Genomic DNA, 57,324 nt, shown 5'->3' with positions numbered 1-57,324 from the left:
TTCCGCGAGGAAGAGCTGTTCATCAGCGAAGCATTCGTGAACGAGGGCCCGACCATGAAGCGCATTCAGCCCCGCGCTCAGGGTCGCGCATACCGAATCAACAAGCGCACCAGCCACATCACCGTGGTAGTTGCTACCCCGGAGAAGGAGGAGGACCGCTAAATGGGTCAGAAAATTCACCCGAACGGTTTCCGACTGGGCATCACCACTGACCACGTCTCCAAGTGGTTCGCTGATTCCAACAAGCCCGGCGAGCGTTACGCTGACTTCGTCCGCGAGGACGTAAAGATCCGCGAGCTGCTGGCAAAGAACCTGGATCGCGCAGGCGTTGCAAAGGTCGAGATTGAGCGTACCCGTGACCGCGTGCGTGTGGACATCCACACCGCTCGTCCCGGTATCGTGATTGGCCGCCGTGGCGCAGAAGCAGACCGCATCCGCGGCGAGCTCGAGAAGCTCACCAACAAGCAGATTCAGCTGAACATCCTCGAGGTTGCTAACCCCGACCTCTCCGCTCAGCTGGTTGCACAGAGCATCGCAGAGCAGCTCGCATCGCGTGTTGCATTCCGACGTGCAATGAAGAAGGCAATCCAGTCCGCACAGCGTGCAGGCGCAAAGGGTATCCGTATCCAGTGCTCCGGCCGTCTGGGTGGCGCTGAAATGTCCCGTTCCGAGTTCTACCGCGAAGGCCGTGTGCCCCTGCACACCCTGCGTGCGAACATCGACTACGGCTTCTTCGAGGCTAAGACCACCTTCGGTCGCATCGGCGTGAAGGTCTGGATCTACAAGGGCGACCTGACCGACAAGGAGCTGGCAGCTCAGCAGGCAGCAAACAACCGCCGTGGCAACCGCCGCGATGGTGACCGCCGCCGCCAGGGCAACCGTGGTCCTCGTCGCGAGCGCCGCAACGAGAACGCTTCGGCAAAGGTCGAGGCCAAGACTGCAGAGAACGGTGAGGCATAAATGCTTATTCCCCGTCGAGTAAAGTACCGCAAGCAGCACCACCCCAAGCGTAGTGGTCTCGCAAAGGGCGGCACCGAGGTTAGCTTCGGTGAGTGGGGCATTCAGGCCCTGTCGCCCGCATACGTGACCAACCGCCAGATTGAGGCTGCACGTATCGCAATGACCCGTCACATCAAGCGTGGCGGTAAGGTCTGGATCAACATTTATCCCGACCGTCCGCTGACCAAGAAGCCTGCTGAAACCCGTATGGGTTCCGGTAAGGGTTCGCCCGAGTGGTGGGTCGCAAATGTCAAGCCGGGTCGAGTCATGTTTGAACTCTCCGGTGTGTCCGAAGAAGTGGCTCGCGAGGCAATGCGCCTGGCAATCCACAAGCTCCCGATGAAGGCACGTGTTGTGCGTCGCCGCGAAGGTGGTGAATAAGCGAGATGGCAGTAGGATCCAAGGACCTGAGCATCGATAAGCTCGCAGAGCTCTCCAACGAAGAGCTGGCTGCAAAGCTGAGCGAAGCGAAGAAGGAACTCTTCAACATCCGCTTCCAGGAAGTCACCGGTCAGGCTAACGCAGGTCGTCGCCGCACTATCAAGCGCGACATCGCACGTATCTACACCGTGCTGCGTGAGCGCGAGCTCGGTATTCGTCCCGCAACTGAAGGTGAGTCCAAGTGAGTGAAGTAAAGAACGAAGAGCGCGGCTACCGCAAGACCCGCCGCGGCTACGTTGTCTCCGACAAGATGGACAAGACCGTTGTCGTCGAGGTCGAGGACCACGTGAAGCACGCACTGTACGGCAAGGTCGTTCGCCGTAGCTCCAAGATCAAGGCACACGACGAGCAGAACACTGCTGGTATCGGTGACCTCGTTCTGATTGCAGAGACCCGTCCGCTGTCCGCTTCCAAGCGCTGGCGTATCGTGGAGATCATCGAGAAGGCTAAGTAAGCCCTCTTCATGACTCTCTGCTAGAGCAGTAAAAGAACCCCCTCTCCTACTTCGGTAGGAGAGGGGCTCTTTGCGTTTAACCTTTGTTCGGGAAAAACTAGGGCGGGCGCCTTATGGCATGGGCTAATAACAGACGCTAAGACAACATTTGTCATAAATGTCTTGATATGTCATACGAGAAAACAATATTCTTCTCTCGATTTGATGACGCAATCCATGAGTAGACGCTGCTAGAGAAGAAAGCCCATGTAGAGGCGGAATTGTGGAGGAAAAGTGAAAAGTAAGACGTGAGTAAGGCGCCTGGGGTCTGCGAAATCCGATGAGCAGCACTTGAAAACAACCTGATTAGGGACTTATTATCAACTTTATAGTTGCTTAGCGTAACCTTGCCTAATAATCAGTCGGGTGGCTTTGCACCTTCCGGAGGTTGCACGACCTTTGGAGAAGTACCACTACACATCATCGAGGATCAGCATGACTTCTTCACCCAAGCCCTCACGTAAGCTGCTCGCCATTGCTGGCGCACTTTCCGTTGTCGCAGGTTCTTTCGCTGCGGTTCCCGCTACCTTTGCGGCAAACGTCTCCGCATCCGTTCCCGGCGGGAACTCCCAGAACTCCGCTGAGGAATGCCGCCACATTGCAATGAGCGCTACCCAGTACCAGGGCCTGCCCGGCCAGTACCAGCTGGCATACTCGGCAGCAACCTCCTCCCTCTACACTTCCTTCTCCTCCGGCCGCCCGCCGATTCTGACCGGTGGCGTCGGCACCTGGAACGTTGCATCCACCCCGAGCCTTGCTACTGTCTACCAGTTCCCGACCACGGACTTCACCGCACGTGGTGCTACCGCACCGACCGGCAAGCAGATTGAATCTCCCTACGGTATTGCCTACGACGAAGCAACCGGATACGTATGGGTGACCCAGACCCGCGTCAACAAGGTATCTGTCTTCGATCCCGCGACCAACAAGATTATCTGGAGTAGTGCAGAAGGCGACGTCAACCACCCCCGCGAGGTACGCATCGACCCCTCTAGCGGCAAGGTCTTTGTATCTGGCTCCGGCGGCATTAGCGTCTTCGACACCACCCAGCACACCCTGGTCAAGAAGATTGAATTCACCGATGCCAAGGGCGAATCTGACATTGCAATGAACATGCACGTAGACTCCGCTGATGGCAAGCTCTACGCACCCTCCCTGAGTGCCGGCACCGTGAAGGTGATCGACACCAAGAGCTACGAAGTCGAGAAGACCATTCAGCTGCACAAGGAAAATGCTGAAGCTGCTCTGAACCCCTCGGACGTCACTATCGACAAGTCCCTGAAGGAAATCTACGTCAGCACCCAGGGTGACCGTAAGGGCACTAACTCCGGTATCACCGTCTACGACCTGGAAACTGGTGCCTACAAGAAGACCATTCCCTTCGGCAACCAGGCCCTCGCCCTCGCCTCCGACGAAGCCCGTGACCTGCTGTACGTGACCGATTACGGTACCGGCAACGTCGGTGTTGTTGATGCACGAACCGGCACCGTTGTTTCTCAGGTGTCTACCGGTGCGACCAGCGGCGCAAATGATGTTCTGGTCACCGCAGACGGCAGTGCATACGCTGTAGCACGCAGCATTGAAGGCGCTTCCGCTATCGAAACCGACTACACCATCGATAAGACCACCGGCGAATACCGCACCTCTAGCACCGAGCCCAAGGGTAAGGACAACGCGGACTCCCCGATTACTCCCGGCGTCATGGTGAAGATCAACACCACCGTTGAAACCAGCGCGAAGCCTGCTGCACAGACTTCTTCTGAAGAACTGGTGAAGACCTACGCCGACGGCGCAAAGCTCTACGCAGTGAAGGACTGGACCACCGGTGAAACCCTGAAGCTGCGTGGTGAAGGTTTCAAGACTCAGGACGGTTCGAAGGGCTCCGTGCTCGCCGTTAAGCTGAACAAGGGTCGTATCTCCGCGAAGGAAGAGCCGAAGTTCAACGGCGTTGAGGGCAACAGCGCAGGTGTTTGGGCGTACATCCAGGCAGATGAAAACGGTAACTTCACCGCTGAACTGCCGTACCCGACCACCGAGAACTCCAACCTGACGGAAAATCTGAAGAGCGGCGATAAGGTATCGGTCTTCCTGCTCTCCGGCTCCATTGTTGAAGGTGACACTCCTCGCGGTGGTGAAGCGCTCTCCGCAACTGTTGCAGAGAAGAAGGCAGACACCGCTGAGACCTGCGCACCGGCAGAAACCACCCAGGTCGCTGCTACTCCTTCTGGCGTGACTACCACTTACCCTGCCGGCACTAAGCTGAGCCTGCCGGATAGCGAACAGCCCACTCCGGCTCCGAGCGAGTCTGCTAAGCTTGAGCCGACCACTCCGGCTCCGAGTGAGTCTGCTAAGCCTGAGCCGACTACTCCGGCTCCGAGCGAGTCTGCTAAGCCTGAGCCGACTACTCCGGCTCCGAGCGAGTCTGCTAAGCCCGAGCCGAGCACCCCGGCACCCTCCGAAAGCGCAAATTCCAATGAGGTTGTGCACGAGTACAAGGACGGCGCTAAGGTCTACTTCCCCAAGACTTGGGACGGCCAGAAGCTGACCTTCCGCGGTGAAGGCTTCAAGACTCTGGACGGTAAGGGCTCCGTTATCGCCGTCAAGCTGAACAAGGGCGCTATTTCTGCGAAGGTAGAGCCTAAGCTCGAAGGCGTTGAAGGCAATAGCGCAGGCATCTGGGCATACATCAAGGCGGACGAAAACGGTAACTTCACCGCAACCATCGACCGCCCCACCGTGGCAAACTCTAACCTGACTGAAGAACTGAAGACCGGCGATAGCGTTGCTATCTACCTGCTCTCCGGTTCCCTGACCGAGAACGATAACGTGCGCGGTGGTGTGGCTGCAGAATACACCTTCAGCGTTGACAACCAGGCACCTGCACCGAAGGCATCCGAATCGGCTAATGCACCTGTAACTAACCCCTCTGAGGCGCCTTCCGCACCGGCAGACTCCAAGGAACAGGTAAAGGAAAACGCTAAGGATCAGTCCAAGGCTCCCGCGGATTCTTTGAAGTCTGATGCTCAGAAGAAGGACAGCACTGCACCGAAGACCTCCGGCTCTTCGTCGCAGAACGTCACCTCTTCCAACAACGGCTCCACCGCTTCGAGCTCCTCGAAGTCTTCGCTGGCTAACACCGGTGCTTCGGGCGTCGTCGTTGCTGCAGGAATCGGCGTTCTTGCCCTGGTCGTTGGCGCAACCGTGCTGGTAGCACGTCGCCGCAAGGCATAGCCCGTACCCCACGGCAGCCCACGATACTACCGCTTGGCGGTAGCGAAAGAGGTAGAGCGGGATCTGCTAGATATTCAAGAACCCGCTTGACTCTCTGAAACTGCCGATAGACGCTGAAAGGGGCGGTACCCATCGAACCGATGGGTACCGCCCCTATCGTTTTGCCTATACGTCTGTATTCGAGCGGAAGGCCTAGACCAGGATCAGAAGTAGTAGCGGGGGAGAGCGGAAGAGAAGCGGAGGAAGGGTGAAGCGCACCCTCTGCGCTCGCCCGCCCTTATTTGACGAGTTAACAGCCTGAAGAATGAAGTGCGGGATTCTAACGCCTCAAATACGAAGAAAACCCGCACCGAAGTGCGGGTTTAGTGTCAAAGCGAGGTTCGGTCCCTAGACAAACGGATTAGCGAGGAAAAAGGGACCCAAGAAATCTGTCCGATAAGGACCGAACCTCTTGTTTGACGCATGCGTCTCTTCTATTATGGTACATCTCGCTGATTTTCGCACCTTGAATCGCGATTTTTGCTAAAAAACTTGATTTTTGAAAAAACAACCCTTAATTTCTAAATTTTTAAGCAGATTTTTTCAGAACGCTGTTTTGAGGGGGTCAGAGGTGAAGAAATATTACAAAATCTATGGCTCTGGTCGACTCGATATAAGTCTTTTAGTTCTAGAAGATGCCGATAGTTCTAGATATATGTCTTTTATGCTAATTATGTTTAGATTGTAAAGCTTTCATGGGGTAAATTTGCCCCGCTCAGAGCCGGAGGGGAGAACAGCTCCGGATGCCAATATAGGACCTCTTGAGGATGAATTTCGTAGTGCATGGACTGCACTAGAAAAGCCTCAAAATGGTGGGCAAAGCGTAAGATATACAGCAGAAAGCTCCGGATGCTAAGCCCGCAAAATATAAGGTGAGCTAGCCTCCAAACTACACAACTCTGGAGATACTTATGGTTCCCCCTGTCGCAGGAGAAGAGCAGAAGAACGTGCCGGATGCTAAGCGTTTTTCCGTGGATCGTTCCGCGGGACTTGCTGGCCAGTATCAAGTGGCATACAACCCTGAAGAGAACGTTCTTTTTGTAAGTGGAAGCTATAACCACACAAAGACCCACGGCACTCTCTGCGCCACAATTGCTCGCATAAACGCGGATACCCCGCAGATTGAGCAGACGGCTACTCTGCCCGTTATCCCGGAAAATAACCCCGAACTAGCAAACCTCTTCCAGGTTCAAGCTGCCTATGGGTTAGCCGCAGACAATGAACGGGGGCTTCTCTGGACCGGAGGAACCCGCACAAACTCGGTTACCGCATACTCCCAAAAGGACCTATCGCGCGTATGGGATTCTCTCGTTCTAGAAGTAGAGATGCTGACTCCGCGTGAGCTATACGTCGCACCCAACGGTGCCGTACTCGTTACCGGAATGGGCGGCTACCAGGTGATTTCTGCACCCACCGCAGAGGGGGAACGTAGGGTTAGCCCCCTTCAAGGGGAAGGCCCTGCCATGCTACTAGGACCCGTAGCGGACGAAAGCCGTAGCCTCCTGTACATCCCGAATATTATGCGAGATGAAATCTGGGTTGTGGATATGAATACCTGGGAGCTTGCACGCAAGCTGCCCGTAATTGGCGGGGAAGACGCCAATACTCCAGTCGGTGTTCACGGTGTGGAGATTGATTCGACGCGCGGTGAACTATATGTCTCTGCGCAAGGGCGCGAGGGTAAGAATGGCGGTCTGTATGTTCTGAGCTTTGAGGGTGAGCACCTCGCTTATCTTCCGTTCGGAAAGATGCCCACCGATATCTTGCTCGATGCAGAACGTCACCTGCTCTATGTTGCTGATTTCGGTGGCAAGGGGGAGGCGGCAGTTGCTGGTGGCGGAACTGTTACCGTCATTAATACGCTCAATCGAGCCATTATTGACACCGTGCAGGTGGCTCCCACCCGCATTAACCACCAGGTCCTGTTGAAGGACGGGAGTGTTATTGCTGTCGATAAAGCAGGAGACTACCCCGCAGCTGAGGTTCCCTACGTGCTGGATGCAAACTCTGGCGAATACTACGAGGCTGCAGAAGAGACTCGACCGGGAGAACCTCCTCGCCCTATCGTTCGTGACGGTATCGCGAAAGTATATATGCCCTAGCTGATGAGTGAAGAGCGACTGAGAGCAGCTGATATATCAACGTAGTGCGTGCCGCGCTCTAGCCGCGCTCTAGCACTGTGCGTATGTCTGAGAGGTGGGGAGTAGGACCGGGGTGGTCTCTTGCCAGTACTGCGGCAAGTCTGTCGTGGAGGGACATTAAAGCGTAGTAAAATATTAATATCTATCTTCTTTGTTTGACACATTGTTTGATAGATTTCTCGAGGCCCCTTCAGTTTCTTATGCGTCAGGAACTACACGAAGGGGCCTCCTGCTTTAAGTGTCAAATAAGGGGCCTTCTCAATCGATGGTGATGTGGGGTATGGGGTTTTTGCTCTCTAAGCCCGGCTATCCCCAGAGATAGGGTGGAAGAGACTGAAATCATAGTCGGCAAACTCTTGCGCTACATACCTGCTTCCTGTACAGTGTTAAGACTGTGTGGCTGTATCCAAATAGCCGCACAACCACGGGCTTCTCGTGCCAGTGCATAATGCCGCTATTTACGGGTGGGATACGCCCGCTTCACGCGGGTCCAAATGCTTCTGGCATGGGTTTGCCCCAGGCGTTTCCGCTAACCCCTTCCATAGAGTTGGGGCCCGGGGCGTCAACCAATCCCGTAAAAATGTTCCGCAAGGCTGGCTCGCGCCTAAAGCGAGTCGGAACCGGCGAGACGACAGGAGAAATATGATTCAGCAGGAGTCGCGACTGAAGGTCGCCGACAACACTGGTGCGAAGGAAATCCTGACCATCCGTGTTCTCGGTGGTTCCTCGCGTCGCTACGCAGGCATTGGCGACATCATTGTCGCAACCGTCAAGGATGCAATCCCCGGCGGTACCGTAAAGAAGGGTGACGTTGTCAAGGCAGTCGTCGTCCGCACCAAGAAGGAAACCCGTCGTCCCGACGGCTCCTACATCAAGTTCGACGAGAACTCCGCAGTGATCCTGAAGAACACTGATGGTGATCCCCGTGGTACCCGTATCTTCGGCCCCGTGGGTCGTGAGCTTCGCGACAAGAAGTTCATGAAGATCGTTTCGCTGGCTCCGGAGGTGCTCTAATTCATGGCTAAGATCAAGTCCGGCGACCTGGTTCAGGTTATTTCCGGTGCAGATAAGGGCAAGCAGGGCAAGGTTCTGAAGGTTCTCCCCAAGGAAAACCGCGTGATTGTTGAGGGCGTCAAGGTCGTCACCAAGCACACCAAGGCTAACCCCCTGACCGGCGCAGCAGGCGGCATTCAGAAGGTTGAGGCACCGATCCACGTTTCTAACGTTGCGATTGTTGACCCCGAGACCAAGAAGCCGACCCGTGTTGGTTTCCGCCTCGAGACTGTAGAGCGTGACGGCAAGGAGCGCACCGTTCGCGTGCGCGTTGCTAAGCGTTCGGGTAAGGACATCTAATGACCGAAACCAAGATCACCCCCCGCTTCAAGACCAAGTACGCTGAGGTCGTCGTTCCCGCTCTGCAGGAAGAGTTCAAGTACGAGAACGTCATGCAGACCCCGAAGATCGTTAAGGTCGTCGTAAACATGGGTGTTGGCGAGGCAGCTCGCGACGCAAAGCTCATGGACGGCGCAATCCGCGATCTCACCGCAATCACCGGTCAGAAGCCGATTGTTACCCGCGCTAAGAAGTCCATCGCACAGTTCAAGCTGCGCGAAGGTATGCCCATTGGTGCACACGTCACCCTGCGTGGCGACCGCATGTGGGAATTCCTGGACCGCCTCGTCACCCTGGCACTGCCCCGAATCCGCGACTTCCGCGGTCTCTCGGACCGCCAGTTCGACGGTAACGGTAACTACACCTTCGGTCTGACCGAGCAGTCCATGTTCCACGAAATCGATCAGGACTCGATCGACCGCGTGCGTGGTATGGACATCACCGTGGTGACCTCCGCGAAGACCGATGACGAAGGCCGTGCAATCCTGAAGGCACTGGGCTTCCCGTTCAAGACCAACTAACGACTACGTTGTAGGTCCAGACCCCGTTACCGCGGGGTAGGGAAACCACAACGAGGAAGGGCAAAAGCCCACAATGACTATGACTGATCCGGTCGCAGATATGCTGACCCGTTTGCGTAACGCAAACTCCGCATACCACGACACCGTATCCATGCCCTACTCCAAGCTGAAGTCTCGCATTGCTGAGATCTTGAAGGCTGAGGGCTACATCGCCGACGTGAAGGTTGAGGATGCAAAGGTCGGCAAGACCCTGACCCTCGTCCTCAAGTACGGTCCGTCCCGCGAGCGTTCCATCGCTGGCGTGCGTCGTATTTCCAAGCCGGGCCTGCGTACCTACGCAAAGTCCACCAACCTGCCCCAGGTTCTGGGCGGCCTCGGCATCGCAATCCTGTCCACCTCTTCGGGTCTGCTCACTGACAAGCAGGCTGCGAAGAAGGGCGTGGGCGGCGAAGTCATCGCTTACATCTGGTAGTCGGTTAGAAGAGAAAGGAAGAGAATAATGTCACGTATTGGACGTCTCCCCATCTCGGTTCCCGCCGGCGTTGAGGTTAAGGTCGATGGCAACCTGGTCACCGTTAAGGGCCCCAAGGGCGAGCTCTCCCACAAGGTAGCTTCCCCCATCACCGTGGCTCTGAACGAAAACGAGATCGTTGTATCTCGTCCGAACGACGAGCGCCTGTCTCGCTCGCTGCACGGTCTGACTCGTACCCTGATTCAGAACCTGATTATCGGCGTTACCTCCGGCTACGAGAAGAAGCTGGAAATCGTTGGTACCGGTTACCGTGTGACCCCGAAGGGTAACGACCTGGAGTTCGCTCTGGGCTACTCCCACCCGATCAACATCACCGCTCCCGAGGGTATTACTTTCGCAGTGGAGGGTGCTAACAAGCTGACCGTGTCGGGTATCGACAAGCAGCTCGTTGGTCAGGTTGCAGCAAACATTCGTGGTCTGCGTAAGCCCGATCCCTACAAGGGTAAGGGTGTTCGCTACGCAGGTGAGCACATCCGCCGCAAGGTCGGAAAGGCTGGTAAGTAAACATGGCTATCAAGTCGAAGGCAGCGCAGCGTGCACGTCGTCACGCTCGCATCCGCAAGTACGTTTCGGGTACCGCTGCGCGTCCGCGCCTGTGCGTCACCCGTTCGACCCGTCACATGTTCGTTCAGGTTATCGACGATGTCAAGGGCGTAACCCTGGCATCCGCTTCCACCATGGAAGCAGAGCTGCGTGCAGCTGACCTGGACAAGACCGCTAAGGCAAAGCGCGTTGGTGAGCTCGTTGCAGAGCGTGCCAAGGCAGCTGGTGTTGAGGCAGTCGTGTTCGACCGCGGTGGTAACAAGTACCACGGCCGTGTTGCAGCCGTTGCTGACGGTGCACGCGAGGGAGGTCTTGCACTCTAATGAGCGAGCAGAACGTAAAGGAAACTCAGGTGAGCGAAGCAGTAGTAGCTGAAACCGCTGAGACCTCCAACCAGCGCGAGGAGCGCCGCAACAACCGCGGCGAGCGTCGTGGCCGTGGTGAGCGCCGTAACAACCGCGCTCGCGAGGAGGAGAAGGACAAGTACATCGAGCGCGTTGTGACCATCAACCGCGTTTCCAAGGTCGTCAAGGGTGGTCGTCGCTTCAGCTTCACCGCACTGGTCGTCGTTGGTGACGGTAACGGACTGGTCGGCGTTGGCTACGGTAAGGCTAAGGAAGTTCCCGCAGCAATCTCCAAGGGTGTCGAGGAAGCAAAGAAGAACTTCTTCCGCGTTCCCCGCATCGAAGGCCGCACCATCCCGCACCGCGTGCAGGGTGAGGCAGCTGCAGGCGTTGTGATGCTCCGTCCGGCAACCGCTGGTACCGGTGTTATCGCAGGTGGCCCCGTGCGTGCAGTACTCGAGTGCGCAGGCATTCACGACGTGCTGTCCAAGTCGCTCGGTTCCTCGAACCAGATCAACATCGTTCACGCAACTGTTGCAGCACTCAAGGAGCTCGAGGAGCCCCTGGCAGTGGCAGCCCGCCGTGGCCTGCCCACCGATGAGGTTATCCCCAGCTACCTGCGCAACACCAAGTCTGAAAAGGCAGGTGCGTAGTAATGGCCAAGCGTATTCAGCCCAGCGACGCAAAGCTGGAAATCACCCAGGTCAAGTCCTATGTTGGTCAGAAGCAGAACATGCGCGACACCCTGCGTTCCCTGGGCCTCAAGCGCCCCGGCAACAAGGTAGTCCGCACTGCTGACCCCGTCACCGTTGGCATGGTTAACACCGTTGCTCACCTGGTGAAGGTTGAGGAGGTCAAGTAAAGATGGCAGAAGCTATCAAGATTCACGATCTGCGCCCGGCACCGGGTGCCCACAAGGCAAAGACCCGCGTTGGCCGCGGTGAAGGCTCCAAGGGTAAGACCGCAGGTCGCGGTACCAAGGGTACCAAGGCACGTTACCAGGTTCGTGCAGGCTTCGAAGGCGGCCAGCTGCCGCTGCACATGCGCCTGCCGAAGCTGCGCGGCTTCAAGAACCCCTTCCGCACCGAGTACCAGGTTGTTAACCTGGACCGCATCCAGGAACTGTTCCCCAACGGTGGCGACGTTACCGTCGAGGCACTGGTTGCTAAGGGTGCCGTTCGTAAGAACGAGCTCGTGAAGGTTCTGGGCAACGGCGAAATCTCCGTCAAGGTGAACGTTGTTGTCGACAAGGCATCGGCTTCCGCTATCGAGAAGATCGAGGCCGCTGGCGGTTCTGTAACCGTTAAGTAGTCTTCAAGACGAGAAAGCCCCCGTTCGTACGCTGTACGGCGGGGGCTTTTTGCTGCCTGAAAAGATTCACAACAGGGTCATATTCCTGTATTCGTATATTTGAACGCTTGGTGTACGCCACATTTGGTGTTCAAAAATCACGCTAAGAGAATATAAAAGCTACATAATCTGCTAGGGAGTTATCGTTACTCGCTCCAAACACGATAGACTGGAAGATGTGTTTACTGCGCCCTAAAACTCTTTGAGAGGGTTGGGCGCCCCATAGACTTACAGGAGGACATGTGCTGAGCGCATTCGGGCGAGTCGTCAAGACCGCCGATTTGCGGCGTAAGCTGCTGTTTACCCTGGCAATGATTGTGCTGTACCGCGTGGGCACTTTCATCCCCGCGCCAGGCGTTTCCTACGGAAATGTACAGCAGTGTCTGAACGCCAATGTTACGAGCGGTGGCGTCTACGATATCGTCAACCTCTTCAGTGGTGGCGCACTGTTGCAGCTTTCGATCTTTGCCCTCGGCGTGATGCCGTACATTACCGCGTCCATTATCATCCAGCTGTTGCGCGTGGTTATCCCGCGCTTCCAGGAACTGCACGATGAAGGCGCGCAGGGTCAGGCAAAGCTCACCCAGTACACCCGTTACCTGACCATCGCCCTTGCCCTGCTGAACGCAACCACCATCGTCTCGATGGCACGCTCCGGCGTTCTGCTGGGTAACTGCCCCGGCATCATCCCCCAGGACGACGTACTGCACATCCTGCTGATTATCGTCACCCTGTGTGCGGGTACCACCGTCATCATGTGGATGGGCGAGCAGATTACCGAGCGTGGCGTCGGCAACGGCATGTCCCTGCTGATCTTCACCTCCATCGCTTCCTCCTTCCCGAGCGCTCTGGGCTCCATCCAGCGCACCCACGGTTGGGGTATCTTCGCGGCTGTCTGCGGTATTGGCCTGCTGGTCATGCTTGCCGTGGTTTACGTGGAACAGTCCGTTCGCCGTATTCCCGTGCAGTACGCAAAGCGCATGATTGGTCGACGCACCATTGGCGGCACCAGCACCTACATCCCGCTGAAGGTCAACATGGCCGGCGTGATCCCGCTGATCTTCGCCTCCTCTCTGCTGACCCTGCCCGGTCTGATTGCCCAGTTCAACACCCCCACCAACGGCTCCACCCCGCCGGACTGGGTTAACTGGATCAACGCATACCTGGTGCGTGGCGACCACCCGCTGTACATTGCTCTCTACTTCTTCATGATTATTGGCTTCGCCTACTTCTACGTGGCGGTCACCTTCGACCCGGTGGAAGTAGCGGACAATATGAAGAAGTACGGTGGCTTCATCCCCGGTATTCGTGCCGGCAAGCCCACCGAGCGTTACCTCAGCTACGTACTCAACCGAATTACGTTGCCTGGCGCACTTTACCTGGGTGTAATTTCCATGATTCCCCTGGTAGCGCTTATCCTATTCAACGCAAACCAGAATTTCCCGTTCGGCGGCGCCTCGCTGCTGATCGTGGTGGGTGTTGGTCTTGATACTCTCAAGCAGATCAACGCTCAGCTCCAACAACGAAACTACGAAGGACTGCTCCGATGAACCGTCTGCTCATCGTCGGCCCTCCCGGTGCAGGTAAGGGCACCCAGGCCGTCAAGATTGCTGAAGCGCTGAAGATTCCCGCGATTTCCACCGGTGATATCTTCCGCAAGAACATCAAGGAAGAGACCGAGCTGGGCAAGGAAGCGAAGTCGTACATCGACTCCGGCAACCTGGTTCCCGACTCCGTCACCAACAACATGGTGCGCGCACGCCTGGAGGAAAGCGACGTCGTCAACGGCTTCCTGCTCGACGGCTACCCCCGCAACACCTCCCAGGTGCACGAGCTGGACTCCATCCTCGAAGCCAAGGGCGAGAAGATCGACCGCGTTCTCCTGCTGGTTGCAGACAACGACGAACTCGTCGAGCGTCTGCTCAACCGCGCAGCAGAGCAGGGTCGCACCGATGACAACGAAGAGGTCATCCGTCACCGCCTGAAGGTCTACGAAGAAGAGACCGCACCGCTGATCGCAATCTACCGCGAACGCGGCATCGTCAAGGAAGTTAACGGCCTCGGCGAGATTGCTGAAGTCACCGAGCGCATCCTCGACGCTCTGAAGTAATCTTCTGCTGTACCCCCGCAATTTGGGATGCATGATGCATCACAAAGACTTGCGGGGGTACAGTGCTGTCTGTAGAGTTCTAAGCTTGGGCGTACCGCCCCACATACCTAAGGAGTCAGAATGGCACGAGTCGAAATCAAAACCAACGCACAGCTTCAGCAGATGGCTCGTGCAGGCGTCATTACCAGCCGTGCACTCGATGCGGCAGTGGCGGCAGCCCGCCCCGGCGTAACCACCGCAGAGGTGAACGCCGCCTTTGAACGCACCATGCTGGAGCTGGGTGGCACCTCCAACTTCTACGGCTACTACGACTACCCGGCGACCGTATGCACATCCGTCAACCACGAGGTTGTTCACGGCATCCCCGGCGACTACGTGCTCAAGGACGGCGATATTCTCTCCATCGACGGTGGCGCATACGTCATCGACCCCGCTACCAACCGCCAGTGGCACGGTGACTCGGCGCGCACCGTACTGGTTGGTGACAACATAAGCGAAGCCCGCGCGGAGCTCTCCGCCGTCACCCGCGAGGCGATGTGGCACGGCATTGCCGCTCTGGCAACCGCAAAGAAGGTCGGCGAAATTGGTCTTGCCATTGAAGCATACGTGACCGAAGAATACGGCGATAAGTACGGCATCATTGAAGACTACGTGGGTCACGGTATCGGCTCCCAGATGCACATGGCACCGGACGTACTGAACTATGCAGTGCGTGACATGGGCCCGAAGATCAAGCCCGGCATGGCTTTCGCCATCGAACCGATGCTCGTCACCGGTTCCATCGAGACCAAGGTACTCTCTGACGACTGGACCGTTGTGACCGTTGACGGCTCCGATGCATGCCAGTGGGAGCACTCCGTTGCTGTGCACAGCGAAGGCATCTGGGTCCTGACCGCAGAAGATGGCGGCGCAAGCGAACTTGCTCGCTTCGGCGTAACCCCGGTTCCGATCCCCGCCTAAGTCCCACCACTGGGGGAGGGGAACCCACCTTTAGCTGCCCCACCTCCACCCGAAGAAACCGGCGAATCCGGTCTGGTGCGTGATAGCGCATCCGAAAGCATCCACATCACAAGGAAGAAGCTCCATGAGCGAAACTCTCAACAGCAGCGAGGCATCCGCGCCCGCTGCGACCAAGGTGCCGGTTGAAATCTCGAACGTTCGCCCCGCACCCGGCCAGATTGCCCTGAAAGCACCGCGCCGTGCGAAGCCGCCCAAGCACATCGCTGACTTCGATATGGCTGGCCGCCGCGAATTTCTGAAGGAACTGGGCTACCAGTCGTTCCGTGCGTCCCAGCTGTCCAAGCACTATTTTGAGCGTCTGGTCACTGACCCCGCAGAGATGACTGACCTGCCGGCTAAGGACCGCGAGCAGATGGTTGCCCAGGCGATGCCGCAGCTTCTGACCCCGGTCCGTACCCTGGAAGCTGACGGTGGCGACACCCTGAAGGTTGTGCACCGCCTCTTTGACGGTGCGCTCATCGAGTCCGTCATCATGCGCTATGACAACCGTGTGACCATGTGCATCTCTTCGCAGGCTGGCTGCGGTATGAACTGCCCCTTCTGTGCAACCGGTCAGCAGGGTTTGACCCGTAACCTGTCCACTGCAGAAATTGTGGAGCAGGTCATTGCCGGTGCCCGCTACCTGAAGCAGATGAAGGGCCTGGAAGAAGCAGAAGGCGGTTCTGAGGATACTCGTCCGCTGCGTGTTTCCAACATTGTCTTCATGGGTATGGGTGAGGCGCTCGCTAACTACAAGGCAACCATGGGTGCTGTGCACCGCCTGATTGACCCTTCGCCCGAGGGCCTCGGTATTTCTGCTCGTGGTCTGACCATGTCGACCGTGGGTCTGGTGCCCGGCATTCGTAAGTTTGAGCTGGAGAAGCTGCCCATTACTTTGGCGCTGTCTCTGCACGCTCCGGATGATGAGCTGCGTGATGAGCTAATCCCGATTAACCAGCGTTGGAAGGTTGACGAGACTCTGGACGCTGCGTACGACTACTACCGTACGACCGGCCGCCGCGTCTCCATTGAGTACGCGCTGATTCGCGATATTAACGATCAGGGCTGGCGTGCGGATCTGCTCGGTAAGAAGCTGGCGCAGCGCGGCCGTGGTTGGGTGCACGTGAACCCGATTCCGCTGAACCCGACCCCGGGTTCGAAGTGGACGGCATCCCGTAAGGGCGTTGAGCAGAACTTTGTGGAGCGTCTGCGTGCCCACGGTATCCCGACGACTATTCGTGATACTCGCGGTTCCGATATTGATGGAGCATGCGGTCAGCTGGCTGCTAAGGAAGATTAAGCAGTTGAGCTGTGACCGGTAAACGGTGCCCCTTTCCTACGGGAGGGAAGTCCTTAAGACTTCCTGGAGCGTGGGGGAGGGGCTTCTTCCTTTTAAACCTTAAGTGCCTGATGTCATAAAAATCACGGTTGTTTTTCCACGGTCTTTGCCGTAGAGTTAACAGTTGGTTGTTTGTGCCAGTGTTAAGTGCGCCTTAAAACGCCCTAGCGCCTCACCGCGGTGAGCTCACAAGCAGAAGATACATTTGCCCGCCGCACCTGCGACGGGCACCGACGTTAGCGGAGGATATGGCTAAGAAAGACGGCGTCATCGAGATTGAAGGCTCTGTGGTTGAAGCTCTGCCCAACGCGATGTTCCGTGTTGAGCTGGATAACGGCCACAAGGTTCTCGCACACATCTCGGGCAAGATGCGTCAGCACTACATTCGCATCCTGCCTGAGGACCGAGTAGTAGTGGAACTGAGCCCCTACGACCTTTCCCGAGGTCGTATCGTCTACCGTTACAAGTAAACCCGAGATAAACGTCGCCTCTGGCGGCGTTTAAATCGTGTTCAAAGGGATAACGCAGTTCCCCAACGTAAGTGAGGGAACCTCTTATCTCGCCAGTAATCAAGTTGCAATCAAAAGGAATGCGATGAAGGTCAAGCCGAGCGTTAAGCCGATCTGCGATAAGTGCAAGGTGATCCGCCGTCACGGTGTGGTCATGGTGATCTGCGAAAACCCGCGCCACAAGCAGCGCCAGGGCTAATCCCTAGCAGCTGACTTCATAGCCGCCCTGTAAGAGGGCGGAATTGTCATAGGCACCGCTCCGAAGCAACGCCAACGAGGCGCCTTCGGATACCTCCGGACTCAGAGGCCGGGGACCGGGTCAGAACAACCCGGGCAGTGATGCTATAGACCTCTGGAAAACAACAAGGAGAAGCCAGTATGGCACGTCTCGCTGGAGTTGATATTCCCCGCGAAAAGCGCGTGGAAGTTGCTCTCACTTACATCTACGGCGTGGGCAAGACCCGTGCACACGAAACCCTCGCTGCTACCGGCGTCAACCCTGACACCCGCGTCAAGGACCTGACCGACCAGGAGCTCGTGGCACTTCGTGACTTCATCGAAGGCAACTACAAGGTTGAAGGTGATCTTCGCCGCGAGGTTGCAGCTGACATCCGCCGTAAGGTTGAAATCGGTTCCTACCAGGGCCTGCGCCACCGCCGCGGCCTGCCGGTTCACGGTCAGCGCACCAAGACTAACGCACGTACCCGCAAGGGCCCGAAGCGTACCGTCGCAGGTAAGAAGAAGTAAGCAACGTTGCTCTGTTGGATATCTCTATCCGACCAACGTATTAGAAAACCTTTGTAGGAGAATCAAAAATGCCTCCCAAGACTCGCGCTGCGGCAGCTCGTAAGACCAACCGCCGCAAGGTTAGCAAGAACATCGTTGCTGGTCAGGCTCACATCAAGTCGACCTTCAACAACACCATCGTCTCCATCACCGATCCCACCGGTGCAGTGATCTCCTGGTCCTCCGCTGGCGACATGGGCTTCAAGGGCTCCCGTAAGTCCACCCCCTACGCCGCACAGCTGGCTGCTGAGGCTGCTGCAAACCGCGCCAAGGAGCACGGCGTCCGCAAGGTTGACGTGTTCGTCAAGGGCCCCGGTTCCGGTCGCGAAACCGCAATCCGCTCCCTGCAGGCTGCAGGCCTCGAGGTCGGTTCGATCCAGGACGTTACCCCCGTTGCACACAACGGTTGCCGTCCCCCGAAGCGCCGCCGCGTCTAATTAGGTCCCTGACCTAATCCCTCGACGGGTACGCTCCACGGAGCTGTACCCGGAGAGTACAGACACCCGTCTGCTTCCTAAGATATGTTTTCCCCAACCTGTGGGCTCATATAGCGGAGCTCACCGAAAGGAAACAAAGTGCTTATTGCACAGCGCCCCACTCTGACTGAAGAGGTCGTAGCGCCCAACCGCTCGCGCTTCACCATCGAGCCTCTGGAGCCCGGTTTCGGCTACACCATGGGTAACTCCCTCCGCCGTACTCTGCTGTCCTCCATCCCCGGCGCCGCTGTTACCAGCGTCCGCATTGATGGCGTACTGCACGAGTTCAGCACCGTTCCCGGCGTGACCGAGGACGTCACTGAGATCATCTTGAACATCAAGAAGCTCTCCATCTCTTCTGAGAACGACGAGCCCGTCGTGGCCTACCTGCGCAAGCAGGGCGAAGGTGAACTGACCGCAGGCGACATCGAGGTTCCCGCTGGCGTGGAGATCCACAACCCGGAACTGCACCTGGCAACCCTGAACGCCTCGGCAAACTTCAACGCTGAGCTGGTTATCGAGCGCGGTCGCGGCTACGTGACTGCAGCTCAGAACAAGGTCGGCGATGGCGAGATTGGCCGTATCCCGGTTGACTCCATCTACTCCCCGGTTCTGAAGGTTACCTTCAGCGTGAACGCGACCCGTGTTGAGCAGCGCACCGACTTCGACAGCCTGACCCTGGACGTCGAAACCAAGGAAGCCATCGCACCGCGTGACGCCGTTGCTTCTGCAGGCAGCACCCTGGTCGAGCTCTTCGGCCTGGCACGTGAGCTGAACATTGCAGCTGAGGGTATCGAAGTTGGCCCGTCGCCCGCCGACGAGTCCATGGCCGCTGATTTGGCACTGCCGATCGAGGACCTGAACATGTCCGTCCGCTCCTACAACTGCCTCAAGCGCGAGGGCATCCACACCGTGGGTGAGCTCGTGACCCGCAGTGAAGCTGACCTGATGGACATCCGTAACTTCGGTGCTAAGTCCATTGACGAGGTCAAGGCAAAGCTCATCGAGCTCGGCCTGGCTTTGAAGGACTCCCCTCCCGGTTTCGAGCCTGCTGCACGCCCGCTTGATGACGAAGACGGTTCCGGCGAATAATTTCGACCGAATAGTTCACCCGGTTCCACCGGGATCAGTCAAACTTGATTCCCTAAGAGGCTCCGCTGCTGGGGCGTTAGGGAACGCAACTATGGAGATTTAACTATGCCTACTCCCACTAAGGGTCCCCGCCTCGGCGGTTCCCCGACCCACGAGCGCCACATGCTCAACAACCTGTCGGCGCAGCTGTTCCAGCACAAGCGCATCACCACCACCCTGACCAAGGCAAAGCGCCTGCGTCCGGTGGCAGAGCGCTTCATCACCTTCGGTAAGAAGGGCGACCTGGCTGCTCGCCGTCGCGTGCTGCGTTCCATCACCGACAAGTCCGTCGTGCACGAGCTCTTCACCGTTATTGCTCCGGCAATGGCAGAGCGCCCCGGTGGTTACACCCGCATCATCAAGATCGGTAACCGTAAGGGTGACAACGCTCCCATGGCAGTCATCGAGCTCGTCATGGAGCCCGTTGCAACCAAGGGTGCAGTTGCTGAGGCAACCAAGGTTGCTGAGAAGGCAGCTGAGGCTCCCAAGGCTGAAGCAGCTGAGGGCCTGCCGGCAGGTTCCCACGCACCCCTGGAGTCCGGCGAGGCTCCCGAGGGCTTCGAGGTTAAGGGTAACGCCGATTCCATGAAGTACCACGTGCCCGGTTCCCGCTGGTACTCCAGCACCAAGGCTGAAATCTGGTTCGACTCCGCTGAGTCGGCAGAGGCTGCAGGTTACGCCCCCGCAGGTGGCGCAGCAGCACAGAAGGTTTCCGAGTAATACGGATCCCAGCTGATTTAGGCTAAGCCTAAAATATGTCAATCCGCCGTCCACTGCTGTGGGCGGCGGATTGGTGTATCTGCATACTTAACAAGGAGACGGTTCTTTGCGTATTCGCTAATACAAGAGCCGGCCCGTATTCTTCAACCGTCCTTTACCGCTGAAAGGCACACCAATGCATAACGCTACTGCTTTAGAGAACCGTGAAGAACAGCCCTTCACTGCTACGCACCGCGTGCGAATTGATTGTGCCTACGACGGTTCTCTTTTTAGCGGGTGGGCTGCCCAACCGAACCTGGTTACCGTGCAGGGGGTCATTGAGAACGCCCTTGAACTGATTTTGCGGGCGCCTCACCGCGTGGTGGTCGCGGGCCGAACCGATGCCGGTGTGCATGCGGAAGCCCAGACCCTGCATTGCGATTTGAACGATGAGGATTGGACTCGCCTGCAAGGTCGAACGGGGGAGGACGACCCGACGGCTGCCCTGGGCCGCCGCCTCACCGGTGCTCTTCAGCGTTGTCTTTACGATGCGGAAGAGCAGTTGAACTTGCCGAAGAACGTTCGCGGTATTCTGCAGGGTGCTATTCAGATTCACCGCGTGAGCGAAGTTTCTTTTGAATTTGATGCGCGCTTCTCGGCTACCGGTCGCCGCTACGTATATCGCATTGCAGATGGCGCGGCGGACGGTCTTAATCCTCTGCACCGTACCTACACCTGGGCGGTACCTGAGCACCTGGATTGTGCTGATCTTAACCAGTCGGCGCAGCAGCTACTCGGCCTGCGTGATTTTCTCTCCTTCTGCAAGCCGCGTGAAGGCGCGACCACGATTCGTGAGCTGCGAGAGCTTAGCTTCACTCGTGCTGAAAGTGGCCTTATTGAGGTGCGTGTGGTGGCTGATGCCTTCTGTCATCACATGGTGCGTTCACTTGTGGGTGCGTTGGTGCTCTACGGCACGGGTAAACGTGACGCGGCCTGGTTGCGTGAGCGGATCGAGAACCCGGGACGCGAAGCTTCGCTGACTCTTGCGCCTCCGCATGCTCTGGCACTAGCTGAGATTTACTACCCTGCCCCGGAGTTGTATGGAGAGCAGGCGGAACGTGCTCGAGCAAAGCGCGAGGACCACGAAGCGCAGAGCGCTTAACGCCCTGTATATATTGAGCCCCGTCACGTTGCTCATGCGCCGTGAAGCGTCGCGGGGGAGCGCAACTACCCCGGGTGAATTACACGGATGGAATTTAAAATGTGTTTAAGACAAAAAAGCCCTATTTTTAAGGCTTTGGCGGTGGATTAAGCACTCGACGTCCTGTATAGTCTTGATATGTTGTGCGTGTTCTACCCGAGCGCGCTCTAAATCGCTGTCTAGTTGCAGGACGTTAAGGCGGTCTAGAGTACGGGCAGAACGGGCGGCAGCTCGGTCCTCACCCGGGTGTTCGTCATGCACGTAAGTAAAAGGCGCGATACCCAACTAAGCGCCGTATGTACATTTCGAGACAAAGGCCAATATTTTGCGCACTTATACTCCCAAGCCCGGCGAAGTCGAGCGCCAGTGGCACGTCATTGACGCCACCGACGTTGTTCTCGGCCGCCTCGCAAGCCAGACCGCTATCCTGCTGCGCGGTAAGCACAAGCCGACTTTTGCTCCCCACGTTGACACCGGTGACTTTGTTATCATCGTGAACGCTGAGAAGGTCGCCCTGACCGGTGCAAAGCTCGAGCAGAAGCGTGCATACCGCCACTCGGGTTACCCCGGCGGTCTGAAGTCCGTGAACTACGCAGAGCTGCTTGAGACCAACCCCGTTCGCGCGGTTGAGAAGGCTGTCAAGGGCATGCTGCCCAAGAACAAGCTTGCTGCACAGCAGCTCAAGAAGCTGAAGGTCTACGCTGGCCCCGAGCACCCGCACGCGGCACAGCAGCCCAAGACCTACGAATTCAACCAGGTCGCCCAGTAATTCGGGCCTACGAGAAACAATAGGAGAAATCGTGGCTCAGAACGAAGAGCTGATCGTAGTCGAGGAAGAGCTGACCAGCTACACCTCGGAGTCCGCTGCTCCCGCAGCGGCTAAGGCAGCACGCCCGGCCCTGACTGTTGCAGGCGCAGCAGTTGGTCGCCGCAAGGAAGCAGTGGCACGCGTTCGCGTTGTGCCCGGTTCCGGCAACTGGACCATCAACGGTCGTAGCCTGGAAGACTACTTCCCCAACAAGCTGCACCAGCAGGACGTCAACCAGCCTTTCAAGCTCCTGGAGCTTGAGGGCGCATACGACGTCATCGCACGCATCAACGGTGGTGGCCCCTCCGGTCAGGCAGGTGCTCTGCGCCTGGGTATCGCTCGTGCACTGAACGAGATCGACCGCGAGAACAACCGCCCCGCACTGAAGAAGGCTGGCTACCTGACCCGTGACGCACGCGTCATCGAGCGTAAGAAGGCTGGTCTTAAGAAGGCACGCAAGGCTTCGCAGTTCTCCAAGCGTTAATCGCTGGTTTTCACGAAGCGTTACGCCCCGCTTCTCCTTCGGGAGATTCGGGGCGTTTTGCGTATCTACTCACCGTGAGCGTTACAAGGTTATAGGGTGCATATAACTGTTACGTTTGTTCATCGAAGAGCACACCGGTAGAGTTAAAGAGTCAAAGCAGACAGGAAGAAAAGAGTACTCATGGCAGAGCAGAATCCCTCCACCCAGCCCGAAGAGAAGGCAGTGGAGGCTCCTCAGGCTGAAGCCCACCAGCACGCCGCTGAAGGCGCACACGCACACACCGGTTCTGAGAAGAAACAAGCCATCAAGGAAGCCCTGAAGCCCCAGGCACGCCGCACCTCCGTTGTCGAAGACTACTCGGCAGAGCTGGACGAAATGGCTTCCCTCACCCGCGCCCTCGGCAAGGACAAGAAGGACGACGAAACCTCGCAGGCATGGAAGAAGGGTTACCCCTACGACACCAAGCTCAGCCGTAAGGCATACGAGAAGGAAAAGCGTGCCCTGCAGATTGAGCTGCTGAAGTTGCAGCTCTGGGCTAAGTCCACCGGTCAGAAGATTCTCATCATCTTTGAGGGCCGTGACGCAGCAGGTAAGGGTGGCTCCATCAAGCGCTTCACCGAGCACCTGAACCCCCGTGGCGCTCGCGTTGTGGCACTGGAGAAGCCGACCGACATCGAACAGACCCAGTGGTACTTCCAGCGTTACATCAAGCACCTGCCCTCCGGCGGCGAAATCGTCCTGATGGACCGCTCCTGGTACAACCGTGCCGGCGTTGAGCGCGTTATGGGCTACTGCACCCAGGCACAGTACTTCGAGTTCATGCGCGAAGTTCCGGACCTGGAGCGCATGCTGGTGAACTCCGGTATCCACATCATCAAGTTCTGGTTCTCCGTCACCCGCGAAGAGCAGCTCGCACGCTTCACCTCCCGCCGTACCGACCCGGTTCGCCAGTGGAAGCTTTCTCCCACCGACCTGGCATCCCTGGATAAGTGGGACGACTACACCGCGGCAAAGGAAGCAATGTTCTTCTACACCCACACCGGTGACGCTCCCTGGACCGTTATCAAGTCCAACGACAAGAAGCGCGCACGTCTGGAAGCAATGCGTTACGTGCTCTCCCAGTTCGACTACCCCTCCAAGGATGAGGCAGTCGTGGGCGAGCTCGACTCGCTGATCGTTCGCTCCGCATCACACGTCTTCGAGGACGAGTCCGGTGACTCCCCCGACGGCTTCCCCGTCGTCAAGTAAGCGTTGAGAGATAAGGGAGAGTAATAACTCAACCTTGCGGCGGTATAACCGCTAAACAGCTTGCCCTGTGAAGGTGTCTGCCTCTCTTTTCCCTCTCTGGGAACTGAGAGCAGGCACCTTTGCGCGTCTACAGAAACATTAGCTATGAAGCAGATATGTAGCCGCTGAAAATCACTTTCTGATTCTGAAGAAAATACGGTGTATACGCCTGAGGAGAGTTATGCGCATCGTAAAATAAAAGGGTGACTGAACGACTTTTTGGAACCGACGGCGTACGCGGTCTGGCAAACGATGTAATTACTCCCGCCCTGGCTATGGAGCTCGCGCAGGCGGCCTCTATTGTGCTGGGCTTTGACACGGTAGAAGAGGGTGTACGCCCCCGTGCCGTGATCGCAAATGACTCCCGATCCTCTGCAGACTTTATTGTCTCTGCGATGAAGGCTGGCTTCGCTAGCGCAGGTGTTGACGTGCTGGACGCCGGCATTGTCCCCACCCCCGCAGCAGCTTACCTGGTGGCACACACCGGTGCTGACTTCGGCGTGATGATTTCTGCATCGCACAACCCCGCAGCGGACAACGGCATTAAGTTCCTGGCCCGAGGCGGCCAGAAGCTGGAAGACTCCGTTGAGGACGCCATTGAGCGCGTTTACCGCGAGAAGTCCTTCCGCTACCCGACCGGTGGTGCTGTGGGTACCGTCAAGCCCCTGGAGAACGGTACCGAGGCTTACGTGAAGCACCTGGTCTCCACCCTGCCCGAAGGCAAGCCCCTTGCTGGCATGAAGATTGTTCTGGACTGCGCAAACGGTGCGGCCTACGCGGCATCCCCGGCAACCTTCGAGGCACTGGGTGCAGAGGTCATCGCACTGGCTGTAGAGCCCAATGGCACCAACATCAACGACGGTGTGGGCTCCACCCACCCCGAGAAGCTGCAGGCAGCAGTCGTTGAGCACGGCGCGGACCTCGGCATCGCCCACGACGGCGACTCCGACCGTTGCCAGGCAGTTGACGAAAAGGGCAACTTGGTAGACGGCGACCAGATCATGGCTATCCTTGCTGTTGCCGCTAAGCGCGAAGGTAAGCTCGCAAAGGACACCCTCGTCGCAACCGTGATGAGCAGCCTGGGCCTGGAGCTGTACCTGCGCGAGCACGGCATTACCCTCGGCCGCACCGCTGTGGGCGACCGCTACGTCCTCGAGTCTATGCGCGAGCACGGCTACAACCTCGGCGGTGAGCAGTCCGGCCACGTTATCATGAGCGACTACGCAACCACCGGTGACGGCGTTCTGACCGGCATCCAGCTGGCTGCAGAGGTTGCACGAAGCGGCCAGACCCTCTCGAATCTGGCATCCCGTATGCAGCCCACCCCGCAGCGTCTGATCAATGTCAAGGGTGTTGACCGTGCGGCTGTGAAGACCAATGAGGCGCTCGCTACCGCTGTGAGCGAGGCTGAGGGCGTACTGGGTGAGAGCGGCCGCGTGCTACTGCGTGCATCCGGCACCGAGCCTCTGGTGCGTGTGATGGTTGAAGCTGCAACTCAGGAGCAGGCTGATGAGGTTGCTCAGCAGCTGGCTGACGTTGTGGCTAAGGAACTGGCACTCTAAACGTATTCTTCCTTAGCGGAGGATCGAGAAAGGGCTGGGAAGGTAACATCTTCCCAGCCCTTCTTCGTTATCTTGATTGGGCGCAGGGGAAAGAGGATGCGGAAAACCCCCGCATCCACAGGGGATACGGGGGTTTGAAACTTAGTGGTAGAGAGCAGAGAAATTACTTCTTTGCCAGAGCGTCGCGGATCTCCTTGAGGAGTGCAATCTCGGTCTCTTCCTTTTCAACAGCCTCGTCTTCAGCCTTCTTCTTAGCCAGTGCGATTTCAGTCAGCTTCTGAGTGGGGACAACAACTGCGAAGTACACAGCAACTGCAATCAGGATGAAGTTGACAACAGCGGTCAGGAACACGCCAACCTTGATCTGGCCGAAGACCAGGAACTCATCGAAGTTGGGGGACTTAACCAGCATCGAGATAGCGGGCATCAGGACGGACTGGACAAGTGCGTTCACCACAGCGGTGAAGGCGGTACCCATGATCAGACCAACTGCGAGGTCGATGACGTTACCGCGAATCAGAAAATCTTTAAAACCCTTAAGCATGAGATATAGAATAGCGCCTTTTAGGTGTTCAAAATGCCATATTCTGAGAAAATTTTCGCTGTAAAGCATGTGTTTTTATTCACAGTGGTTCTGTGGCACCCAATACTTAAGGTCTAGGTCACATAAAGGTGAGTAAAAATCTCTGAAACCTGCGAAAAACCGCGGATTTACAGGACTTGTACGCGAAAAAATATGCATCTACTGTGCCTATTTAATTCCGACATGGAAGCCAGAAATACGACACGCATCACCACTCGACGCACCGGACAAAGCCAAAAACTTAGCTCAGAGCCTAGTTCGCACTTGCATAATCGGGTGCCGCACCCGTACCGATAAACTCCTCAAAAGTCTTCGCGCCCGAAGACACATACTCCTGAGCAATCTGCACACCCACATAGCGGTAATGCCACGGCTCAAAACGATAACCGGTCACCGATTGACGACCATCAGGGAAGCGCAAAATATATCCGTAACGCGGAGCGTTCTTCGCCAACCACTGACCAGCCAGCGTATCGCGATAACACTCCTCCAAACGGCAACCCTCAGGAGAAGCAAAATCAATCGCCAAGCCCGTCTGATGCTCCGAATAGCCGGGACGAGCCGATAACTGGTCCGCCACCTGTTGACCGTTCACCGAAACCCAATACTGATAGGTCTGCTGCTGCACCGCATACGAACGATACGCGCTAGAAACAAGCAGAGTCACGCCATCAGTAGCAGCCGCATCAATCATCGTATCCGCTGCCTTAGCCGCCTCAGCGCGCAATTGATGACCGTAGAACTCCACCAGGTCATTCGGCTCCCAATCCTGCTGCGCAAAGGGACGCATCTTATTCACGAGGCAACGCAAAGAATCCGGCTGAGACTCAACACTCGGCTGAGCAAGCGCCAACGGGGAAGAAGACACGCTCGCAGAAGTCGAAGCGCTGGCAGAAGCACCGGTTGCAGAAGCAACAGGGGAGGGCGCGGCAGAAGAGGCTGCCGCAGTGGAAGAGACACTAGAAGAAGCCGCCGAAGCCGTCGCAGACTCAGAGGCAGAAGCGCTCGCTGCAGAAGATGACGAGGCGGCACCCTGACCCTGCGAGCCACCCTGCGAACCACAAGCCGCCAATAGTGCGGTACCGCCAACCCCCAAAGCGGCACCCAAGAGGGTGCGGCGGTTTACCGCAGAACCATTAAGAGACTCCTGAGCGGTAGACGTACGGTGCAGAGACAACACAATAACTCCTCATCATGGCGTAGATGCAAACAAAAAGCGCCGGAAGCCTAAACCCACCCAGCGAGGGAGTGGAGCCTCCGGCGCCTTCTACTAGAATGCACCACAATACCGGCTAAAAGCCGCACACGAACACTAAAAACCTAAAGAACCTCTAGTTCTTACGCAGAAGAACCTGCTCCACGGTATGCTCGGCACCCTTCTGCAGAATTAAATGCGCACGAGCACGAGTCGGCAAAACATTCTGCACCAGATTAGGCTCATTCACGCTCTTCCAAATGCCGGTCGCTACCTCAACCGCCTGCTCATCGCTCAGCTCCGCATAACGCTTGAAATACGACTCCGGATTCGCAAAAGCCGAAGAACGCAGCGTCAAGAAACGATTCACATACCAGCGCTCAATATCCTCAGTGCGGGCATCCACATAAATAGAGAAATCAAAGAAATCACTCAGCGTCAGATCGGAAGTCTCCGGACCCTCAGCCTGAGAAGGCGCCAAAACATTCAAGCCCTCAAGAATCAGAACATCCGGTGCCGTGACCTCAATATGCTCATCCGGCATGATGTCGTAATACAGGTGCGAATACTTAGGCGCAACCACACGCTCAGCGCCAGACTTCACCTGAGACACAAAATTCAATAGAGCGCGGCGATCATACGACTCAGGAAAACCCTTACGATGCATAATGCCGCGACGCTGCAACTCCGCATTCGGGTATAGGAAACCATCCGTAGTCACCAGCTGTACCTTCGGAGTAGAAGGCCAACGACTCAAAAGAGCCTGCAAAATACGAGCCGTCGTCGACTTACCCACCGCAACAGAACCCGCCACACCAATAATGAACGGCACGCGGCGCTGAGACACATGCAGAAAATCATTCGTCATATGGTTCAGCGAAGACGCAGCAGTCACATACAGATTCAGAAGACGAGAAACAGGTAGATAAATACGCTGCACCTCCTCAAGGTCGACAGTTTCACCCAGACCTCGAAGAGACTCAATCTCCTCAGCGCTGAGGGGGACAGAAATCTCATCGGCTAGGTGCGACCAACGGGAACGGTCAAGATGCATGAAACGGTCATCGCCAGAAAAATACGGTGCGGTGCTCATTTATCTAAGTGTACGAACTTTCAGCCCGCGGGGAAAATACCTATCCTCACGGTTTGTCCGAAGAAATAAATTTATGGAAAGAAAAGGGTAAAACCCGAAAAAGCTAGGAAAGCCACAATAAACGTGACGTATAACGGCATTTCACCGTGCGCATATTCGGATACTTGTGGGATAAACTTATAGCATGTGTGGAATCGTAGGATATGTAGGTCTGGACACTGCTCCGGACGGTAACAAGTTTGATCACAACGCATACGATGTGGTCCTCGAAGGTCTGCGCCGCCAGGAATACCGCGGCTATGACTCTGCTGGCGTGGCAGTTGTAAGCCCCGACGGCATCGTATTCCGTAAGAAGGCAGGCAAGCTCCTGAACCTTGAGAACGAGGTCAAGGAACACCCCCTGCCGGACTCCCAGATTGGTATCGGTCACACCCGTTGGGCAACCCACGGTGGACCCACTGACAACAATGCTCACCCCCACGTTGTCGACAACGGCCGCCTCGCCGTCGTTCACAACGGTATTATCGAAAACTTCGCAGAACTGCGCGCTGAACTGCTCGCCGAAGGCGTAGAGTTCGCATCTCAGACCGACACCGAGGTAGCTGCAGCGACCATCGCAAGCATCTACAACAAGCTCGGTACCGGTGACCTCACCGAGGCAGTACGCATCGCGTCCAACCGCCTGGAAGGTGCTTTCACCATCCTGGCAATCCACGCCGACCACCCGGACCGCGTTGTGGCAACCCGCCGCAACTCCCCGCTGGTCATCGGCCTGGGCGAGAACGAGAACTTCCTCGGCTCGGACGTCTCCGCGTTCATTGATCACACCAAGGAAGCCGTCGAAATGGGTCAGGACCAGATCGTGACCATCACCGGCACCGACTACTCCATCATCGACTTCGAAGGCAACCCCGCAGAGGGCAAGCCCTTCCACATCGAATGGGACGCAGCAGCAGCCGAAAAGGGCGGCTACAACTCCTTCATGGAAAAGGAAATCCACGAGCAGCCCGCAGCCGTTGAGCAGACCCTTATGGGCCGCCTCGACGAGAACGGCAACCTGACCCTCGACGAGCTGAACATCGACGACTCGGTGCTGCGCTCGATCGACAAGATCATCGTCGTTGCATGTGGTACCGCAGCATACGCAGGCCAGGTGGCACGCTACGCCATCGAGCACTGGTGCCGCATCCCCACCGAGGTCGAACTCGCACACGAGTTCCGCTACCGCGACCCCATCGTGAACGAGAAGACCCTCATCGTGGCACTCTCGCAGTCCGGTGAAACCATGGACACCCTGATGGCAGTGCGCCACGCACGCGAACAGGGCGCAAAGGTTATTTCCATCTGCAACACCCACGGCTCGACTCTGCCCCGCGAATCCGACGCTGCGCTGTACACCCACGCAGGCCCCGAAATCGCAGTGGCATCCACCAAGGCATTCCTGGCACAGATCACCGCAGCATACCTGCTCGGCCTGTACCTGGCACAGCTGCGCGGCAACAAGTACAAGGACGAAATCGCTTCGATCCTCGCCGAGCTGCAGAACATGCCCGCAAAGATCCAGAAGGTCATCGACAACGACACCCAGGTCAAGGAACTGGGCGTCGAAATGAAGGATGCCTCCTCCGTGATCTTCCTCGGCCGCCACGTGGGCTTCCCCGTCGCAATGGAAGGCGCGCTCAAGCTCAAGGAAATCACCTACATCCACGCTGAAGGCTTCGCAGCAGGCGAGCTCAAGCACGGCCCCATCGCACTGATCGATGAAGGCCAGCCGGTCATCGTAGTGGTTCCCTCCGCAAACGGTCGCGACTCCCTGCACGGCAAGGTCGTCTCCAACATCCAGGAAGTGCGCGCACGCGGCGCCTTCACCATCGTCATCGCCGAGGAAGGCGACGAGGCAGTCAAGCCCTACGCAGACCGCCTCATCACCGTCCCGGCATGCCCCTCGCTGCTGCAGCCCTTGCTGGCAACCGTGCCCCTGCAGATCTTCGCATGCGCACTGGCAGAAGCTAAGGGCCTGGACGTTGACCAGCCGCGTAACCTCGCAAAGTCCGTGACCGTGGAATAATCCTTCTGAAGTAACCTCCTCGGAAATCGCCTCAGCGATAACGAAAGGGCGGTGGTTGAGTTCTTAGAGAACTCGACCACCGCCCTTGTCGTTTAACCAACTCGGTTATTCATGGATGGTCCAACAAAAATAGACGCTGTGAAACGGGCATCAACCGGGCGTCATATTTGACGGTAAACCACCGAAAAGAAACGAATCTCGCTAGACTTAAAACAAGAGAAACCGCAAACAGGACGCGGCCACCACCCTACCGCAGAAGGTGAAGCTCATGATCATGGGAATCGGCGTAGATACCGTCAACATCGAACGATTCGAACGAATCGTGACCGAAACACCCGCCTTCGTCCGCCGTGTCTTTACCCCCAACGAACGCACCCGAAACGTGCGCTCCCAAGCCGTACGATTTGCCGCCAAAGAAGCCGTCGCAAAAGTACTCGGAGCACCCGCAGGACTCAACTGGCAAGACTGCGAAGTAGCCACCGCCGAAAGCGGCCAGCCCTACCTCATCATTCAGGGCACCATCGCCCGCCGAGCCAAAGAACTCGGTATCAACCGCATCCACCTCTCGCTGACCCACGACGAACCCATGGCCATCGCCATCGCAACCGCCGAATACCTCAGCGACGCAGAACTGGCGCACCTGCAAAAGTTCAACCCCGAAAGCTACCGACTCAGCGTTATCGCCGGTGACGGCACTGACGAGGACTAACGCAGAGCCACACCAACACCACACCAGGTGACCCCTAAGGCCCGCACGGTGCCACCCAAGGAGACAGCAATGAAGCTCATCTACACTGCTTCCCAGGTACGCGAAGCAGAAAAGCCCTACATCGAAGCCGCCGACTACGACGGCTACCTCATGCAACGCGCCGCAGACGCCGTCGCAGCCGAAGCGCAGGACCTGCTCCGCGGCAAGGACAACGCCAAAATCCTGTTGCTCATCGGTCCGGGCAACAACGGCGCAGACACCATCTACGCCGGCGCCCGTCTTAGCGTCAAGGGCCACCGCGTTGACGCCATCATCTTCGACCCCAGTGAAAAGAACCTCGAACTCATCGCCCGCGAAGGTGGCGAAGGCACCCGCGTGCTCGACCCTGCCAAAGCACAGGAACACCTGAAGAGCTACGACCTCGTACTCGACGGAATCCTCGGTACCGGAGCAAGCGGCGCCGTACGCGGTAGCGCCGGCGAATACCTGGGCGTACTCCGTGCAGCGCAGCTCGACGGCAAGCTCGGCGCAGTCCTCGCCGTAGACACCCCCTCCGGAGTCGACAACAACCGCGGAACCGTGCACGAACCCTCCCTGCGCGCCGACCGCACCGTCACCTTCATCGGTCACAAGCTACCGGCAGGAACCAGCCACAGCGTGCACGCCGGAGATATCAAGCTCTACGACCTGGGCGTACCCGAAGCCCTCAACGCCCACAAGCCCGCCCTGCGCGTCCTCGAGCGCGAAGACTACCGCGAGCTCATCGAAGTACCCGACGAACACTCCCACAAGTACACCCGCGGCGTACTCGGCATGCTCACCGGAAGCCTCGAATACCCCGGCGCAGCCCTCATGAGCGTGCGTGCCGCTCTCAACACCGGCGTGGGCATGGTCCGATTCAACGCCAACTCCCACGAGCTGCGCCAGCTCATGATCGCCCACAACCCCGAAACCGTCTACTTCAGCGGCGCACCCGCCCTGCAGAGGGTCACCGTCTGGGCGGGCGGCTCCGGATCCAGCCACGACTCACTGGATAAGAATCGCTACCTGCTCCACTCACCCGAACCCGCCATCCTCGACGCGGGCGCCTGCGACTTGGCGGCAGAATACATGGCAACCGGTAAGCAGCTCGGCTCCCACAAGATTCTCACCCCGCACGCGGCAGAGCTCGAACGTTTCCTGCGCATCGTGCACGAGCTCGCCCCCGAAGTCTGGACAAAGCACCTGGGCGACGCCATCGTACCCAGCCGCAAGGACATCGACGCAGAGCCCTTCCGTTGGGTGCGTGCCGCCTCCGAACTCTCCGGCGCCACCGTCATGCTCAAGGGCGGCTACACGCTCATTGCAGCACCCAACGGCGCTACCTACAGTGTTGCCGGAGGAAGCCCCTGGCTCGCCACCGCAGGCAGCGGAGACACCCTCACCGGCATCTACGGTGCCCTGCTCGCACAGACCGTAGCCGCCTTCGATGCCCGCGGAGAAGCGCTGGAAGGCTGCACCTTCGCCTCCATCGGTGCGCTCGCAGTCTACCTGCACGGCGAAGCCGCACGTGCCAGCGCCACCGGAAGCGTCAAAGACGCACTGCCCGGCCCGGCGCCCGCAACCCGCGTCGCAGAGATGCTCCCCGAAGTCATCGCCCGGCTCATCGCCGAATAGGGGAGCGGAACACCCCCTAACCCTCTGACACTCGTCTCAAGACGAAGCCAAGAGCAGACCAGACACCCTGGGTATGTAGAAGGGGCGTGAATCCACCGAAATGGATTCACGCCCCTTCAACGCGTTTATATCAATGCACGATGCCGAGCTGCCTGTGCCGGGACAGCATCACTAAAAACCGGCATATGCATCGGTGGGAGAAACTCCCACAATCCTTCTTAGTACGCGCCTTCCTTAGCGAAAACCGCACGGACAGTACGCAGAAGAATAATGAAGTCACCGGTAAGCGACCAGTTCTCAACATAGTAGAGATCCAGACGAACCGACTCTTCCCACGAAAGATCACTACGACCCGAAACCTGCCACAGGCCGGTAATACCCGGCTTCACCAGAAGGCGGCGGTACGCAATATCCTCGTACTGCTCAACTTCCTCAACCAGCGGAGGACGCGGACCCACCAGCGACATATCGCCAATGAACACGTTCCACAGCTGAGGCAGCTCATCAATCGAGTACTTACGGATGAACTTACCAATGGGGGTAATACGCGGGTCGTCCTTCATCTTGAAGAGCACGCCGTTACCCTCGTTCTGCTCCATGAGGCGCTTCTTAACCTCTTCAGCATCAGTACGCATCGAACGGAACTTCACCATCTTGAAAAGCTCACCGTTCAGACCCACACGGTTCTGCAGGAAGAAGACCGGGCCGCCATCACGCTTAACCAGCAGAGCAACCACCAGGAACAGCGGGGAGAGCAGAATCAAACCCAGGCCCGAGGACACAACGTCCACAGCGCGCTTGAAGAACGCAGACAGACCGGTAATACGCGGAGTCGACACGTGCACCAGCGGCAGACCGTTCAGCGGCTGCATGTGCATACGAGGACCAGCAATATCGGTCGTAGCCGGAGCCATAATCAGCGAAATATGCGCATCCGCCAGCTTCCAACCCAGCAGACGAACCTGGTCCGGGCTCAAGTGGTGGCCATTAGTAACAGCGACCATGTGAATATCGTTCTCGCGGATAGCTTCCATAATGTCAGCCGGAGAAGTGCTGTAACCAAGCACGGGAATCGGCGCACCAGCAACAGTAGTGCCAGGAGTGAAACCGGGCAGGTAGAACGCAGCGGGGGACAGGCCGGAAGCAACCACATCCTTCAAATTCTTGTACAGGTGCTGACCGGTCGTCACATCAGAAATAATCATGACGCGAGTCAGCGCGCGACCGCGAGTACGCGAACGCACCAGGCCCTGACGAATAACCCAACGCTCCATCAGCAGGAAGAACAGACCCAGGGGATAAGCAATCAGCAGGTACATGCGAGTGACGTCAACCTTGAGGAAGAACGCCACAATAATCAGCAGACAGAAGAAATAAGTACTGCCGCGAGTAATGAGGCGGTACTCCTCAGTACCGAAACCCATAATGCGCAGGCTACGGGAACCATTCACCTGGAGAATAAACCACCAGCCAACGGTCAGGCCAATACCCAAGAAGATATAGTCCATCGCGGGTACGCGGCCATCGAGAACATTAATAGGCCAAACGTTCACATAGGGCAGGTCAGCATTTTCCCACCCGAAGCGAATTAGATGCGCAGCGACAACCGCAATAGCAATGGCGAAAAAATCGCCAAAGTAAAGGGCACGCTGAACCTTGGGATGCCAGCTTCGCCTGATAACGAAGTCTGAACCCCACATTTTTTTAAGACGATCTTGTACTTTCAACGGTGTAATCTTCCCCGGAAATTTGTCCTGTATTGCGGACTGAGAGCGGCGAATAGGCACATTTACCCCTAATTATCGGTGTAAGGGAGACGTGTCCTAGTCTTTGTCCTGATGAATGAGTGAACCCTTAATCTTGCTGAGTGAATAATGGCAGAGACTACGGCAAAGGCGCTGGTAAGACGCCTAGTGGAGCGTTATATGAGCTCGCTGAGCGCATAAACGTGTTCCGTAAACTATTCTACGGGGTCGGGGGTCTTCCGTCTCGAAGAATGAAGAGGCAAAGTCGCTCCGGTGTGATGAAATCAATCACAGAAAAAGAAGGGAATAAGAGCCTCCGGGAAGAATGCCTAGTGGAGCTAAGAAACTCCCAAAACTACCGGTATGTTTCACGCACCTGCAGAAAAACAATAACCGGCATATAAAAAGACAAATCCCGGAGGCTCAATAACAAGCCCTACGCACACGGCGTAAAAGGGACATTAAGGGCGCTCAAGCCCCGCACGATCCAAAATGAAATCAATCATAGGTTCATAGCGACGCGGCGGAACGTTATCATCCATCGGCACGCACACCGGCAAGTCCCCCTGCTCAGCCGCAACAAACAGACCCGGATCATTACAATCCGCAATGCCAATCGTCAGCAGCTTACGAGTAGACGCCGCATAACCACCCATACCGTGATCCGAAACCACCAGATCCGGGGTCACGCCGCGCGCCTCCAGCTGATCCAAAGCGATGCGCATCGGGCCGGGGAAATGCGTATGCTGCAGATTGCCGTACTGCTCAAACATCACGACATCCATAATCTGGCGGACGTCACCGTCGAGGAAGCGCTCGCCCTCCTCAATCTGAAGAACCTCAGCGCCCGCAGCCTTCGCCGCCGCAGCCATCACCGCGTAGATGGGGAACAGGCCCGCCGGGTGGCCGGTCGCAAACAGAATGCGGGAACCGGCGCGTACCGCCTCACCGAAAATGCGGGCGTACTCCTCCAACGCGCTGATGCACTGCTCGGCACCAATCGTGTCCTGACCGTGAGTATGCGAACGGTCCGGGTTCAGACCCGCGCGGCAGACCATTACCTCAAACACCGAATCGTAATCCCACTCGCGGGTCCACTGCACACCAAACTCAAGGTGCTCATTGCCATCCAGGAAACCCTGAATATGGTCCAGATTATTCTCGCGCGGGGTCGCTACCTCGCCGGTAATACGCACCGAATCCAGGTATGCGGCGAACTCATCGCGGCTCATGGAGAAAGACATTAAAACTCCTCACAACGTCAAAAATAAATTACTGCGAGATACCCTGACGTACCTCGGCATAAGCTTCAAGGGTCCTACGCGCAGTCTGATCCCAACCCATCGTGCGGGCACGCGCCGCGGCGTTCGCGCCCAACGAATGACGTAAATACGGGGCACGCACTAGACGCTCAATAGCCGCCGCCCAACGCTCCGGGGTACGAGGCGCCACCAGCAGACCCGTACGATGGTTCTCCACCGCATATCGCAAACCGTCAGCATCCGTAGCGAGCACCGCCGCGCCGCACGCCTGCGCCTCCAACGCCACCAGACCGAACGTCTCAGAGGACGAGGGGGAAGCCACAATATCGGCGGCGCGGAAAATATTCGCCAACTCAGACGCCGGAACTGGGGCCTTCAAATGCACCCGATCTGCCACGCCCAGCTGCTCCGCGCGCTCCAGGAGGCGGCGCTCATAATCCGAATCGGAACGACCAATAATATCTACATCCACCTGCAAATCATCCGGGAGCAGCGCGAGCGCCTCCACCAGCAGATGCGGGCCCTTCAGCGGCTGGGGCCTGCCAGCAAAAACAATGCGGCAACGAGTCTCCGAGGTGTCATTGAGCGGATGCACGCCCGGAATCGTATGGAAAATCGAAGTGTCGACACCCGGCGGGATAATGGCAAGCTTCTGCGCGTCCGTACCGTAGTACTCGCCCATCTGCTGCGCCTCCAGGGGAGTATTCACAATCACCCGGCTCGCGGAGCTACTCATCAGGTGCTCAGCGCGGTAGCGTTCCTGCGGTTCGGGCGCCTCGCCTTCGCCTCGGCGCGCATCCTTAGCGGCAGCCGTTGTGTGGGGAGTAAAGAGAACAGGAACGGGGGAGCCGGCACCCTTCGCCGACCACAGCTCGGATGCGCGAGCCGCCGCCTGCCCCGACAGCCAATAGTGGGCGTAAATAATATCCGGGGTGTACAGCGCCTGCTCCACGCACGCCCGCGCAAAATCATCGGTGACCGCAGCCAGCTCATTCTTAGAAAGACCACGGGCGGAAGGAAGATTAAGACTGTGGCGCACAAGGCGCTCGCCGGGCTGAGGCGGCTGACGGAACGGCGAATCAGCCGGAAGCGCCTCACCGCGGTCCAGGGTGAAAACCTCAACCCGCAGCTCCGGGTCCAGCTCCAGCATGGCATGCACCGACCGGGCAATATAGACGTTCATGCCGCCTGCATCTCCGCTACCGGGCTGCGCAAAAGGGTCGGTGTGCATGGAATACACGTGAACCGTCCGAACCGGCGGCAGAGTGCTCATCGATGCTTTCCTCTCTAAAGGGATACCTGACCTAGTGTAGCGCGACAGGACTTTCGCACAGAGGGAGGTCTAGAATTTACTAGAAGAGAGGCTGCTCAAGTACAGCCTGTAGTACCCGCCCGTCAGAAACGAAGGACCATGACTCACCCTCAGCAGCCTGCCGAACCGCTTTACTGCCCGCCCTGTGCTCCCGGCCAGGTGGAACGTAGCGCCACAATTGATCTTGACGCGCTGGAACATAACGTGCGCCGACTCAAGGAACTCATTGGCGACCGCGTGCTCATCGCAGTGATTAAGGCGGATGCGTACGGTCACGGCGCGTACCCGGTGGCACGTTCGGCTATCGCCGCCGGCACTGACCTGCTGGGCGTGGTGCACGTGAACGAGGCGCTGGAACTGCGTGCTGACGGTATTGATGCGCCGCTCATGGCGTGGCTGCACACCCCCTCTACCGACTTTGATGCGGCGCTACAGGAGAAGATTCGTCTGGGTGTTTCCGGCTGGGACCTGGAGGCGGTTGCCGCCGCCGCTGAACGCACCGGCGAGCGCGCTATCGTGCATTTGAAGGCTGATACCGGTCTGGGTCGTAACGGCGCCACCGCGGCGGATTGGCCTGCGCTGGTGGCTCGCGCTGCATCTCTGGAGGATGCCGGTCTGATTACGGTTGAGGGTATTTTCAGCCACCTCGCGGTTGCGGATGAGCCGACCCGCGCCGAGACTGCCCAGCAGCTTAATACCCTGGATACTTTTGTGGCTCGGGCACGCGAGGCTGGTCTGGAACCGAAGATTGTGCACCTGGCGAACTCGCCGGCGACCCTGACCGCCTCGCTGGAGGGCTGGGATACGGAGGAGCGTCTGCTCGGTGACGGTGTGCGTTGCGGCCTCGCGCTCTACGGTCTTTCCCCGCTACCGGAGGTCACCTCTGAGGACCTGGGCCTAAAGCCCGTCATGACGGTGGGTAGCTACATTGCCGCGGTGAAGGAAGTTCCTGCAGGTCAGGGCGTTTCCTACGGTTTGCGCTACCACACCGAGAAGGCGACCACTCTGGCGTTGGTGCCGCTCGGCTACGCGGACGGCGTTCCTCGCATTGCGGAGAATGCGCCGGTGCGCATCTACCCGGGTGCGCAGAACGCAGAGGACGGCACCGTACCTAACAACGCGGAGGGTACGAACTACCGCGTGGTCGGCCGCGTCGCCATGGACCAGATGGTCGTTGACCTGGGCGAACCCGGCCTGAGCGACCCCGCCCTGGGCTACCTGGGTGCCCCCGCCATCCTCTTCGGCGCCGGCGAGAACCCGCCCGTCGAAGAGTGGGCGGAAGCCGCGCAGACCATTAACTACGAAATCGTGACCCGCATTTCGCCCCGCGTGGAGCGCCTCTACACCGGCGGCTCCTGGGTTGAAGCTGAACTGAACGAGCTGTGGGGCACCGGCGAGGAGCAGGAGGGCTAATGAGCGCTGAATACATTTCTGCCGCCCTCGACCTGGACGTGACCGGCCCCGACCATACCCGCCGCCTGGCGCTCGCCCTGGCACAACACCTGAACGCCGGGGACGTATTGCTCCTCTCGGGTGAGCTCGGCGCGGGCAAGACCACGTTCACCCGCTCCCTGGGGGAGGGCCTGGGCGTGCGCGAGGGCGTTATCTCACCGACCTTCGTGCTCTCGCGCGTGCACCCGAACCTGCCGGACAGCCCTCGCCCCGGCGGCCCCGACCTGGTACATGTGGACGCCTACCGCCTCTCCAGCGCCGAAGAGCTCGACGACCTGGATCTGGAGTTTTCCCTGCCGCGCTCGGTGACCGTCATCGAGTGGGGCCGCGATAAGGCTGAGCATCTGAGTGATTCCCGCCTGGAGCTGGATTTTACCCGCCTGACCGGCGCGGATGCGCGCTTCGCCTACTCTGGTGCCGAAGAGTTCAGCTGGGACGACGAAGATGACGAAAGCGACGAGGACGCGGACACCCCCGAGCCTCGCCTGCTGCGGGTACGAGCCTTCGGCCCCCGCTGGGAGCACGCTTTCGACGCCCTGAAAGAAGCCCTGCAGAGCGCCTAGAGCCCGCGCGTTAGAATGATAGGGTGCTAGTACTTGCCCTTGATTCATCCGCCACCGCATCTGTGGCGCTCGCCCGTGTGCACGGCTCCGAAGCCGGCGCATCCTTCGAAATCCTCGCCCGTTACGAGAGCGAAGATACCCGCTCCCACGCTGAGGTGATGGGCCCCTACGCGCAGGCCGCCCTGCAGGACGCCGGCGTGCGCGGCGAAGATTTGGATGCGATTCTGACCGGTACCGGCCCGGGACCTTTTACGGGTCTTCGCGCCGGTATCGTTACTGCGCGCGCTCTGGGTTTTGCCTGGTCGGTGCCGGTGTACGGCATGATGAGCCTGACCGCACTGGCTGAGCATGCTGTGGCTGGTGCGGCTGCCGTTGAAAGTGCCGAGGGCACTGCAGTGGAAGAGAACGCAGAACGAGCATTCGCTTCTGCTGACCTTGCCGAAGGCGCCGAGCTGCTCGTACTCTCCGACGCGCGCCGCCGCGAAGTCTACTCCGCACGCTACCGCGTGGAGGCTGCAGGCTACACCCTGGTGGACGGCCCGAACGTATGCCCCGCCTCCGAAATTCTGCCCGGTAGGAGCCCCTCCTACGCCTACGGTTACGGTGCCGGCCTGTACGCCGAAACTCTCGAAGAGCATGGCTGGACTATCGTCGATTCCGCCCGGGAGGTTCACCCGCACGCCGAGTACCTGGTCGCCGCCGCGGCACGCCTGGGTGTGCAGAACCTGAGCGAGGACACCTCCGCCCAGTACCTGCGCGATTCGGATGCGAAGGTCCCCGCCGCGATGCTCGCCCGCCAGCAGAAGCAGGCGGCACAGGCTACCGGTCAGGCCACTGCACAGACTGCCGCGCAGAAGGAGAGCTAAATGAGCGCTACTGAGACTTCTGGGATTTCTGGGACTCCTGGGACTTCTGAAAATATCGTGCGGGATGACCTAGCTCTGGGCGCCCGCCTGCGCGTTGCCGAGCTCGCGGACGTGCAGGCAATGCACCGCATGGAAACCACCCTGTTTCCCGCCGACGCCTGGCACATCGACATGTTCCTCGCAGAGCTGACCCACCCGACCCGCACCTACTACATGCTCGAGCTGCCGGGGGAGAACCCGGAAAGCGGCGAGGGCGACTGGCGCGCCATCGGTTACTGCGGAACCATGGTCGTAGCCGACACCGCTGACGTTCAGACCATCGGCGTGCTCCCCGAGTACGAGGGTCACGGCTTCGGTCGCGCCATGCTTAATCAGATGCACGAGCGTGCCCGCGAGCAGGGTGCCGAGCGCATCCTGCTGGAGGTGCGTGCCGACAACCCGCGCGCCCAGCGCCTCTACGAACGCAACGGCTACCGCGCAATTCATGTGCGCCGAGGCTACTACGATGACGGAACCGACGCCATCATTATGGAATGCACGCTCTAAATAGCCCGTTGAGCTAAACGGTGCATCATTCCCAGTAAGACTTGGCGCCTTTCCGCCACATCACCTTTACACCACAGCATCAAGAAGCACTACGCACAGACAGCGCAACAGAAAGACGAACTATGAGCACTCGCGAACCCCTCGTTCTGGGTATCGAATCCTCCTGTGATGAGACCGGTATCGGCATTGTGCGCGGTGCACAGCTGCTCAGCAACACCATCTCCTCCTCCATGGAAGAGCACGTGCGCTTTGGCGGCGTGATCCCCGAAATCGCCTCCCGCGCCCATCTGGACGCCATGATTCCCGCCCTCAAGGCGGCACTCGCCGAAGCGGACATCACCCTCGACGAGGTGGATGCTATCGCCGTCACTGCCGGCCCCGGCCTGGCTGGCGCACTCATGGTGGGTGTCTCCGCGGCGAAGGCGCTCGCTATTGCCACCGGCAAGCCCCTCTACGGCATTAACCACCTGGTCGCCCACGTTGGCGTTGGCCTGCTCGAGGACAATGGCACCGAAGACGGCTCCGACCTGCTGGCGAATGCTGGCTCCGGTGGCCTGGGTGCGCTGCTGGTTTCTGGTGGCCACACCGAGATCCTGCAGGTGCGCGACATTACCTCCGATGTGCGTCTGCTCGGAGCGACCCTGGACGATGCCGCCGGCGAGGCCTACGACAAGGTCGCCCGCCTGCTCGGTCTGGACTACCCTGGTGGCCCCGCCATTGACCGCGCCGCCGCTGAGGGTAACCGCAACGCCTTCGTGTTCCCGCGCGGCCTGTCGAACCGCAAGTTCATGGGCACCGCCGAGGAGCCCGGCGCGCACCGCTACGATTTCTCCTTCTCGGGTCTGAAGACCGCCGTGGCGCGCGTGATTGAAAGCTTTGAGGCCGCCGGTGAAGAGGTCCCGGTTGCCGATATTGCCGCGTCCTTCCAGGAAGCGGTCGTGGACGTTATCACCAAGAAGGCGATGCTTGCCTGCCGTGAGCAGGGTATGAAGACCCTGCTGCTCGGCGGCGGCGTGGCGGCGAACTCGCGTCTGCGTGAGTTGCTTGCCGCCCGATGCGCCTCCGAGGGGGTACGCCTGATTATCCCGAAGTTCACCCTGTGCACCGATAACGGCGCGATGGTTGCGGCACTGGGCGCTCGCCTGGTTGTCGCGGGCCGCGAGCCCTCGGGTGTGGACTTCACGACGGACTCCTCGCTGCCGGTGACCACGGTCTGTTTTTAAACGGGCTGTTCTAAACGTCCTGCTTCAGAAGGGCAGTGCGAGCGCGCACAGCCGGCTCGCCTTAAAAATACTCATAGAAATGCCTCGGCACAGTCTCTCAACGGACTGCGCCGAGGCATTTTACGTATCTAAGTTTTCTTTCCGCGAGGGGTTAGCGCAGCGCTCGTGCACGAGACTGCGCGGCAACGTCCAGCGCCACCTCACGCAGAGAGCCGGTCTTTTCAAAGACCGCACGCTGGCGGTCCGCGCCGGTACCCTCGGCGAGGATGCGGCGCACCTGTGCCAGCTCCAGCTCGCAGTCAAGGTCGCGTGCCACCGGCTCCAGCTTGGGTAGCAGCAGCTCGAAGTCCTCGCGCAGGGTGCGCTGCTCCGGTGCGTTGGAAACCACGATCTTTGCGTCCAAGCCGTAGCGGGCAACGCGCCACTTGTTCTCCTGCGCGTGCCAGGGTGCCAGCACCTCAATGCTTTCGCCGGCCTCAATCTGGCGGGAGAAGTACTCCATCAGGCACTGCGTGAACGCCACGATTGCGGCAACATCCGGCAGGGAGGCAAGGCCGTCGCAGTAGCGCATCTCGATGGTGCCGTAGCGCGGAACCGGGCGCACATCCCAACGGTCCTCGCTCGGGTCGTTAATCACGTCGGTTGCCACGAGCGAATCGAGGTATTCGCTGTACTGCTCCCAGGTATCAAAGTGGAAGGGCAGACCGTTCGTGGGCAGCTGCTGGTAAAGCTGAGTGCGGTGCGAAGCGTAACCGGTGTCGATTCCATCCCAGTAGGGGGAAGAGCACGAAAGTGCCAGCAGATGCGGCCCGTAGTTGGTCAGCGCGTCAATAAGCGGCAGAACCTTATCGCGGGAGTCAACGCCCACGTGCACGTGCACGCCGTAAATGACCATGTGGCGGCCCCAGTACTGGGCACGCTCGACCACACGCTGGTAGCGTTCCTTCGCCACGACCGGCTGATCAGCCCAATGGGAGAAGGGGTGCGTGCCGGCGGGGTAGAACTCAATGCCCAGGTCATCGGTGATTTCACGGATGATATCGGTCAGCTCCTGCAGCTGGCGGCACGCCTCAGCGACGGTGTGGCAGATGCCGGTCACCACTTCGATGGTGTTCTCCAGGAATTCGCCGGTCACATGCGCGCGGTCGGAGGCGGGCTCGAGTAGCTCGGGGCGGCGCTCGCGCAGGATGGACAGCACCTCACCGGCGCGCTGGGTCAGTTCGCCGCTTTCACGGTCGATAAGTGCAATCTCCCATTCCACGCCGAGAGTGGACTGCGGGGAGGAAGCAAAGTCGATCATATGGCCTTTCCTGCGTCTGGAAATAGTGTCGTGCACAGTGCCGACTACGGAAGTTTGCTATCGGTGGGCTCTACCCGCCCGGGAACTAGAGGTGGTGAGCCTGCCCGGCGGGGGAGCGCCGTTGTCGGGCACCGTATCTAGTGTAAGGTCTGGCGGTGCTCAACGCCCTGTCGAGTGCATAATCCGGAACCGGTACCGTAACGAATCGTCACGAACGGTAACTGAGCACGGTGCTGGGTAGTCGGGGTTGGGCGAGGCTAGAGCGGGCGTACATGCCAGCCGACGCGGCGCGAGTCCCTGCCCGAACCGATGCGGGTAAAGACCAGCGTTGCCGGACGGTATGAGGACTCCTGCGTGCCCGAAGAAGAATTAGCATTCTTTTTCTGTTTCTTCTTAGAAGGCTTGGAACCCGCCGAACCCAGCAGACGCGCACGTAGCTGTTCCGGAACAATATCCACACCGCGCTTCTTAATCGTCAGCGCCGTAAAACCCTGCTCACGCACCCAACGCTTCAGCTGCTTCTCCTGCAGGGGAATCTCCTCCAGCACCTCGTAGCAAGCAACCAGCGGATGCTCCACCGGCTCGGTCGAGCACAGGTACGCCAGGTGCTCATCCAGCAGATGAGCGCCAATACTCTGCGCAAACTCCGCGACCAGGTGCGAGCGCACAATCGCCGGGGCGGGCTCCAGTAGGTACTCGCCGGGCTGCGGCAGGGACACCGGAACCTCCACGCTCTGTTCCGCCTCTGCCGCTGTGAGGGGGCTGCGGAAGCTCACCGCCTCATAGGGAGGCAACAGGGAACGGGTTTCGTTGGAGTCTTCGGTGGGGATTTCGTTAGAGCTTTCGTTGGGGCTTTCACCGAGACCGACTTCTTCAGCGGGCAGCTCGCGCACCGAAGTTGCCGTGCGAGCCACACCCTCCTGTGCCAGCGCGTTAAACCAGAGCACCAGCTCGGCGAGGGAGCCCTCCGACTGAATCCACTCCGCCTCAACGCGCGGGGTGGGGTTCGCCTCCGAGGCAATGTCCTCGGGGGAGGGGATGCCCTCGTGCGGAAAACCGGGGCCCAACTTTACGCCCATCGGCACGCCCGTGCGCGCCAGATTCAGTACGAAGGAGAATGGGGGAGAGAACGCCTCCGGATCAAACAGGCGTTCCGTTTGAGCCTTCTTCGCACCGCGCAGCTCGCGGCGTGCCGGGTCCATCCACACAATGCCCACCGGCTCACCGGCGGCGTCCAGCAGCTCACCGTGCACATAGTCGGTCACATCGCCCGAATACACGCGCGCCTGCGGGCAGAACTCAAGGTTCTTCGCCGCAAAAGAAGCCGTCAACGGGTCCAACTCCACCGCAACCACGGCGCCGCGATCCGCCGCATACACGGCAGAATCCGAGGCAATACCGCACCCCAAATCAGCCACCGTGCCGGCAACCGGGTGCAGACGCTGAGCGCGATAATGCGCAATCACCGGGCGGGTTGCCTGCTCGGCCGCCTCCTGGGTCAGCATGAGGACGCGGGCGCGCTCGCCGAACTTAGCGCGCGCACGGGTGCGGGCCTGCGCCAGGGAAATAATCTGCGCGGACTCCTCGGGGCTGAAACCGCGCGAACGCAGGGAAGTAACGGCGCTGAGGGTGTCCGAGTCCAGCGGGTAGAGCTCATCGGCTGCCGCGAGCGCTTCGGCGCTGAACGGCAGCTTAGCGGCAGGAGTAAAAGGGGAGGTAGGCATGCTCCTCATTTTACGGGGTGGCATGCCGCGGGTGCGTCCCGGGTACGCCTGCCGGAACCCCGCAGAAGCCCCCGCGTCGCCCGGCTTTTTGCTCGGCGTTCGCCTTGCGGTGAAACGCCCCGGCAGAGCGCCGCTTTTCTTGACCGAAAGCGCAGGTGAAATTAGAGTTGAGGTAGCACTCGAGACAGTACCTTGGGCGCGCCACTGCGCCGCTGTCTCGCATCAAACGTCAATCCACAATCCGGAGGAACCGATTATGGCCATCAAGCCGCTGGAAGACCGCGTCGTTATCAAGATCGAACAGGCTGAGCAGACCACCGCATCCGGTCTGGTTATCCCCGAAACTGCGAAGGAAAAGCCGCAGGAAGCACGCGTTGTCGCCGTTGGTCCGGGCCGCGTGGATGAGAAGGGCAACCGCATCCCCGTAGACATCAAGGAAGGCGACGTTGTTGTGTTCTCCCGCTACGGTGGCACCGAGGTCAAGTACCAGGGCGAAGAGTACCTGATTCTCTCCGCACGCGACGTTCTGGCAATCGTCGACTAATACTTTCAGATGCTCATGCGCCGTACCGCTCATCCGGTACGGCGCATGAGCTATCATCTGCCCCCTCAGAATTTTTCCTTTCTGTGACGCACTAGGAGTAGCGAACACATGGCTAAGCAGCTTGAATTCAACGATGCCGCCCGCAAGTCCCTGCAGGCTGGCGTCGATAAGCTGGCAAACGCGGTCAAGGTAACCCTCGGCCCGCGCGGGCGCAATGTTGTGCTCGATAAGCAGTGGGGTGCACCCGTCATCACCAACGACGGCGTGTCCATTGCCCGCGAAATTGAATTGGACGACCCGTACGAGAACCTGGGCGCCCAGCTGGCGAAGGAAGTCGCCACCAAGACCAACGACGTAGCCGGTGACGGTACCACCACCGCAACCGTGCTCGCACAGGCACTGGTCAACGAGGGCCTGCGCAACGTCACCAGCGGTGCGGCACCCGCCGACGTCAAGCGTGGCATTGAGGCTGCTGTGGAGGCTGTCTCCGCACGCCTGCTCGAGAACGCACGCCCCGTGCAGGGCCCCGAGGTGGCGCACGTTGCGGCTATCTCCGCGCAGTCCGAGCAGATTGGTGAGCTGCTGGCTCGCGCCTTCGAGAAGGTCGGTCAGGATGGCGTCATCACCATCGAGGACGGCTCCTCCACCGAAATTGAGCTGGACATCACCGAAGGTATGCAGTTCGACAAGGGCTACCTCTCGCCCTCCTTCGTGACCGACGCTGAGCGTGGCGAAGCAGTGCTGGAGAACAGCCTCGTGCTGCTCTACCAGGGCAAGATTTCCACCATCGCAGAGATCATGCCCGTGCTCGAGAAGATCGTTCAGGCGAAGAAGCCGCTGACCATCATCGCAGAAGACGTTGACGGCGAGGCGCTCTCCGCACTGGTCGTGAACAAGCTGCGCGGCACCATCAACGTGGTGGCTCTGAAGGCTCCCGGTTTCGGTGACCGCCGCAAGGCAATCATGCAGGACCTGGCAATCCTGACCGGCGGTACCGTCGTGACCGGCGAGCTCGGCATTGACCTGCCTCAGGTCACCCTGGAGCACCTGGGCTCGGCACGCCGCGTGACCGTCACCAAGTCCCACACCACCATCGTGGACGGCGGCGGCGACCCCGAGGCCATCGAGGACCGCGTGCAGCAGCTGCGCCGCGAAATTGAGCGCGTGGATTCCGAATGGGACCGCGAGAAGCTCAAGGAGCGCCTGGCTAAGCTCGCCGGCGGCGTGGGCGTTATCAAGGTCGGTGCCGCAACCGAGGTTGAGGCGAAGGAACGCAAGCACCGCATCGAGGATGCTGTGTCCTCCACCCGTGCAGCTCTGGAAGAGGGCATCGTCTCCGGCGGTGGTTCCGCACTGGTTCACGCGCTGAAGGCACTGGACGGCCTGGACCTGGGCAACCACGACGCAAACGTGGGTGTGCAGATTGTTCGCCGCGCCCTGGTCCAGCCGCTGCGCTGGATCGCTGAGAATGCCGGCGAGGACGGCTACGTCATCGTCTCCAAGGTCTCCGAGCTGCCCGTGGGTCACGGCTTCAACGCCAAGACCGGCGAGTACGTGGACCTCATCGAAGCCGGCGTGATTGACCCGGTGAAGGTGACCCGTTCGGCTCTGCAGAACGCTTCCTCCATCGCGGCTCTGGTGCTGACCACCGAGACCCTGGTGGTTGAGAAGCCCGAAGAAACTGAAGAAGACTAAATAGTGTGTGTGCCCGGTGCCGCCCCCTCCATCGTGGAGGCGGTACCGGGCACTCGCTGTCGGTAGGCTCGGGTGCGCTCGCCTCTGAGCGTGCTAGAACCTGCCGGCAGCCTCCCGCTGAGGGGTGCTTACTATGAGTGCTTCTCAGCAAAGAAACCTTTAGCGGTTTACTATAGAAGGTAAGCTGCTCCCGTTTGCGCTCAAACCACCTTGTGGGGTGCGAGCAGGCGGGTCGTACCGCATCTTGACATACGCAACGTATAGGCTGAGCTTCTCACCGATGAAGCCAGCATCCGAAAGGTAGACAATGACCATTCCCACCGCTCTGTCCGAGGACCCCTTCGGCTTCACCGGCCTGACCTACGATGACGTGCTGCTGCTGCCCGGCAACACCGACGTCATCCCCTCCGATGCGGACACCTCCACCCGCCTGTCCAAGCGCATCACCCTGAACACCCCCATCATTTCCGCGGCAATGGACACCGTGACCGACTCCGCTATGGCAATTGCTATGGCACGTCTGGGCGGTATGGGCGTTATCCACCGCAACCTCTCCATCGAGGACCAGGCTGCACACGTGGACCGCGTGAAGCGCTCCGAGTCCGGCATGATTATCAACCCCGTCACCATCGGTGCTGACGCAACCATCGCCGAATACGACGAGATTTGCGGCTACTACAAGGTTTCCGGTCTGCCCGTCGTCAGCGAAGAAGGCGTGCTGGAAGGTATCATCACCAACCGCGATATCCGCTACATCTCCCGCTCCGACTACGACGGCATTCGCGTTCGCGACATCATGACCCCCATGCCGCTGGTCACCGCGCACCCCAGCGTCACCAAGGACGAGGCATTCGCGCTGCTGTCCCACAACAAGATTGAGCGTCTGCCCCTGGTCGACGACGCAGGCAAGCTCGCCGGTCTGATTACCCTGAAGGACTTCGTCAAGACCGAGCAGTACCCCAAGGCCACCAAGGACGAGGACGGCCGCCTGCGTGCCGGCGCCGCTATCGGCTTCTTCGGTGACGGCTACGAGCGCGCAATGACCCTGGTCGAGGCTGGCGTCGACGCACTGTTCGTGGACACCGCAAACGGCCACTCCCAGGGCGTGCTTGACATGATTGCCCGCCTGAAGAAGGACCCCGCCGCAGCACACGTGGACGTCATCGGTGGCCAGGCTGCAACCCGCCTGGGCGCACAGGCAATCATCGACGCCGGCGCTGACGGTGTGAAGGTCGGCGTTGGCCCCGGCTCCATCTGCACCACCCGCATTATCGCCGGTGTTGGTGTTCCCCAGGTGACCGCTATTAACGAGTCCGCTAAGGCAGCAATCCCGGCAGGCGTGCCGCTGATCGCTGACGGCGGTATGCAGCACTCCGGCGAGATCGGCAAGGCACTGGTTGCCGGTGCTGACTCCGTGATGCTCGGCTCCCTGCTGGCTGGTACCACCGAGTCTCCCGGTGAGCTGATCTTCATGAACGGTAAGCAGTACAAGGCATACCGCGGCATGGGTTCGCTCGGCGCGATGCAGACCCGCGGCCGCCACAAGTCCTTCTCCAAGGACCGCTACTTCCAGGCTGACGTCTCCAGCGAAGAGAAGCTGATTCCTGAGGGTATTGAGGGCCAGGTTCCCTTCCGAGGCCCGCTCTCCGCAGTGATTCACCAGCTCGAAGGTGGCCTGCGCCAGACCATGTTCTACGTCGGTTCCCGCACCATCGAGGAGCTCAAGTACAAGGGTCAGTTCGTGCGCATCACCCCCGCAGGTCTGAAGGAATCGCACCCGCACGACATCATGATGACCGTTGAGGCACCGAACTACCGCGGCTAAAACGCCTCACCAACGATGATTCGCCGCATGGTGTGCACACCATGCGCCGTTGAGCCCGCCCCATACCCGTTCAGGGATCGGGCGGGCATCGGCGCGAATAACGCCCAGCGGCCCCCTCAAACCGAATTCGAAAGGATTCACCCCATGTCTGAAATTCAGATTGGCCTCTCCAAGAACGCCCGCCCCACCTACTCCCTGGACGATGTGGCGCTGGTGCCTACCCGCCGTACCCGCGACCGCCGTGACGTTGACACCTCCTGGCAGATTGACGCGTTTAAGTTCGACACCCCCATCATTGGTGCGCCCATGGACTCGGTCATGTCCCCGGCGACCGCTATTGCGCTGGGCAAGCTGGGTGGCCTGGGCGTGCTGAACCTCGAGGGCCTGTGGACCCGCTACGAGGACCCGCAGCCGCTGTTCGACGAGATTGTTGAGCTGCCCGAGGCGGACCCCGCCTCCGCGACCACCCGCATGCAGCAGATTTACTCCGAGCCGATTAAGCCGGAACTGATTACTGCACGCCTGGAAGAGATTCGTGACTCCGGTGTGGTTGTTGCAGGCTCCCTGAGCCCGCAGAACACCCAGGAGCACTACGAGACCGTGGTGAAGGCTGGCGTTGAGCTGTTCGTCATCCGCGGCGCATCCGTCTCTGCTGAGCACATTTCGACCTCGCACGAGCCGCTGAACCTGAAGAAGTTCATCTACGAGCTCGACGTTCCTGTCATCGTTGGTGGCGTGGCTGGCTACTCGCAGGCTAAGCATCTGATGCGTACCGGCGCAGCTGGCGTGCTGGTGGGCTTCGGCGGCGGTTCTGCACAGACCACCCGCCAGGGCCTGGGCATCTCCGCACCGATGGCAACCGCTATCGCTGACGTGGCTGCGGCACGTTCGGACTACCTGGATGAGTCCGGCGGTCGCTACGTGCACGTGATTGCTGACGGCTCCCTGGGCCGCTCCGGCGACATGGTGAAGGCGCTCGCACTGGGCGCTGACGCTGTCATGCTGGGTGCTCCGCTGGCTCGCGCATCCGAGGCTCCCGGCCAGGGCTGGTACTGGGGCAACGAGGCGCACTCGCTGGATTTCCCGCGCGGCGTGCGCACTCCGCTGGGTGTTGTCGGCTCCCTGGAGGAAGTCCTGTACGGTCCTTCGCACCACGTGAACGGCACCAGCAATATTGTCGGTGCGCTCAAGCGCGCAATGGCTAACTGCGGTTACCTGGACCTGAAGAAGTTCCAGAAGGCGGACCTGACCGTGGTCCCCGCGTACCGCGGCTAATGTAGCTTCATGAATCACCGCCCGGTGGCTGGTGGGTTTATCCCTCCGGCTACCGGGCGGTATTGGTTTGAGGTGTTCTTTTTGGATAGGGTGTGAGTCACCATCTTTGGGAGAATGAAATTTATGCCACGTTATGAAACCTTCTCGTTTTATGGTGGCGGGGATCATATTTTCACTGTAGTGTATCTAGTAAGGATATAGCTAGGGTCTATATTCTTTGGAAGAACTTCTGTAAAACTGCAAGTTCGACATGGTGTGGATATGCATATCGAAGGAGATTGGAAATGGCTATCTTCCCTGCTTCTGTTAAGAAGGGCCTGGCAGCTGTCGTGTTGGGCGCAACTGCCCTGACTGCTGTGCCTGCTGTTGTGGCCCCGGCTTCTGCCGCATATGGTGTCAAGAACGTTGAGGGGGGTGTTTGGAAGTATGGCACCAGTTGGTACTCTGTGTGGTCTCATTATGATAATGAATGGACGCGGCATGGTGCCAGTGTTTATGGTTCTGAGTGGGTTAGCTCGAAGTGTAAGAACGAGTGGGAGGGGTTCGCTGTAGCTCAGAGTTGGCGTAGCTGGGATCATACCAACGAGGCCTACTATAAGCTCGATTGCTAAGAGCGTGGATATTGAGTCTGTTGCAGGTAGTTTGTGATTTGGCTCTTGTCTCTGAAATGTAATTGAGTAATACAACTAGGGCGGGCTGTCTGAGTAAAATATTCAGGTGGTCCGCTCTGTGTTGAGATGGATTTGTACTTAAATCTATCCTGCGTCGACTGGTGGTCTGAGATGGGGTATTTTGTTGGAATTAGTTGAGATATGAGGCGTGTGGAATTATATGGTGGTGCGGTCGGCTTCTGAAGTTAACGTATTAGTGCGTGCATGTTTATGAAGTTGGATTAGAATGGAGTTTCTGGTGTTAAATATTGGATAGTGCCTACCTTGATGTGCCCTTTTTGGTAAGGTGTGAGTCACCATCTTTGGGAGAATGAAATTTATGCCACGTTATGAAACCTTCTCGTTTTATGGTGGCGGGGATCATATTTTCACTGTAGTGTATCTAGTAAGGATATAGCTAGGGTCTATATTCTTTGGAAGAACTTCTGTAAAACTGCAAGTTCGACATGGTGTGGATATGCATATCGAAGGAGATTGGAAATGGCTATCTTCCCTGCTTCTGTTAAGAAGGGCCTGGCAGCTGTCGTGTTGGGCGCAACTGCCCTGACTGCTGTGCCTGCTGTTGTGGCCCCGGCTTCTGCCGCATATGGTGTCAAGAACGTTGAGGGGGGTGTTTGGAAGTATGGCACCAGTTGGTACTCTGTGTGGTCTCATTATGATAATGAATGGACGCGGCATGGTGCCAGTGTTTATGGTTCTGAGTGGGTTAGCTCGAAGTGTAAGAACGAGTGGGAGGGGTTCGCTGTAGCTCAGAGTTGGCGTAGCTGGGATCATACCAACGAGGCCTACTATAAGCTCGATTGCTAAGAGCGTGGATATTGAGTCTGTTGCAGGTAGTTTGTGATTTGGCTCTTGTCTCTGAAATGTAATTGAGTAATACAACTAGGGCGGGCTGTCTGAGTAAAATATTCAGGTGGTCCGCTCTGTGTTGAGGTGAACCTATGTTTAAAAAGCTGATTCGAATTGGTCGGTGTATGCCGGGGCTTGCCAGCGTCTATGTCTGGGCGGTTGTTGCTTCGCTGTTCTTTCCTTTCTTCATGTTGTCGAGTATTAACTCCGAGGTGACTCTTGGATATACCCGTAACCTCCAGATTCCTTCCCTTGACCCAAGCGTCAAAACTCGTGAATTTCTGGAAAGTATGTGCATCGAAGCTGATAAGAATAACATTGCTGTGGCACGTCGCACGCGCAATGCGTCCGACCCCATGCACGGTATTGTGCTTGAGTTTTGCGGTGCTGATGTATCCGTGCGAGAGTGGGAGCAGGCGGGGTATCCCTCCTACGCCCCTGAAGATCGGGTTGATACTAAGGCGCTTGACCCGGTCGCTGTAACGGAAGCCCGAGGTCTCTATAACCTCTATGGGGGTACTGAACAACAGCGTGCCCAGTTGATTACGTCCCTGCGTGAACGTGGAGCAAGAGTTGTTGAATACGACGTTCTTGGCTTCCGGAGTGTCCTTGGGTATTATGTCGGAACCCCCAGCGGCTATGCATTTGTTGCGACCTGTCTTGCTCTTGCTGTAGCTCTGATAGGTGCTGTGTTGCGACAGACTAAAAAGAGTGCGCGTATGCGTTTGCATGGGGCATCACATAACCAGGTCTACCGAACACAGCTGGTAGATTCAGGGCCGTTTTTTGTGGCTGGGGCTATGGCACTTTATGTTCTCTTCTACGTTTTTCTTGCCTTCTACAACTCATGGGCGTTCGCTGCCTTGACCCTCAAAACACAACTTATCCTGCTTGCATGGATGCTGGGTCTCATGTTACTGCTTCACTATGTAGCATGTATGTTTACGACTGCGCTGCCTATCGGTCAAGCACTCAAAGGCAAGCTGCCCACACGTATAACCTATATGGCCAGCTGGTCATGTCGTGCACTCGCGTTAGTTCTTATTACCACTATTCTCATGATGCTGGCGCACACCACCCAGCAATTATATGCACTCAATGCATCTCGCGCTGCGGTGCTTCAGGGGAACGGGTACACAGTATCGTTTAATGGCTTCCGCTACGAGAAGAGTGATGAGCAGAACCTGCAACAATGGGTTAGAAAACAAGTTGAATTTGATAATGTCATTCTAGCTAATGCCGAAAACCCTATTTACACCTCCAGCGACTCTCTCCGCTCGCACCAGAACGGAGGGGATGATACGGATTCCGCGGAGCCCACTCAGGGCCTTGGTCGCACTTTCCTGTACGTCAATAGGGCGTATGTAGAAAGCAACCCGAGTTCTTTGCCAGATGGTCTTCCTTCTGTAGAAGAGCTAGAAACGCGCACAGGTATAAGTATCTACTACCCCAGAGAGCTAGAAAGCCAATCCGAGGACGTTAAGCGTCTTGCCGCTGTTACTCTGGACCAGGCATACAACTTAACGTCCACAAATATGTCAGAGGATTCTACTGCAATGCACTCGGAATTTCGCGCCTACGATTCCATGACGAGATCCTACACATATGGCGACCGCATTATTGCAAATTACTTCGTACAGAACCCCGTTATCATATACGTGCCGAAACACGTACTGATTGAGAGCTCGGAAATGCTTACTGGAGCCTTTAGCCAGAGCGGGGCTTTTGTGAAAGAGCGGCAGCAAGCGCTTGATTCTTTGGAAGGTACCACCGCTCGCGGTTATGTGGGAGAGATTCTGCCTGTGAGCGATAGGTACTTTGGCCTGTTGGCTAAAATGCAGAGTGAACAGCGCATTAGTATATATGCGCTCTTTGTTCTCTCCATACTAGGGGTTGTGACACTTCTAGAGTACGCGCGCGTGTACTGTGTGGAGCATCAACAGCGCATTGCCAGGTCCTTCACCTACGGCATGCACCCGGCCGGGACCTTCCGTGGAGTACTCATCGGCGAGTTAATTTTGACAATTCTCGTGTTTTTCTACGGTATTTTCCAGCTGACGGCCATGTTACGCGAACAGTATCTCACCGCTGGAGGTGAAACTTCAAACGCCATGACTGTACTGGCTGCGGGGCTCTTCGCACTTACCCTTCTTGTATCCAGCGGTATGAGCTTGCTCGCCTTCACCTATACGTATCGCTCTACCGTATCCCGTCACGCACGAAAGGAAATGTACTGACTTGATTCCCCTCTTAACTCCAAATAAACCCGTGCGTGCAGAAGGCACTATGTCGGAAAGGCTGCTTAGCGTTACCGGCGGTACCGTAAGCATCTCCGGGCGAATCATCTTCTCCGATGCTCACCTCAGTGTAGCTCCGGGTGAAATGATAGCCCTTACCGGCGCCTCGGGAAGCGGCAAGACGACCCTACTCAATTGCCTGGGAACCCTCGCAGATTTTAGCGCGGGAGAGTACTCCTTCCAAGGAACAATGTTGAGCGGCTCATCCTCGCGAACCCGCCGTCATTTCCGCCGTGATAGTCTAGGATATCTCTTCCAGAACTATGCCCTGGTAGAAGGGGAGAGCGTTGAAAAGAATGTCCTTGGACCGCTCGCGGTTATGCCGCGTTCGCAGCGCCCGAGCCGTAAAGAGCTAGAGTCCGTCCTCAAGCGGGTCGGGCTGGCTAACCGTGAGAAGTCTCTTATCTACCAACTCTCGGGTGGTGAGCAACAGCGCGTGGCGCTTGCTGGGCTTATGTTGAAGCAACCGTCCCTGATTCTGGCGGATGAGCCGACTGGTGCCCTGGATGCCGAGAATGAGGCGCAGGTACTTGATATTCTGCGGGAGCTGGTGAACGCTGGGGCCTGTGCCATTATTGCTACGCACAGCGATGCGGTGGCTGACTTCTGCGACCGGCGTATTGATATGTCTCAGTTCAAGGGATAAACGAAGAGGATTGTTTTTTGCAATGTACCGCCTGGCTATGGAGACGTTAGCTCCGTTGCCGGGCGGTGCTTTCTTATACTGGCTGTCTTTATGAGGTGAAATGACCGGCAAAGTGCGGAATAGTTCCCGCGCCGCGGGTGTTCAACCCCACAACGCGATAGCGTAATATAGATATATCCCCGCGCAAGTGCGCGGATTAGTACCAACACGTTGAGGTAATTTTCGTGACCAACTCTGTGAACCTGGACCAGCTCGAAGAGCGTCCCGTCCTGGTGGTAGATTACGGTGCACAGTACGCGCAGCTCATTGCTCGTCGCGTGCGTGAAGCCGGCATCTACTCCGAAATCGTCCCCCACTCCATGAGCACTGAGAAGATGCTCGCCAAGAACCCGGCAGCCATCGTGCTCTCCGGTGGCCCCTCCTCGGTCTACGCCGATGGCGCACCCAAGGGTGACAAGGCCCTGTTCGAAGCTGGCGTGCCGATCTTCGGTATCTGCTACGGCTTCCAGGTGATGGCCCAGACCCTCGGCGGCACCGTCGCCCAGACCGGTCTGCGCGAATACGGCGCAACCGACGCTGTGATCTGCGCTGAGAACTCCTCCTTCCTCACCGGCACCCCCACCACCCAGAACGTGTGGATGTCTCACGGTGACTCCGTGACCGAAGCCCCCGAAGGCTTCGAGGTGCTGGCAAAGACCCCCGGCGCATCCGTGGCAGCATTCGTGGACGAGTCCCGCAAGCTCGGCGGCGTGCAGTGGCACCCCGAGGTGAAGCACTCCGACTACGGCCAGGTCGCCCTGGAGAACTTCCTCTACAATGTGGCAGGCCTGAAGCCCACCTGGTCTACCAACAACATCATCGAAGAGCAGGTCGCAAAGATTCGCGAGCAGGTCGGTAGCGACCGCGTCATCTGCGCGCTCTCCGGCGGCGTTGACTCCTCCGTGGCAGCAGCTCTCGTGCACAAGGCTGTCGGCGACCAGCTCACCTGCTTCTTCATCGACCACGGTCTGCTCCGTGAAGGCGAGCGCGAACAGGTCGAGCAGGACTACGCAGCATCTATGGGCATTAAGGTCATCACCATCGACGAGTCGGAGCGTTTCCTCTCCGCGCTCGATGGCATCACCGAGCCCGAGGCGAAGCGTAAGGCTATCGGCCGCGAGTTCATCCGCTCCTTCGAAGAGGCACAGCGCAAGCTGATTGCTGAAGCTGGCGAAGAGGGCGCAGACATCAAGTTCCTGGTCCAGGGCACCCTGTACCCGGACGTTGTCGAGTCCGGCGGCGGCGACGGCACCGCAAACATTAAGAGCCACCACAACGTGGGCGGCCTTCCCGACGACCTGACCTTCGAACTGGTTGAGCCGCTGCGCACCCTGTTCAAGGACGAGGTTCGCGCTATCGGTCGTGAGCTCGGCGTTCCCGAGAAGATCGTGGCACGTCAGCCGTTCCCCGGCCCCGGCCTGGGCATCCGCATTGTCGGCGAGGTTAACCGCGAGAACCTGGAGACCCTGCGTGCCGCTGACGCTATCGTGCGTGAAGAGCTGACCGCAGCAGGTCAGGATGAGCACATCTGGCAGTGCCCCGTGGTTCTGCTGGCTGGCGTTCGCTCCGTGGGCGTTCAGGGTGACGGCCGTACCTATGGCCACCCGATTGTTCTGCGCCCGGTCTCTTCGGAAGACGCAATGACCGCTGACTGGTCGCGCCTGCCGTACGACCTGCTGGCTAAGATCTCGAACCGTATTACCAACGAGGTCAAGGACGTTAACCGAGTGGTGCTGGACGTTACCTCCAAGCCCCCGGGAACCATTGAGTGGGAGTAATCCCGCTTTGGGCTACCTAGCTTTGTAGCTGGGAGCCTGTGAAGGAGCCGCCCGGTGCATCCGAATGTGGATGCGCTGGGCGGCTCCTTTTGTATCTTCCTAACGTGAAAATAGCGGGTTGAAAGATAGAGGGGGGTTGTCGTAGTACCAAGTGAAAAATATAATGTAGCTACGTAGTAACATCTTTATGTTTTGCGTTGTGAGTAGAAGAGGGAGATCATGACCGTAATGACCAGCCGCGAGTTCAACCAGAATCTCGCTAAAGCCCAAAAACAGGCACAACATTCACCCGTAATTATTACAAAGCGTGGTGAACCTACGTATGTCCTCATGACCTACGAAGAATACTCACGCAACCAGAATGAGGGAACCTCCCTCTACGACTTCTTTGTAAACTACCCTCAACCTGCTGAAGGTATGGACCTGCCCGAAGAATTTCCCACGGCAGAACGTTCCGCATATCAGCGTCCCGGTGTAGAGTTCTAAGGGGTAACGATGTACCTTCTTGACACCAATATCATTTCTGAGTTGTGGAAGCTCTCTCGCGGAAAAGCTGACCCCGTTTTCGAATCGTGGTTTCGCCAAGAATCAGAAAAACCACTCTATATCAGCGTAGTGACCCTAATGGAACTAGAACGCGGTGTGCTTGCTATGGAGCGAAAAGATCCGACACAAGGCGCTTATCTGCGCGAGTGGTTTTTGGCAGTTCGAGAGAAATTTCAGAAGCGAACTCTTGTTATTGACGGGGCTGTAGCTGATTGTTGCGCTGGACTTCACGTGCCGGATAAAGCGCCGGAGAACGATGCCTGGATTGCTGCGACCGCGCTGGTACATGGCCTTACTCTCGTAACGCGCAACGTCAAAGATTTTGAGCGCCTCCCGGTTCGACTCCTCAACCCCTTCGAACCCGCAATATAGCGAAGGCAAGGCCTGTGAAGGAGCCGCCCGGTGCATCCGAATGTGGATGCGCCGGGCGGCTTCTGGCATCAAG

56 protein-coding genes (1 of these 56 only partly in view) are annotated in these 57,324 nt (G+C 58.3%); 48 read left to right on the top strand and 8 right to left on the bottom strand.

What is annotated here, in order from left to right:
* The 31 genes from rplV to glmM all read left to right on the top strand — a co-directional run.
* On the top strand, positions 1-162 hold the 3' end of the coding sequence (gene rplV, locus HXO69_RS00815) for a 50S ribosomal protein L22 (protein WP_005504964.1). The gene continues 204 nt to the left of window position 1, outside the view; only the last 162 of its 366 coding nucleotides appear in the window; the start codon falls outside the window, past its left edge; it ends in the stop codon at positions 160-162.
* On the top strand, positions 163-960 hold the full coding sequence (gene rpsC, locus HXO69_RS00810; RefSeq protein ID WP_005504966.1) for a 30S ribosomal protein S3: 798 nt from the start codon (positions 163-165) through the stop codon (positions 958-960).
* Positions 961-1,380 (top strand): 50S ribosomal protein L16, encoded by a 420-nt coding sequence (rplP, locus tag HXO69_RS00805; RefSeq protein ID WP_005504968.1) that lies wholly within the window; start codon positions 961-963, stop codon positions 1,378-1,380.
* Between the two features lie 5 nt (positions 1,381-1,385).
* Complete coding sequence (rpmC, locus tag HXO69_RS00800; RefSeq protein ID WP_005504969.1) at positions 1,386-1,625, top strand: 50S ribosomal protein L29; 240 nt, start codon at positions 1,386-1,388, stop codon at positions 1,623-1,625.
* Entirely contained in the window at positions 1,622-1,894 is a 273-nt protein-coding gene (gene rpsQ / locus HXO69_RS00795) for a 30S ribosomal protein S17 (RefSeq protein WP_012903053.1), read from the top strand. The genes rpmC and rpsQ overlap by 4 nt, the downstream gene beginning before the upstream one ends.
* A 474-nt stretch (positions 1,895-2,368) precedes the next feature.
* Positions 2,369-5,164 (top strand): LPXTG cell wall anchor domain-containing protein, encoded by a 2,796-nt coding sequence (locus tag HXO69_RS00790; protein WP_296544724.1) that lies wholly within the window; start codon positions 2,369-2,371, stop codon positions 5,162-5,164.
* Between the two features lie 1,502 nt (positions 5,165-6,666).
* Complete coding sequence (locus HXO69_RS00785) at positions 6,667-7,305, top strand: YncE family protein (RefSeq protein ID WP_296544722.1); 639 nt, start codon at positions 6,667-6,669, stop codon at positions 7,303-7,305.
* 681 nt (positions 7,306-7,986) lie between these two features.
* On the top strand, positions 7,987-8,358 hold the full coding sequence (gene rplN, locus HXO69_RS00780) for a 50S ribosomal protein L14 (RefSeq protein ID WP_005504986.1): 372 nt from the start codon (positions 7,987-7,989) through the stop codon (positions 8,356-8,358).
* Positions 8,359-8,361: 3 nt separating this feature from the next.
* Positions 8,362-8,697, top strand: coding sequence for a 50S ribosomal protein L24 (gene rplX, locus HXO69_RS00775; RefSeq protein WP_005504988.1), 336 nt, complete (start codon positions 8,362-8,364; stop codon positions 8,695-8,697).
* Positions 8,697-9,257: a 50S ribosomal protein L5 gene (gene rplE / locus HXO69_RS00770; protein WP_070819400.1), complete on the top strand. Its 561-nt coding sequence runs from the start codon at positions 8,697-8,699 to the stop codon at positions 9,255-9,257. Before rplX ends, rplE begins: the two co-directional genes overlap by 1 nt.
* Before the next feature lie 73 nt (positions 9,258-9,330).
* Positions 9,331-9,729, top strand: a complete 399-nt coding sequence (gene rpsH / locus HXO69_RS00765; protein ID WP_049331925.1) for a 30S ribosomal protein S8 — start codon at positions 9,331-9,333, stop codon at positions 9,727-9,729.
* A 27-nt stretch (positions 9,730-9,756) separates the two neighbouring features.
* Positions 9,757-10,293, top strand: coding sequence for a 50S ribosomal protein L6 (gene rplF / locus HXO69_RS00760; protein ID WP_005505004.1), 537 nt, complete (start codon positions 9,757-9,759; stop codon positions 10,291-10,293).
* Positions 10,294-10,295: 2 nt separating this feature from the next.
* A complete protein-coding gene (gene rplR, locus HXO69_RS00755) occupies positions 10,296-10,655 on the top strand; it encodes a 50S ribosomal protein L18 (protein ID WP_005505006.1) in 360 nt (119 codons plus the stop codon).
* Between the two features lie 29 nt (positions 10,656-10,684).
* The gene (rpsE, locus tag HXO69_RS00750) at positions 10,685-11,329 is read left to right on the top strand and encodes a 30S ribosomal protein S5 (protein WP_171840195.1); all 645 of its coding nucleotides are present in this window, start codon (positions 10,685-10,687) and stop codon (positions 11,327-11,329) included.
* 2 nt (positions 11,330-11,331) lie between these two features.
* The gene (rpmD, locus tag HXO69_RS00745; RefSeq protein ID WP_004005265.1) at positions 11,332-11,538 is read left to right on the top strand and encodes a 50S ribosomal protein L30; all 207 of its coding nucleotides are present in this window, start codon (positions 11,332-11,334) and stop codon (positions 11,536-11,538) included.
* A gap of 2 nt (positions 11,539-11,540) precedes the next feature.
* Positions 11,541-11,987 (top strand): 50S ribosomal protein L15, encoded by a 447-nt coding sequence (gene rplO, locus HXO69_RS00740; RefSeq protein ID WP_005505008.1) that lies wholly within the window; start codon positions 11,541-11,543, stop codon positions 11,985-11,987.
* 281 nt (positions 11,988-12,268) lie between these two features.
* A complete protein-coding gene (gene secY, locus HXO69_RS00735) occupies positions 12,269-13,576 on the top strand; it encodes a preprotein translocase subunit SecY (RefSeq protein WP_070633781.1) in 1,308 nt (435 codons plus the stop codon).
* A complete protein-coding gene (locus HXO69_RS00730; protein WP_005505015.1) occupies positions 13,573-14,136 on the top strand; it encodes an adenylate kinase in 564 nt (187 codons plus the stop codon). The genes secY and HXO69_RS00730 overlap by 4 nt, the downstream gene beginning before the upstream one ends.
* Positions 14,137-14,256: 120 nt before the next feature.
* Positions 14,257-15,096 carry a type I methionyl aminopeptidase gene (gene map, locus HXO69_RS00725; RefSeq protein WP_296544720.1) on the top strand — a complete coding sequence of 280 codons (840 nt, stop codon included), beginning with the start codon at positions 14,257-14,259 and terminating at the stop codon, positions 15,094-15,096.
* Between the two features lie 124 nt (positions 15,097-15,220).
* Positions 15,221-16,435 (top strand): 23S rRNA (adenine(2503)-C(2))-methyltransferase RlmN, encoded by a 1,215-nt coding sequence (gene rlmN / locus HXO69_RS00720; RefSeq protein WP_296544718.1) that lies wholly within the window; start codon positions 15,221-15,223, stop codon positions 16,433-16,435.
* 287 nt (positions 16,436-16,722) lie between these two features.
* On the top strand, positions 16,723-16,944 hold the full coding sequence (infA, locus tag HXO69_RS00715) for a translation initiation factor IF-1 (protein WP_005505018.1): 222 nt from the start codon (positions 16,723-16,725) through the stop codon (positions 16,942-16,944).
* 124 nt (positions 16,945-17,068) lie between these two features.
* Complete coding sequence (gene rpmJ / locus HXO69_RS00710) at positions 17,069-17,182, top strand: 50S ribosomal protein L36 (protein ID WP_004005257.1); 114 nt, start codon at positions 17,069-17,071, stop codon at positions 17,180-17,182.
* Between the two features lie 179 nt (positions 17,183-17,361).
* Positions 17,362-17,730 carry a 30S ribosomal protein S13 gene (gene rpsM, locus HXO69_RS00705; protein ID WP_005505026.1) on the top strand — a complete coding sequence of 123 codons (369 nt, stop codon included), beginning with the start codon at positions 17,362-17,364 and terminating at the stop codon, positions 17,728-17,730.
* A 68-nt stretch (positions 17,731-17,798) separates the two neighbouring features.
* On the top strand, positions 17,799-18,206 hold the full coding sequence (gene rpsK / locus HXO69_RS00700) for a 30S ribosomal protein S11 (protein WP_005505028.1): 408 nt from the start codon (positions 17,799-17,801) through the stop codon (positions 18,204-18,206).
* A 138-nt stretch (positions 18,207-18,344) separates the two neighbouring features.
* Positions 18,345-19,337: a DNA-directed RNA polymerase subunit alpha gene (locus tag HXO69_RS00695; RefSeq protein WP_005505031.1), complete on the top strand. Its 993-nt coding sequence runs from the start codon at positions 18,345-18,347 to the stop codon at positions 19,335-19,337.
* Positions 19,338-19,442: 105 nt separating this feature from the next.
* Positions 19,443-20,096 carry a 50S ribosomal protein L17 gene (gene rplQ, locus HXO69_RS00690; RefSeq protein WP_005505032.1) on the top strand — a complete coding sequence of 218 codons (654 nt, stop codon included), beginning with the start codon at positions 19,443-19,445 and terminating at the stop codon, positions 20,094-20,096.
* Between the two features lie 175 nt (positions 20,097-20,271).
* On the top strand, positions 20,272-21,237 hold the full coding sequence (gene truA / locus HXO69_RS00685) for a tRNA pseudouridine(38-40) synthase TruA (RefSeq protein ID WP_296544717.1): 966 nt from the start codon (positions 20,272-20,274) through the stop codon (positions 21,235-21,237).
* Positions 21,238-21,601: 364 nt separating this feature from the next.
* Complete coding sequence (gene rplM, locus HXO69_RS00680) at positions 21,602-22,045, top strand: 50S ribosomal protein L13 (protein ID WP_005505035.1); 444 nt, start codon at positions 21,602-21,604, stop codon at positions 22,043-22,045.
* Positions 22,046-22,076: 31 nt separating this feature from the next.
* A complete protein-coding gene (gene rpsI, locus HXO69_RS00675; RefSeq protein WP_070541455.1) occupies positions 22,077-22,568 on the top strand; it encodes a 30S ribosomal protein S9 in 492 nt (163 codons plus the stop codon).
* Positions 22,569-22,748: 180 nt separating this feature from the next.
* Positions 22,749-23,816 (top strand): polyphosphate kinase 2, encoded by a 1,068-nt coding sequence (gene ppk2, locus HXO69_RS00670; RefSeq protein WP_070541458.1) that lies wholly within the window; start codon positions 22,749-22,751, stop codon positions 23,814-23,816.
* Positions 23,817-24,058: 242 nt separating this feature from the next.
* Positions 24,059-25,417, top strand: a complete 1,359-nt coding sequence (gene glmM, locus HXO69_RS00665) for a phosphoglucosamine mutase (RefSeq protein ID WP_296544714.1) — start codon at positions 24,059-24,061, stop codon at positions 25,415-25,417.
* Positions 25,418-25,580: 163 nt separating this feature from the next.
* Here glmM and mscL read toward each other — a convergent pair whose 3' ends face one another.
* From mscL to coaA, 3 genes are all read right to left on the bottom strand, one after another.
* A complete protein-coding gene (gene mscL / locus HXO69_RS00660) occupies positions 25,581-25,961 on the bottom strand; it encodes a large conductance mechanosensitive channel protein MscL (protein WP_296544713.1) in 381 nt (126 codons plus the stop codon).
* A 292-nt stretch (positions 25,962-26,253) separates the two neighbouring features.
* On the bottom strand, positions 26,254-27,180 hold the full coding sequence (locus HXO69_RS00655) for a M15 family metallopeptidase (protein WP_296544711.1): 927 nt from the start codon (positions 27,178-27,180) through the stop codon (positions 26,254-26,256).
* A gap of 151 nt (positions 27,181-27,331) precedes the next feature.
* Positions 27,332-28,288, bottom strand: coding sequence for a type I pantothenate kinase (coaA, locus tag HXO69_RS00650; RefSeq protein WP_005505041.1), 957 nt, complete (start codon positions 28,286-28,288; stop codon positions 27,332-27,334).
* A gap of 184 nt (positions 28,289-28,472) precedes the next feature.
* Here coaA and glmS point away from each other — a divergent pair, with 184 nt between their 5' ends.
* The 3 genes from glmS to HXO69_RS00635 all read left to right on the top strand — a co-directional run bounded on the left by glmS (position 28,473) and on the right by HXO69_RS00635 (position 32,721).
* A complete protein-coding gene (gene glmS / locus HXO69_RS00645; protein ID WP_296544709.1) occupies positions 28,473-30,356 on the top strand; it encodes a glutamine--fructose-6-phosphate transaminase (isomerizing) in 1,884 nt (627 codons plus the stop codon).
* Between the two features lie 268 nt (positions 30,357-30,624).
* Positions 30,625-31,065: a holo-ACP synthase gene (locus HXO69_RS00640; protein ID WP_296544707.1), complete on the top strand. Its 441-nt coding sequence runs from the start codon at positions 30,625-30,627 to the stop codon at positions 31,063-31,065.
* Positions 31,066-31,134: 69 nt separating this feature from the next.
* On the top strand, positions 31,135-32,721 hold the full coding sequence (locus HXO69_RS00635) for a bifunctional ADP-dependent NAD(P)H-hydrate dehydratase/NAD(P)H-hydrate epimerase (protein WP_296544706.1): 1,587 nt from the start codon (positions 31,135-31,137) through the stop codon (positions 32,719-32,721).
* Positions 32,722-32,939: 218 nt separating this feature from the next.
* On the opposite strand, the gene HXO69_RS00630 is transcribed toward HXO69_RS00635, so the two are convergent.
* The 3 genes from HXO69_RS00630 to HXO69_RS00620 all read right to left on the bottom strand — a co-directional run bounded on the left by HXO69_RS00630 (position 32,940) and on the right by HXO69_RS00620 (position 37,001).
* Entirely contained in the window at positions 32,940-34,421 is a 1,482-nt protein-coding gene (locus HXO69_RS00630) for a sugar transferase (RefSeq protein ID WP_296544704.1), read from the bottom strand.
* Between the two features lie 506 nt (positions 34,422-34,927).
* A complete protein-coding gene (locus HXO69_RS00625; RefSeq protein ID WP_296544702.1) occupies positions 34,928-35,710 on the bottom strand; it encodes a phosphatase in 783 nt (260 codons plus the stop codon).
* Positions 35,711-35,738: 28 nt separating this feature from the next.
* The gene (locus HXO69_RS00620; RefSeq protein WP_296544700.1) at positions 35,739-37,001 is read right to left on the bottom strand and encodes a glycosyltransferase; all 1,263 of its coding nucleotides are present in this window, start codon (positions 36,999-37,001) and stop codon (positions 35,739-35,741) included.
* 138 nt (positions 37,002-37,139) lie between these two features.
* Here HXO69_RS00620 and alr point away from each other — a divergent pair, with 138 nt between their 5' ends.
* The 5 genes from alr to tsaD all read left to right on the top strand — a co-directional run bounded on the left by alr (position 37,140) and on the right by tsaD (position 41,690).
* Entirely contained in the window at positions 37,140-38,453 is a 1,314-nt protein-coding gene (gene alr, locus HXO69_RS00615; protein ID WP_296544699.1) for an alanine racemase, read from the top strand.
* A complete protein-coding gene (tsaE, locus tag HXO69_RS00610) occupies positions 38,453-39,055 on the top strand; it encodes a tRNA (adenosine(37)-N6)-threonylcarbamoyltransferase complex ATPase subunit type 1 TsaE (RefSeq protein WP_296544697.1) in 603 nt (200 codons plus the stop codon). The genes alr and tsaE overlap by 1 nt, the downstream gene beginning before the upstream one ends.
* Before the next feature lie 23 nt (positions 39,056-39,078).
* Positions 39,079-39,921, top strand: a complete 843-nt coding sequence (tsaB, locus tag HXO69_RS00605) for a tRNA (adenosine(37)-N6)-threonylcarbamoyltransferase complex dimerization subunit type 1 TsaB (protein WP_296544695.1) — start codon at positions 39,079-39,081, stop codon at positions 39,919-39,921.
* Positions 39,922-40,467, top strand: a complete 546-nt coding sequence (rimI, locus tag HXO69_RS00600; RefSeq protein WP_407072250.1) for a ribosomal protein S18-alanine N-acetyltransferase — start codon at positions 39,922-39,924, stop codon at positions 40,465-40,467.
* Positions 40,468-40,589: 122 nt separating this feature from the next.
* Positions 40,590-41,690 carry a tRNA (adenosine(37)-N6)-threonylcarbamoyltransferase complex transferase subunit TsaD gene (gene tsaD / locus HXO69_RS00595; protein ID WP_296544694.1) on the top strand — a complete coding sequence of 367 codons (1,101 nt, stop codon included), beginning with the start codon at positions 40,590-40,592 and terminating at the stop codon, positions 41,688-41,690.
* A gap of 151 nt (positions 41,691-41,841) precedes the next feature.
* Here tsaD and HXO69_RS00590 read toward each other — a convergent pair whose 3' ends face one another.
* Together HXO69_RS00590 and HXO69_RS00585 are read right to left on the bottom strand one after the other, a co-directional pair.
* Positions 41,842-42,990, bottom strand: a complete 1,149-nt coding sequence (locus tag HXO69_RS00590; RefSeq protein ID WP_296544692.1) for a glutamate--cysteine ligase — start codon at positions 42,988-42,990, stop codon at positions 41,842-41,844.
* A gap of 257 nt (positions 42,991-43,247) precedes the next feature.
* On the bottom strand, positions 43,248-44,714 hold the full coding sequence (locus HXO69_RS00585; protein ID WP_407072249.1) for a THUMP-like domain-containing protein: 1,467 nt from the start codon (positions 44,712-44,714) through the stop codon (positions 43,248-43,250).
* Between the two features lie 256 nt (positions 44,715-44,970).
* On the opposite strand from HXO69_RS00585, the gene groES reads away from it, so the two are divergent.
* From groES to HXO69_RS00540, 9 genes are all read left to right on the top strand, one after another.
* Positions 44,971-45,258 (top strand): co-chaperone GroES, encoded by a 288-nt coding sequence (gene groES / locus HXO69_RS00580; RefSeq protein ID WP_005505066.1) that lies wholly within the window; start codon positions 44,971-44,973, stop codon positions 45,256-45,258.
* Positions 45,259-45,366: 108 nt separating this feature from the next.
* Positions 45,367-46,953 (top strand): chaperonin GroEL, encoded by a 1,587-nt coding sequence (groL, locus tag HXO69_RS00575; RefSeq protein ID WP_296544688.1) that lies wholly within the window; start codon positions 45,367-45,369, stop codon positions 46,951-46,953.
* A 307-nt stretch (positions 46,954-47,260) separates the two neighbouring features.
* Positions 47,261-48,778 (top strand): IMP dehydrogenase, encoded by a 1,518-nt coding sequence (gene guaB, locus HXO69_RS00570; protein WP_296544686.1) that lies wholly within the window; start codon positions 47,261-47,263, stop codon positions 48,776-48,778.
* A gap of 144 nt (positions 48,779-48,922) precedes the next feature.
* A complete protein-coding gene (locus tag HXO69_RS00565; protein ID WP_070675850.1) occupies positions 48,923-50,053 on the top strand; it encodes a GuaB3 family IMP dehydrogenase-related protein in 1,131 nt (376 codons plus the stop codon).
* A gap of 1,612 nt (positions 50,054-51,665) precedes the next feature.
* The gene (locus HXO69_RS00560; protein WP_296544684.1) at positions 51,666-53,810 is read left to right on the top strand and encodes a hypothetical protein; all 2,145 of its coding nucleotides are present in this window, start codon (positions 51,666-51,668) and stop codon (positions 53,808-53,810) included.
* A 1-nt stretch (position 53,811) separates the two neighbouring features.
* A complete protein-coding gene (locus HXO69_RS00555) occupies positions 53,812-54,516 on the top strand; it encodes an ATP-binding cassette domain-containing protein (protein WP_296544683.1) in 705 nt (234 codons plus the stop codon).
* Between the two features lie 224 nt (positions 54,517-54,740).
* Complete coding sequence (gene guaA / locus HXO69_RS00550) at positions 54,741-56,333, top strand: glutamine-hydrolyzing GMP synthase (protein WP_296544681.1); 1,593 nt, start codon at positions 54,741-54,743, stop codon at positions 56,331-56,333.
* A gap of 219 nt (positions 56,334-56,552) precedes the next feature.
* Positions 56,553-56,819 carry a type II toxin-antitoxin system Phd/YefM family antitoxin gene (locus tag HXO69_RS00545; protein WP_296544679.1) on the top strand — a complete coding sequence of 89 codons (267 nt, stop codon included), beginning with the start codon at positions 56,553-56,555 and terminating at the stop codon, positions 56,817-56,819.
* A 9-nt stretch (positions 56,820-56,828) separates the two neighbouring features.
* Positions 56,829-57,251 carry a type II toxin-antitoxin system VapC family toxin gene (locus HXO69_RS00540; RefSeq protein WP_296544677.1) on the top strand — a complete coding sequence of 141 codons (423 nt, stop codon included), beginning with the start codon at positions 56,829-56,831 and terminating at the stop codon, positions 57,249-57,251.
* The last annotated feature ends 73 nt before the right edge of the window (positions 57,252-57,324 follow it).

The organism is Rothia sp. (in: high G+C Gram-positive bacteria), from assembly GCF_015265375.1.
Lineage (GTDB): Bacteria > Actinomycetota > Actinomycetes > Actinomycetales > Micrococcaceae > Rothia.
This window is presented reverse-complemented; position numbering and strand designations above follow the sequence as displayed.

Excerpts from the sequence above, each read along its gene's own strand:
- HXO69_RS00785 (WP_296544722.1), top strand. The coding sequence starts at position 6,667 with ATGCTACTAGGACCCGTAGCGGACGAAAGCCGTAGCCTCCTGTACATC.
- truA (WP_296544717.1), top strand. The coding sequence starts at position 20,272 with ATGCATAACGCTACTGCTTTAGAGAACCGTGAAGAACAGCCCTTCACT.
- rplN (WP_005504986.1), top strand. The coding sequence starts at position 7,987 with ATGATTCAGCAGGAGTCGCGACTGAAGGTCGCCGACAACACTGGTGCG.
- rplE (WP_070819400.1), top strand. The coding sequence starts at position 8,697 with ATGACCGAAACCAAGATCACCCCCCGCTTCAAGACCAAGTACGCTGAG.
- rplO (WP_005505008.1), top strand. The coding sequence starts at position 11,541 with ATGGCAGAAGCTATCAAGATTCACGATCTGCGCCCGGCACCGGGTGCC.
- rpsM (WP_005505026.1), top strand. The coding sequence starts at position 17,362 with ATGGCACGTCTCGCTGGAGTTGATATTCCCCGCGAAAAGCGCGTGGAA.
- HXO69_RS00540 (WP_296544677.1), top strand. The coding sequence starts at position 56,829 with ATGTACCTTCTTGACACCAATATCATTTCTGAGTTGTGGAAGCTCTCT.
- HXO69_RS00730 (WP_005505015.1), top strand. The coding sequence starts at position 13,573 with ATGAACCGTCTGCTCATCGTCGGCCCTCCCGGTGCAGGTAAGGGCACC.
- HXO69_RS00565 (WP_070675850.1), top strand. The coding sequence starts at position 48,923 with ATGTCTGAAATTCAGATTGGCCTCTCCAAGAACGCCCGCCCCACCTAC.
- HXO69_RS00640 (WP_296544707.1), top strand. The coding sequence starts at position 30,625 with ATGATCATGGGAATCGGCGTAGATACCGTCAACATCGAACGATTCGAA.
- HXO69_RS00585 (WP_407072249.1), bottom strand. The coding sequence starts at position 44,714 with ATGCCTACCTCCCCTTTTACTCCTGCCGCTAAGCTGCCGTTCAGCGCC.
- rpmD (WP_004005265.1), top strand. The coding sequence starts at position 11,332 with ATGGCCAAGCGTATTCAGCCCAGCGACGCAAAGCTGGAAATCACCCAG.
- rplF (WP_005505004.1), top strand. The coding sequence starts at position 9,757 with ATGTCACGTATTGGACGTCTCCCCATCTCGGTTCCCGCCGGCGTTGAG.
- rpmC (WP_005504969.1), top strand. The coding sequence starts at position 1,386 with ATGGCAGTAGGATCCAAGGACCTGAGCATCGATAAGCTCGCAGAGCTC.
- tsaE (WP_296544697.1), top strand. The coding sequence starts at position 38,453 with ATGAGCGCTGAATACATTTCTGCCGCCCTCGACCTGGACGTGACCGGC.
- alr (WP_296544699.1), top strand. The coding sequence starts at position 37,140 with ATGACTCACCCTCAGCAGCCTGCCGAACCGCTTTACTGCCCGCCCTGT.
- rpsC (WP_005504966.1), top strand. The coding sequence starts at position 163 with ATGGGTCAGAAAATTCACCCGAACGGTTTCCGACTGGGCATCACCACT.
- HXO69_RS00790 (WP_296544724.1), top strand. The coding sequence starts at position 2,369 with ATGACTTCTTCACCCAAGCCCTCACGTAAGCTGCTCGCCATTGCTGGC.
- groES (WP_005505066.1), top strand. The coding sequence starts at position 44,971 with ATGGCCATCAAGCCGCTGGAAGACCGCGTCGTTATCAAGATCGAACAG.
- coaA (WP_005505041.1), bottom strand. The coding sequence starts at position 28,288 with ATGAGCACCGCACCGTATTTTTCTGGCGATGACCGTTTCATGCATCTT.
- infA (WP_005505018.1), top strand. The coding sequence starts at position 16,723 with ATGGCTAAGAAAGACGGCGTCATCGAGATTGAAGGCTCTGTGGTTGAA.
- tsaD (WP_296544694.1), top strand. The coding sequence starts at position 40,590 with ATGAGCACTCGCGAACCCCTCGTTCTGGGTATCGAATCCTCCTGTGAT.
- rpsK (WP_005505028.1), top strand. The coding sequence starts at position 17,799 with ATGCCTCCCAAGACTCGCGCTGCGGCAGCTCGTAAGACCAACCGCCGC.
- rpsH (WP_049331925.1), top strand. The coding sequence starts at position 9,331 with ATGACTATGACTGATCCGGTCGCAGATATGCTGACCCGTTTGCGTAAC.
- rpmJ (WP_004005257.1), top strand. The coding sequence starts at position 17,069 with ATGAAGGTCAAGCCGAGCGTTAAGCCGATCTGCGATAAGTGCAAGGTG.
- glmS (WP_296544709.1), top strand. The coding sequence starts at position 28,473 with ATGTGTGGAATCGTAGGATATGTAGGTCTGGACACTGCTCCGGACGGT.
- rlmN (WP_296544718.1), top strand. The coding sequence starts at position 15,221 with ATGAGCGAAACTCTCAACAGCAGCGAGGCATCCGCGCCCGCTGCGACC.
- HXO69_RS00630 (WP_296544704.1), bottom strand. The coding sequence starts at position 34,421 with ATGTGGGGTTCAGACTTCGTTATCAGGCGAAGCTGGCATCCCAAGGTT.
- rplR (WP_005505006.1), top strand. The coding sequence starts at position 10,296 with ATGGCTATCAAGTCGAAGGCAGCGCAGCGTGCACGTCGTCACGCTCGC.
- HXO69_RS00620 (WP_296544700.1), bottom strand. The coding sequence starts at position 37,001 with ATGAGCACTCTGCCGCCGGTTCGGACGGTTCACGTGTATTCCATGCAC.
- ppk2 (WP_070541458.1), top strand. The coding sequence starts at position 22,749 with ATGGCAGAGCAGAATCCCTCCACCCAGCCCGAAGAGAAGGCAGTGGAG.
- HXO69_RS00560 (WP_296544684.1), top strand. The coding sequence starts at position 51,666 with ATGTTTAAAAAGCTGATTCGAATTGGTCGGTGTATGCCGGGGCTTGCC.
- HXO69_RS00635 (WP_296544706.1), top strand. The coding sequence starts at position 31,135 with ATGAAGCTCATCTACACTGCTTCCCAGGTACGCGAAGCAGAAAAGCCC.
- rplQ (WP_005505032.1), top strand. The coding sequence starts at position 19,443 with ATGCCTACTCCCACTAAGGGTCCCCGCCTCGGCGGTTCCCCGACCCAC.
- HXO69_RS00545 (WP_296544679.1), top strand. The coding sequence starts at position 56,553 with ATGACCGTAATGACCAGCCGCGAGTTCAACCAGAATCTCGCTAAAGCC.
- rimI (WP_407072250.1), top strand. The coding sequence starts at position 39,922 with ATGAGCGCTACTGAGACTTCTGGGATTTCTGGGACTCCTGGGACTTCT.
- guaB (WP_296544686.1), top strand. The coding sequence starts at position 47,261 with ATGACCATTCCCACCGCTCTGTCCGAGGACCCCTTCGGCTTCACCGGC.
- groL (WP_296544688.1), top strand. The coding sequence starts at position 45,367 with ATGGCTAAGCAGCTTGAATTCAACGATGCCGCCCGCAAGTCCCTGCAG.
- HXO69_RS00625 (WP_296544702.1), bottom strand. The coding sequence starts at position 35,710 with ATGTCTTTCTCCATGAGCCGCGATGAGTTCGCCGCATACCTGGATTCG.
- rplP (WP_005504968.1), top strand. The coding sequence starts at position 961 with ATGCTTATTCCCCGTCGAGTAAAGTACCGCAAGCAGCACCACCCCAAG.
- rplX (WP_005504988.1), top strand. The coding sequence starts at position 8,362 with ATGGCTAAGATCAAGTCCGGCGACCTGGTTCAGGTTATTTCCGGTGCA.
- mscL (WP_296544713.1), bottom strand. The coding sequence starts at position 25,961 with ATGCTTAAGGGTTTTAAAGATTTTCTGATTCGCGGTAACGTCATCGAC.
- map (WP_296544720.1), top strand. The coding sequence starts at position 14,257 with ATGGCACGAGTCGAAATCAAAACCAACGCACAGCTTCAGCAGATGGCT.
- HXO69_RS00590 (WP_296544692.1), bottom strand. The coding sequence starts at position 42,990 with ATGATCGACTTTGCTTCCTCCCCGCAGTCCACTCTCGGCGTGGAATGG.